Origin of the sequence: Rhodoplanes tepidamans (assembly GCF_030813915.1) — a bacterium.
Classification (GTDB): domain Bacteria; phylum Pseudomonadota; class Alphaproteobacteria; order Rhizobiales; family Xanthobacteraceae; genus Rhodoplanes; species Rhodoplanes tepidamans.
The window spans coordinates 1-56,739 of record NZ_JAUSUJ010000019.1 but is presented as its reverse complement, the minus strand read 5'-3'; the positions used below and the strand labels follow the sequence as shown (position 1 = coordinate 56,739).

Sequence of the window (56,739 nt, the reverse complement as noted above, 5' to 3'; positions counted from 1 at the left end):
ATGCAGGGCGATCCGGCGCAGCACCAGCCGCAGGGTCGCCAGCGCCCCGGCCCCGCCGCCGCGCGACAGCGCCATCAGGAACGGGGCGAGCGAGAAGACCAGCAGCGTATCGAAGCAAAAGATCAGCGCGACCGGCGCCGCCGCCTCGGTGCCGAGCGCCGACACGGCGAGCCCCGGCCCCATGTAGCCGACGTTCCCGAACGAGCCGGCGAGCCCGATGATGGTCGCCTCGCGCAGCCCCCGCCGCAGCAGGGTCGCCACCCCGAAGCTGATCAGGAAGGCCGCGAAGGTGGCGAGCGTGGTGCCGAGGATGAAGGAGACCTGGCCGAGCTGGTCGGCCGGGGTCTCCGACAGGACCCGGAAGAACAGCGACGGCAGGGCCACGTAGATGACGAAGAAGTCCATCCAGGCGAGGCCGGCGTCCGGGATGCGGGCGAAGCGCCCGCAGCCCATGCCGAGGAAGATCAGCCCGAAGAACGGCAGTGCGAGGTTGAGGACGTCGATCATGCGGCGGTCACGTGGCGGTCGGCACTCGGGGTGGCGCGTCGAGGCGGGCGCGGGACGCCGGCTCGACGAAGGTCATACGATGCCGCCGGCCCGTCCGGCTTGGCGGACGGCGCGGCTTCCTCTAGGCTGGTCGGGCGATCACGCGTCCTACTTAGAGCATTTCCCGGCGACCGGCGCAGCGGCAGGCCGCGCAGGCATCCCATGCAGAACGTTGCGGCGCGCCCGGCCCCCGGTGTCGCGCGCCGGCGTCCCCAGCGGTCCAACGGCGGAACAGGATCGATGAAGCTTCCTCGCAACTTCTACAAGCCGCTCGCGATCGGTGCCCCGGCGCCCTGCCGCGAGCTCCCGGTGCGGCTCGAGCGGATGATCCACTTCGTGCCGCCCCATATCGAGAAGCTGCGGGCCAAGGTCCGCGAGCTGACCGGCCAGGTCGACGTCGTGCTCGGCAATCTCGAGGACGCGATCCCGGCCGACTGCAAGGAGGAGGCCCGCCGCGGCTTCATCGAGATGGCGCGGGAGAGCGACTTCGGCTCGACCGGGCTGTGGGTGCGGATCAACGCGCTGAACTCGCCCTGGGTGCTGGACGACCTCCTGGAGATCGTCGAGGCGGTCGGCTACAAGCTCGACGTGGTGATGATCCCCAAGGTCGAGGGGCCGTGGGACATCCACTATCTCGACCAGCTGCTGGCCCAGCTGGAGGCCCGCTACGGGCTGCGCAAGCCGATCTTCATCCACGCCATCCTGGAGACCCCCGAGGGGGTCAACAATGTCGAGCGGATCGCCACCGCGTCGCCGCGCATGCACGGCATGAGCCTCGGCCCGGCCGATCTCGCCGCCTCGCGGGCGATGAAGACGACCCGGGTCGGCGGCGGCCATCCCGAGTACAAGGTGCTGGCCGACGCGACTCCCGACGGCGGCCCGCGCACGGCGTTCCAGCAGGACCTCTGGCACTACACCCTCGCCCGCATGGTCGATGCCTGCGCGGCGGCCGGCATCAAGGCCTTCTACGGCCCGTTCGGCGACTTCTCCGACCCGGAGGCCTGCGAGGCGCAGTTCCGCAACGCCTTCCTGCTCGGCTGCGCCGGGGCGTGGTCGCTGCATCCGAGCCAGATCGACATCGCCAAGCGGGTGTTCTCGCCCGATCCGGCCGAGGTGAAGCTCGCCCACAAGATCCTCGACGCCATGCCGGACGGCACCGGCGCCGTGATGATCGACGGCAAGATGCAGGACGACGCCACCTGGAAGCAGGCCAAGGTGGTCCACGACCTCGCCCGCCTGGTCGCCGCCAAGGATCCGGAGATGGCGTCGCGCTACGGCATGTGAGCGTGTCCCGGACGGCAAGGCCCAGGCCGGGCCGTCCGGACGGAACCCAGGGCTGCACCCGGAGAAGGCCCGGGACCCTGTTCGCCGGCTGAGGCTTGCGCTATTTTCGCAAAATGATGAAGACGCGCGTCGGAAAGTACATGATCGGACAGGTCGTTCGGCACCGGATCTATCCGTTCCGGGGCGTGATCTTCGACGTCGACCCGGTCTTCGCCAACACCGACGAGTGGTACGAGGCGATTCCGGAGGACGTGCGGCCGAGCAAGGACCAGCCGTTCTACCACCTGTTCGCCGAGAACGCCGAGACCGAGTACATCGCCTATGTGTCGGAGCAGAACCTGCTGCCCGACGACTCGGGCGAGCCGGTGCGCCACCCGCAGGTCTCCGAGGTGTTCGAGCGCGGCGAGGACGGCTCCTACCGCCGCCGCTTCGAGGTGCTGAACTGACGGCGAGGCGCTGACCCCGGCGAGAGCCCGCGGAGCGGCTCAGGCCTGCGCGCGGATGCGGCCGGCCGCGGCGGCGCTGTCGAACGGCGCCGCCAGGAGATCGTCGAGACCGATCGCGGCGGTCCGCGGCAGGGTCGCCACCGCCTCGGCCAGCGGCGTGCCCTCGTGGGTCAGTGCCAGCTGCTCGAGGGCCGAGCGCCACAGCGCGTCGAGGTCGATCCGCTGCCGCATGGACGGGGCGTAGCGACGACGCATGTCGGCGTGAAACCCGGCGATCTCGACCCGCCAACACCGCGCGGCCGCGGCTTCCGGCTCCACAGCCAATATCATGAGATGAAAGAAGATCCGGCGGATCAAGCTCTTGACTGCGGCGAGCTCGGACCGTCCCACGCTCTCGATCTCCTCGGCGACGTTCTCGGTGTCGAGCGCGTTCGGGAGGTCGCGGCGGCGGCCGAGGGCACGGATCAGCTCCGCCTGCTGCTCGGACCACAGCAGGATGTCGTCGTCGTAGAGGGTGCGCGCCGCATCGGCGTGTGCGCGGGGCGTGGAGTCGTGGCTCATGCCTGCTCCGCCGGCGGGCCGGTCCCCGTCCGGGCCGCCCCATCCTATCAGAGGCGAGGGAGCCCGGCACGCCGGTGCCCGCTCCTGCCGGCGCGAGCTCCTGCCTGCGCGGCAGGCTACTCCTCGCCGCGGGCCATCACCGGAGCGGCCCAGACCGGGACGGCCGGCGCTTCCGGCGTGCCGGTGAGGTGCGGCACGAAGGCTTCGAGGTCGTAGGGCTTGCCGGGCCGCACGAGCGTGACCGGGCCGGCGAGGTCGGGCGCCAGGACGGCGCCGAGGCGCACCACTGGCGCCGGTCCGAAGCGGGCGGTCGGCGGCCCCACCTCGGACCAGCCGGGCGCCGCGATGTCGCCGGCGGCGGCCGGCATCACGGACAGGGCGAGCAGTGCGGCGGCGGCGAACAGCGTCGGTCGCGTCGGGGACGAGGACATCGGCACGCTCCGGGTCGATCGAGGATCCGCCCGATCCTAGCCGCCGGCGGCGCCGGCGCCCGAATCACGTGTTCGTGTGGCGGCGCAGACGCGCGGCACACCGAGGCTAGTCAAGGGCTTACCGAATCTTCTTCAGAAGATGCCCAGGGCGTTGAGGAGATGGCGCACCGGGCCCGTGCCGGTCTGGGTGGCCATCAGGCACTGCTCGCGCTGCTGCCGGGCGGCGGCATCGGCGGCGTAGTCGGTGCCGGGCACGTGGCAGAGCCCCTGGGCGTTGGTGGCTCGGTAGCTCTCCAGCTCGACGATGGTGCCGGCGAAGGTCCAGGTGAGGATCGCCAGCAGCGCCACCAGGACGGCGAGAACGTGCTTCATGCGCTAATTCCTGTGCAATGCCGCGCTATCAGGGGGCGTCATTCCGGACCGGCGCACCGCGCCGGATCCGGAATCCAGCCACGAAGACACACTCTGCCGCTGGATTCCGGGTTCGCGCCTTTGGCGCGCCCCGGAATGACGGCACGCCCAAGAGGCCATCACACAAGCCGGCTCTGCTCGACCGCCGCCCCGACGAAGGAGGCGAACAGCGGGTGGGGCGCGAAGGGACGCGACTTCAGCTCGGGATGGAACTGGACGCCGATGAACCAGGGATGGTCGACATATTCGACGATCTCGGGCAGCAGGCCGTCCGGCGACATGCCGCAGAACCGCATGCCGTGCTGCTCCAGCCGGTCCTTGTAGGCGGTGTTGACCTCGTAGCGGTGGCGGTGGCGCTCGGAGATCTCGGTCGCGCCGTAGATCGTGGCGACCTTGCTGCCGCGGGCGACCTCGGCCGCGTAGGCGCCGAGCCGCATGGTGCCGCCGAGATTGCCGCCCTGGGCGCGGATCTCCAGCTCGTTGCCGCGCAGCCACTCGGTCATCAGGCCGACCACCGGCTCCGAGGTCTCGCCGAACTCGGTCGAGTTCGCCTCGGCGATGCCGCACAGGTTGCGGGCCGCCTCGACGACCGCCATCTGCATGCCGAAGCAGATGCCGAAATACGGCACCTTGCGCTCGCGGGCGAACTGGGCCGCCCGGATCTTGCCCTCGGCGCCGCGCTGGCCGAAGCCGCCCGGCACCAGGATCCCGTGGACGTGCTCCAGGAACGGCGCCGGGTCCTCGCGCTCGAACACCTCGCTCTCGATCCAATCGAGATTGACCCGCACCTTGTTGGCGACGCCGCCGTGGGTGAGCGCCTCGATCAGCGACTTGTAGGCATCCTTCATGCCCGTGTACTTGCCGACGATGGCGATCGTCACGTCGCCTTCCGGGTTGCGGATGCGCTCGTTGATGAAGCGCCAGCGCGCCAGATCCGGCTCGCCCTCGGCCGGCAGCCCGAAGGCGTGCAGCACCTCGGCGTCCAGCCCGGCCTCGTGATAGGCCTCCGGCACCGCGTAGATCGAGTTGGCGTCGCGCGCCTCGATCACGGCGCTCTCGCGGACGTTGCAGAACAGACCGAGCTTGCGCCGCTCCTCCTTGGGAATCGGCCGGTCGGTGCGGCACAGCAGGATGTCGGGCTGGATGCCGATCGAGCGCAGCTCCTTCACCGAGTGCTGGGTCGGCTTGGTCTTCAGCTCGCCGGCGGACGGGATGTAGGGCAGCAGCGTCAGGTGGATGTAGATCGCCTGGCCGCGCGGCAGCTCGATGCCGAACTGGCGGATCGCCTCGAAGAACGGCAGGCCCTCGATGTCGCCGACCGTGCCGCCGATCTCGACCAGCACGAAGTCGTAGCCGTCGTTGCCGTCGCGGATGAAGTCCTTGATGGCGTTGGTGACGTGCGGGATCACCTGGATGGTGGCGCCGAGATAGTCGCCGCGCCGCTCCTTGGCGAGGATCTCCTGGTAGATGCGGCCCGTGGTGATGTTGTCCTGGCGGGTCGCCGGGCGGCCCGTGAAGCGCTCGTAATGGCCGAGGTCGAGGTCGGTCTCGGCGCCGTCGTCGGTGACGAAGACCTCGCCGTGCTGATACGGCGACATCGTCCCGGGATCGACGTTGAGATAGGGGTCGAGCTTGCGCAGCCGGACCGAGTAGCCACGCGCCTGCAGGAGGGCGCCGAGCGCCGCCGAGGCGAGACCTTTGCCGAGGGAGGAGACCACGCCGCCGGTGATGAAGATGTACCGCGTCATGGGGCTCAACCTCTAGCCTCGCTGGAACGATTCGACGAGAACTTTGCGCGCAGGGCTGACCCGCCGAACCGCGCGCAGGGCGGCACGGCCGCGTTTTTCACGCCATCTCGCAATGGCTTGTCTCCAGATCCTCGGGCGCCGGGCGAACGCCGCCCGGCGGTGGATGACGCGATGGTGAAGAGACGGTCGCGGCAGCCCGGGCGACGGCGCGGGCGGCCCGTCCTCACTGCGAGCGCGGGACCTCGGGACCCGACGGCGCGGCGGGTGCGGCCGGAGCCGCCGGGGCGCCGGGCGCGGCCGGGGCCGCGGGCTGGTTGCGCTGGAGCTGGTCGAGCACGCCGCCGCCGGTGCCGAGCGGCGTCGGGGCGCCGGGGCTCGGGGCGGACGGACCGGTCTGGGCCGGGATCACCGTGGTCGGGCGCTGCGACAGGCCGGCCAGCACCGAGAGGAGCAGGCTGGTGACGAAGAACGCCGCCGCCAGGATGGCGGTCGCCCGGGTGAGCGCGTTGCCGGAGCCGCGGTTGCTCATGAAGCCGCCGCCCCCGCCGATGCCGAGCGCGCCGCCCTCGGAACGCTGCAGCAGCACGAGCCCGATCATGGCGAGCACGATCATCAGGTGGACGACGATGACGACGGTCTGCATGGAACGTTCCGCTGAAACGACAGGTAAGCGCGACGACTGTGAAAACCCGGGCACCCGCCCCGGCGCACCCCGCGCCACGGTGCGGCGCGCGAGCCGACCGGCGACATATGGGGGCGGCGCGCCGCGTCTACACGATCCCGGCGCGCTTTTCCACCCGGAAGGGCGAGAATCTGGGCAGGGCCACGTGCGTTCGCCCTGCCGAGGCGGGAAACAAGAGCGGCCGCGCCGCTCACGCGCGGGCGGTCATGCGCGGGCTCGACCCGCGCATCCATCGAATTGCGCAGAAGCCGTTTGTTCGCAACGAGATGGGTCGCCGGGCCGGGCCCGGCGACGCCGTCGTGACGACCCTACTTGTACGCCGCAGCGATCGCCAGGAAGTCGCTCGCCTTGAGGCTGGCGCCGCCGACCAGGGCGCCGTCCACGTTCGCGACCGCCATCAGCTCGGCGGCGTTGGACGGCTTCACCGACCCGCCGTAGAGCACCCGCACGCCCTCCCCCTCGGCGCCGAAGCGCTCGACCAGGCGGTCGCGGATGAAGCCGTGCGCCTCGGCGACGTCGGCCGGGGTCGGGGTCAGGCCGGTGCCGATCGCCCAGACCGGCTCGTAGGCGACGACGAGGCTGGCGGCGGTGCATCCGTCCGGCAGCGAGCCGGCGAGCTGGACGCCCAGCACCTCCAGCGTCTTGCCGGCCAGGCGCTCGTCCTTGGTCTCGCCGATGCAGACGATCGCCAGGAGCCCGGCCCGCCAGGCGGCCTGCGCCTTGGCCCGCACCTCGGCGTCGCTCTCCTTGTGATAGGTGCGCCGCTCCGAATGGCCGACGATCACGGCCGTCGCCCCGGCGTCGGCCAGCATCTCGGCCGAGACGTCGCCCGTGAAGGCGCCCGAGGCCTCGGCGTGGCAGTCCTGCGCCCCGATGGCGACCTTGGTGCCGATCGCCACGGCGGCCGCCGTGAACACCAGCGGGGCCGGCGGGCAGATCAGCAGATCGGTGTTGCGCCACAGCCCGCCCTGCCCCTGCGCGATCAGCCCGATCTCGCCGAGGGAGGCCCGCAGCCCGTTCATCTTCCAGTTGCCCGCCACCAGCGGGCGCCGCACAGCCGCCATCGATGTCCTCGCGATGCTCGGATGCCCCGGCTTCCGAGCGGCCGGCGCCGCGCGCCGGGCGGCCCGACCGGGGCCTCTCCGGTCCCCGGCGTTATGCCACGATCGTACCGCGGGTGCGACAAAATCCGTCGTCGGACAGTCCCTTCGGCGACGTTGCGGGGGGGAGGCGCCCCCCCTATGATGCGCGCCGCCGCCGGGCGGCCGACCACGTCGGCCGCGGCGGCCCATTCCCCCTCGCGCGCCGCCGGACGAGCCGGCGGGCGGCGCGGCCGATCGACGGGGGCTCGCTTCCTCGACCCGAATCGCGGATGTCGCGTGCGGATGTCGCGTGAAGGCGCCCCAAACCACTGCGAACAGGACACATGCTCCGCGGATTGCGTAAGGCCTCATCCAACTGGCTCGGCAAGGTCGTCATGGCGGCCGTGGTCGGGTTCCTGGTCATCAGCTTCGCGGTGTGGGGCATCGGCGACATCTTCCGCGGCTTCGGCGTGTCGACGGTCGCGACCATCGGCGGCAGCGAGATCACGATCGAGCAGTTCCGGCAGTTCTACAACGACCGGCTGCAGCAGTACGGCCGCCAGCTCGGCCGTCCGATCTCGGCCGACCAGGCGCGTGCCGCCGGCCTCGACCGCCAGATCCTCTCCACCCTGATCGCCGAGGCCGTGCTCGACGAGCGGGCCCGCCAGCTCGGGCTCGGCGTCTCCGACGAGGAGGTGGTGCGCCATGTCATGCAGGACCCGGCGTTCCGCGGCGTCAACGGCCAGTTCGACCAGCAGCGCTTCGCCTACCTGATCCGCCAGGCCGGCTACACCGAGCAGCGCTTCATCGCCGAGCAGCGCCGGGTCACGCTGCGCCGCCAGCTCGCCGGCACGGTGGGCGGCGAGGTGACGGCGCCGGTGGCGACCGCCGAGGTGGTGAACCGGTTCGAGAACGAGGAGCGCTTCATCGACTACGTGGTGCTCGACGCCGCCCATGCGGGCGAGATGCCGGCGCCGACGCCGGACCAGCTCCGGTCCTATTACGACGAGCGCAAGTTCCTGTTCCGCGCCCCGGAATACCGCAAGGTCATGCTGCTCGAGGTGTCGCCCGAGCAGCTCGCCGCCACCGTCGAGGTGAGCGACGAGGATGCCCGCAAGGCCTACGAGGCGCGCAAGACCCGGTGGGAGACCCCCGAGAAGCGCCAGGTCCAGCAGATCTCCTTCCCCACTCCGGAGGAGGCCAAGGCGGCGCAGGAGAAGCTCGCCGGCGGCACCACCTTCGAGGCGCTGGCGGCCGAGCGCAACGTCGCCCCGGCCGACCTCGACCTCGGCCTGGTGGCCAAGGCCGAGATGCTCGACCCCGCCATCGCCGAGGCGGCCTTCGGCCTGCCCGAGGGCGGCGTCAGCGCCCCGGTGACGGGCCGCTTCACCACGGCGATCCTGCGGGTCACCAAGGTCGAGCCCGGCCGCACCACGCCGTTCGCCGACGTCGAGGCGCAGATCAAGAAGGAGATCGCGCTCGACCGCGCCAAGGCGTCGCTCGCCGAGCTGCGCGACAAGGTCGAGGACGAGCTCGCCGCCGGCAGCCGCCTCGACGAGATCGGCGCCAAGCTGAAGCTGCCGGTGCGCATCATCGAGGCGGTCGACCGCTCCGGCCGCGCCCCCGACGGCGCGACCGTGGCGCTGCCCAAGGACATCGACGTGCTCGGCCCGGCCTTCTCCACCCAGGTCGGCCTGGAGAACGAGGCGCTGTCGGTCCCGGGCGGCGGCTATCTCTGGTACGAGGTCGCCGGCGTCACGCCGTCGCGCGAGCGGACCTTCGACGAGGTCAAGGACCGGGTCGAGGAGCGCTGGCGCAGCGACGAGATCGCCAAGCGGCTCGCCGCCAAGGCCGAGGAGATCGCCGGCAAGCTGAAGGCCGGCGGCTGGTTCGCCGAGATCGCCAGCCAGGACGGCCTCAAGGTCGAGACCGCGCCGGCGCTCAAGCGGCGCACCCGCGGCACCCTGCCGGCCGACGTGATCGAGCAGGTGTTCAAGACGCCGAAGGACGGCGTCGGGACGGCGTCCGGGGCGACCCCGACGGACCGCATCGTGTTCAAGGTGACGGACGTCCGCCCGCCGCCCTTCGACCCGGCCGGCGCCGAGGCCAAGCGGCTGCTCGACCAGCTCCGCAACGCCTATGCGGACGACGTGATGGCGCAATACGTCGCCCGGCTCCAGAACGAGCTGAAGGTCAGGATCAACCAGACGGCGCTGGCCCAGGCGGTCGGACGGGGCTCCGCCGAGCAGTAGCGCTTCGGCGCGAGCGTAGCGTGTCATGCAGATCGAACCGCAGGCGGAAGCCTTCGTCGACGCCTATGGGCGCGGCATCGCCCAGGTCGTCTCCACCACCCTGGTGGCCGACCTCGAGACCCCGGTCTCGGCCTTCCTCAAGGTGGCGGACGGGAAGCCGTCGAGCTTCCTGCTCGAGTCGGTCGAGGGCGGCGCCGTGCGGGGCCGCTACTCGATCATCGGGCTCGAGCCCGACCTGGTCTTCCGGGTCCGCGACGGCAAGGCCGAGATCGTCCGGCCGGTGCGCGGCCAGGCCGACACGGTGGCGCCCTGCCCCGAGCCGCCGCTTTCGGCGCTGCGCCGCCTGATCGCCGACAGCCGGATCGTGCTGCCCGACACGCTGCCGCCGATGGCGGCCGGCGTGTTCGGGTATCTGGGCTACGACATGGTGCGGCAGATGGAGGAGCTCGGGGCCGCCAATCCGGACCCGATCGGCATCCCGGACGCCGTGCTGGTTCGGCCCACCATCGTCATCGTGTTCGACGCGGTGAAGGACACCATCACGGTGGTGACGCCGGTGCGGCCGGATCCCGCCGTGCCGGCCCGGGTCGCCCATGCCCGTGCGGTCGAGCGGCTCACCGCCGTGGTCGACGCCCTCGACCGGCCGCTGCTCAAGGAGCCGGCGGCCGACCTCGCCGAGGCGCTCGATCAGCCCCCGGTGTCCAACACCACGCCGGACGCGTATGCCGAGATGGTGCGGCGGGCCAAGGAGTACATCGCCGCCGGCGACATCTTCCAGGTGGTGCTGGCGCAGCGCTTCTCGACGCCGTTCGCGCTGCCGCCCTTCGCCCTCTATCGCGCGCTGCGGCGGGTCAATCCGGCGCCGTTCCTGTTCTTCCTCGACTTCGGCGGCTACGCCGTGGTCGGCTCGAGCCCGGAGATCCTGGTGCGGGTGCGCAACGACACCGTGACGATCCGCCCGATCGCCGGGACGCGGCCGCGCGGCGCCACCCCGCACGAGGACAAGGCGCTGGAGGAGGAGCTGCTCGCCGACCCGAAGGAATGCGCCGAGCACCTGATGCTGCTCGACCTCGGACGCAACGACGTCGGCCGGGTGGCGGCGATCGGCACCGTGACGGTGACGGACCAGTTCTTCATCGAGCGCTACAGCCAGGTGATGCACATCGTCTCCAACGTCGAGGGGAGGCTCGCCTCCTCGAACGACGCCCTCGATGCCCTGGCGGCGGGCTTTCCGGCCGGCACGGTGTCGGGCGCGCCGAAGGTGCGGGCCATGCAGATCATCGACGAGCTGGAGACGGAGAAGCGCGGCCTGTATGCCGGCTGCGTCGGCTACTTCTCGGCCGACGGCGAGATGGATTCGTGCATCGTGCTGCGCACCGCGCTGGTGAAGGACGGCACCATGTACGTCCAGGCCGGCGCCGGCATCGTAGCGGATTCCAACCCGGCCGCCGAGCAGCAGGAATGCGTCAACAAGGCCAAGGCCCTGTTCCGCGCCGCCGAGGAGGCCCGCCGGTTCGCCAGCGCGGCGAAGCGGGGGCAGTAGCGCGGCGGGTCCCCGGCAGCCGGGCTCCGGATCATCCAAAAGGCGAAATCGGTTTCGACAACTCCGACCTAACCCGTTGAATTAGCCCAGCTCGCCGTCCGGGCTCATGGCTGCCATCGCGACGAGACCGTTGCCGGGGCGGAGCCGGGCCGGTAGGACACCCGCCGATTTCGTCCGCGCAACTCCGGAGCTCGTCGTGCAGGTCGCAAAGTGGGGTGACAGCCTGGCGGTCCGCCTTCCCAAGGAGGTGGTGGAGGCGCTCGGGCTGGCGGAAGGCGACTCGGTCGAGATCCGGGTCGCCGGGCCGGGCACCTTCGAGATCGCCAGCGCGCCGACCGTCGAGGACATCCTGGCCCAGATGCGCCGGTTCCACGGCGGCGTGCCGGGCGACGGCACCGCGGACGCCGGGGACGACGACGCACAGGGCCGGCTGTTCTAGCCGCCCGGCACCCCGGCGCGCCTTGACCCCCTTCGGCAGCGCGGTCTAAGACGCCCTTCGGGGGGCCGGTGGGCGTCATGATCGTGCTGATCGACAACTACGACAGCTTCACGTTCAACCTCGTCCACTATCTCGGCGGGCTGGGCGCGGACGTGGTCGTCCACCGCAACGACAAGGTGACGGCCGACGCGGTGCTGGCCGCCGAGCCGGAGGCGATCGTGCTGTCGCCGGGCCCTTGCACCCCCAACGAGGCCGGCATCTGCCTGGAGCTGATCGACAGGGCGTCGGCGACCGTGCCGATGCTCGGCGTCTGCCTCGGCCACCAGGCGATGGGCCAGGCCTTCGGCGGCACCGTCGTCCGGGCGCCCGTGCCGGTGCACGGCAAGCTCTCCGAGATGAGCCACGAGGGCCAGGGCCTGTTCCGCGGCATCAACGGCCCGTTCCGGGCGACCCGCTACCACTCGCTGGTGGTCGACCGCGCCACCCTGCCCGACGATCTCGCCGTGACGGCCGAGACCGACCGGCTGATCATGGCGATGCAGCACAAGACCCGTCCCGTGCACGGGGTGCAGTTTCATCCCGAGAGCATCAAGTCCGAGCACGGCCATCTCATCCTGAAGAATTTTCTCGATCTCGCCCGCGCCTGGAACGAGGCGACGGGCCGGGCCGAGGGACGCGCCGCGTCCCGGCCGCAGTGAGGCTTCCATGGTCGAGTTGAAGACGCTGATCGCGCAGGTCGCCACCGGGGCGCCGCTGACCCGCGAGCAGGCCGCCGCCGCCTTCACCCGGATGATGTCGGGCGAGGCGACCCCGTCCCAGATGGGGGCGCTCCTGATGGCGCTGCGGGTGCGCGGCGAGACCGTCGAGGAGATCACCGGCGCGGTCTCGGCGATGCGCGCCAAGATGCTGCGGGTCGACGCGCCGCCGACCGCCGTCGACGTGGTCGGCACCGGCGGCGACGCCTCGGGCTCGTTCAACATCTCGACCTGCGCGGCCTTCATCGTGGCCGGCGCCGGCGTGCCGGTCGCCAAGCACGGCAACCGCGCGCTGTCGTCGAAGTCCGGCGCCGCCGACGTGCTCGCCGCGCTCGGCGTGCGCATCGAGCTCGGCCCCGAGCAGATCGGCCGCTGCATCCGCGAGGCCGGCATCGGCTTCATGTTCGCGCCCGTGCACCATCCCGCGATGAAGCATGTCGGCCCGACCCGGGTGGAGCTCGGCACCCGCACGATCTTCAACCTGCTCGGGCCGCTGTCGAACCCGGCCGGGGTGAAGCGCCAGATGGTCGGCGTGTTCTCGCGCCAGTGGGTCGAGCCGCTCGCCCATGTGCTGAAGAATCTCGGCTCGGAGCGCGCCCTGGTGGTGCACGGCTCCGACGGCCTCGACGAGATCACCATCGCGGGCCCGACCGCGGTGGCGTCGCTGGAGAACGGCACGGTGACGACCTTCGAGATCACGCCCGAGGCGGTCGGCCTGCCGCGGGCGGCGCCGGAGGCGCTGCGCGGCGGCGACGCGGCCGCCAACGCGGTGGCCCTGAAGGGCGTGCTGGAGGGCCGCAAGGGCCCCTATCGCGACGTCGCGGTCTTCAACGCCGCCGCCGCACTGGTGGTCGCCGGCAAGGCCGCCGATCTCGCCAGCGGCGTCGCGCTCGCGGCGCAGTCGATCGACACCGGCGCCGCCGAGGGCAGCCTCGGCCGGCTGATCGCCGTCTCCAACGCGTGAGCCCGATGGTGACGCATCCGTCGTTCCGGGCGCGGCACTGGTCATTCCGGGGCGGCGCGGCAGCGCCGAACCCGGACTCCAGCCCGGAAACGAGCCTTCGTGATCGTGTCTGGATTCCGGGTTCGCGGGCTTTGCCCGCGCCCCGGAATGACTGAAGGGGACGGGTGAGCCCGATGGCCGACATCCTGCAGAAGATCGAAGCCTACAAGCGCACCGAGATCGCCGCCGCCAAGAAGGCGCATCCGTGGACCGCGGTCGCCGAGGTGGCGAAGGCCGCCGCGCCGCCGCGCGGCTTCCTGCGCGCCATCGAGCGCCGCCTCGCCCGCCAGCAGCCGGCGCTGATCGCCGAGATCAAGAAGGCGAGCCCGTCGCGCGGCCTGATCCGGGCCGACTTCGATCCGCCGGCGCTCGCCCGCGCCTACGAGGCCGGGGGCGCCACCTGCCTGTCGGTGCTCACCGACGGACCGAGCTTCCAGGGCCGCGGCGACCACCTCGTCGCGGCGCGGGGCGCCACGGCGCTGCCGGTGATCCGCAAGGACTTCCTCTACGATCCCTACCAGGTGATCGAGGCGCGGGCGCTCGGCGCCGACTGCATCCTGATCATCATGGCGGCCGTCGACGACCGCACCGCCCGCGACCTCGAGGAGACGGCGGCCGAGCACGGCATGGACGCGCTGATCGAGGTGCACGACGAGGCCGAGCTGGAACGCGCCCTGAGGCTGTCCTCGCGGCTCGTCGGCATCAACAACCGCGACCTCAAGACCTTCGAGACGCGGCTGGAGGTCTCCGAGCGGCTGGCGCCGCTGGTGCCCAAGGACCGCGTGCTGGTCGGCGAGAGCGGCCTCTTCACGCCCGACGACCTCGCCCGCCTCGCCCGCGTCGGCATCTCCACCTACCTGATCGGCGAGAGCCTGATGCGCCAGGCCGACGTGACAGCGGCGACCCGCGCCCTGCTCGGCCGCGGCGCCCCCGCCCCGGCCGCCGAATGACCCCCTGCCCCCGGACAGCCCCATGACCGACGAGCCGCGGCTCACCCATATCGGCGCGGCCGGCGAGGCCCGCATGGTCGACGTCTCCGACAAGGCCGTGACCAAGCGCGTCGCCGTGGCCGAGGGCCGCGTCGTGATGTCGGCCGCGACGCTCGACCTGGTGCTGCGCGGCGACGCCAAGAAGGGCGACGTGCTCGGCGTCGCCCGGGTCGCCGGCATCATGGCGGCCAAGAAGACCCACGAGCTGATCCCGCTCTGCCATCCGCTCATGATCACCAAGGCCGAGGTGGAGATCACGCCGGAGCCCGACCTGCCGGGCCTGCGCGTCGTCGCGACCGTGCAGGTCGGCGGCCAGACCGGCGTCGAGATGGAGGCGCTGACCGCGGTGTCGGTCGCGTGTCTCACCATCTACGACATGGTGAAGGCGGTCGAGCGCGGCATGCGCATCGAGGGCGTGCGGCTGCTGGAGAAGCAGGGCGGCAAGTCCGGCCACTTCCGCGCCGGCGGAGACGCCTGATGGCCGCCCCCCTGTCGGTCGCCGACGCGCTCGCCCGCGTGCTCGACCCGGCCGCGCCGCTGCCGGCCGAGACGGTGCCGCTCGCGCAGGCGCACGGCCGCGTGCTCGCCGAGGACCTCGCGGCGCGCCGCACCCAGCCGCCCGACGACGTCTCCGCCATGGACGGCTACGCGGTGCGGGCCGCCGACGTGGCCGCCCCCGGCGCGCGCCTGCGGGTGATCGGCGAGGTGCCGGCCGGCCGGCCGTTCGACGGCACGGTCGGGCCCGGCGAGACGGCCCGCATCTTCACCGGCGGCGTGATGCCGGCCGGCGCCGACACCGTGGTGGTCCAGGAGGTCGCGACCCGCGACGGCGACACGGTGACGTTCTCGGCCGCCGGCACGCCGGGCCGGCACGTCCGCCGCCGCGGCCGCGACTTCGCCACCGGCGCCGTGCTGCTTCGCCGCGGCCGCCGGCTGACCATGCGGGATCTGGCGCTCGCCGCCGCCATGAACCATCCGGCCGTGCCGGCGCACCGCCGGCCGCGGGTCGGCCTGCTCGCCACCGGCGACGAGTTGGTGCCGCCCGGCACCGAGCCCGGCCCCGGCCGCATCGTCTACTCGAACGGCTTCGCCATCGGGGCGCTCGCCCGCCACGAGGGCGCCGACACCATCGATCTCGGCATCGTGCCGGACCGGCTGGACGAGACCGTCGCGGCGATCCGGCGGGCCCGCGCCGAAGCCGTCGACGTCCTGGTGACCACCGGCGGCGCCTCGGTCGGCGACTACGACCTGGTGCAGACGGCGCTGGCGTCCGAGGGAATGCGGCTCGCCTTCTGGAAGATCGCCATGCGGCCCGGCCGGCCGCTGATGAGCGGACGCCTCGGCGAGGTCCACGTGCTCGGCCTGCCCGGCAATCCGGTGTCGTCCTTCGTCACGGCGGTGCTCTTCCTGGTGCCGCTGCTGCGCCGCCTGCAGGGCCGCGGCGATCTCTCGATCCCGGACGAGCCGGCGATCGCCGGTGCCGCCCTGAAGGAGAACGACGAGCGTGCCGACTTCCTGCGCGCCATGCTCTCGACCGACGCCGAGGGACGCCTCGTCGCGACGCCGGTCACCGACCAGGATTCGTCGCTGCTCGCCCCGCTCGGCCTCGCCGACGGGCTGCTGCTGCGCGCGCCCCACGCAGCGCCCGTGCCGGCCGGCGGGCCGTGCCGGGTGATTCGCCTGCCGGCCTGAGCCGGTCCCCGGACCGGCCCCGTCGGCGCAGAATACCGCCGGTGCGGCGCGGTCCGCGGTCCGACCCGCGCACGCCGGTTTTTCGTCGACCGCACCAGTTCTTAGGGCTAATCGTTCCTGCCCGGCACGCGTCGATTCCCCGCCGCGACATTAAAAGGTTGCGGAACACATATCGAACATATAGGGTATGTTCATGATTTGTTTAGGCGGTTGCGATGGACTGCCCGAACGAGCTCCGGGGGACGATGCATGTTGACGCGAAAGCAGTTCGAGCTGTTGCGGTTCATCCACGAGCGTCTGAAGGAGAGCGGCGTCCCGCCCTCCTTCGACGAGATGAAGGACGCGCTCGACCTGCGCTCGAAGTCCGGCATCCACCGCCTGATCACGGCACTGGAGGAGCGCGGCTTCATCCGCCGCCTGCCCAACCGGGCGCGCGCCATCGAGGTGATCAAGCTGCCCGAGTCGGTCGGCCACGGCGTGATGGCGGGCGGCCGCGCCCGCGGCTTCACCCCGAGCGTCATCGAGGGCAATCTCGGCCGGGTCCGGCCGCCTGCGCCGCAGGAGGAGGATTCGGCCCGGCCGGTCGCCGTGCCGGTGATGGGCCGGATCGCCGCCGGCACCCCCATCGAGGCGATCCAGACCAAGAGCTCGGTGGTCAACGTGCCGCCCGAGCTCTTGAGCGCCGGCGACCATTTCGCCCTCGAGGTGCGCGGCGACTCGATGATCGAGGCCGGCATTCTCGACGGCGACATCGCGCTGATCCGCCGCTCCGAGAACGCCGAGACGGGCGACATCGTCGTCGCCCTGGTGGACGAGGAGGAGGCGACGCTCAAGCGCTTCCGCCGCCGCGGCGCGTCGATCGCGCTGGAGCCCGCCAACGCCTCCTACGAGGTGCGCATCCTTCCCCCCAACCGGGTGCGCATCCAGGGCCGGCTGGTCGGGCTGATGCGGCGGTACTGAGGTCGCTGACCGGCCCGCAGCGGCTCGTGCCCGGACGGGGTCTTCGCCCCGGGACGGCGGCGCGTGGATCACGAGGACGTCCGGCACCGCTCAGTCGGGATCGATGTCCTCGATCGCCGGGGTCGCGTCGGGTGCCGGGGCGGGACGGCCGGACGGGCCGGCCGCGGGCGCGGCGGGCCGCGACGCCGCCGGCGAGGCCGGCGACCACGGGCGATCGGTGCCCGGCGCGCGGGCGCGGGTGACGGCGAAGCCGTCGCCGGTCCGCCGCAGCGCCACGGCGCCCGTCTCCTTCAGCATGGCGCGGTCGATCACCGTCGCCCGGCAGCCCGCCGGCGGATCGCGCAGCGCGACGATCAGGGCGGCGCGGGCGCAGTCGTCGGCGAAGCTCTCGGCGCTGCGCGCCACCGCGACGGCCGTGCCGTCGGCGAGGCGCGCCACGCAGCCGGCCGGGTCGCAGGCGAAGCCGGCCGCCACCTCGGACGCGTCGGCCGGCCGGGCGTCGCCGTCGCCGGCGAGCCAGTCGCGCGCCGCGAAGGCGAGGGAGCCGGTGCGCAGGACCGTGAGCCGGCCGTCCGCGCCGCGCACCGCCACGGCCTCGCCGCCGGGCGCGATCAGCACGTCGGGCTTCTCGGCCGCGCCGGCGAGCAGCGCGGCGATCACCAGGAGCCCGGCCCCGCTCCAGCGCAGCGGCGTCCGCAGGAGCGCCAGGACGATCAGGCCGGCGGTGGCGACCAGCAGCGCGTCGACCCCGAAGGCCGGGACGCGGCCGACCGCGCCGGGCAGCGCCGCGACCCACTGGGCGACCGCCGTCATCCAGTCGATGCCGGTGCCCATCAGCCGCCACAGCGGCCCGTCGAAGCCGAACGGCAGCAGCGCGAGGGCGAGCAGCCCGAGCGGCATCACGAAGCCGGAGACGACCGGCATGGCGGCGAGATTGGCCAGGACGCCGTAGGGCGCCAGCCGGTGGAAATGATACGCCGCGAAGATCGTCGTCGCGACGCCGGCGACAAGCGAGGCGATCACCAGCGCGACGATCTCGCGGGCGCCCCACAGGGCGAGGCGGGCGGCGAGCGCGCTGCGCGGCCGCGCCGCGAACCACGGCAGGCCGCGCTCGTAGACGGCGACCAGCGCGAGCGTCGCGGCGAAGCTCATCTGGAAGCTCGGATGCACCACGGCCTCGGGCGTGAGCAGCATCACGGCGAGGGCCGCCACGGCGAGCGTCCGCTGGGTCAGGGCGCGGCGGTCGAGCATCACGCCGGCGAGCACGATCGCCGTCATCACGAAGGCCCGCTGGGTCGCGACCTCGGCGCCCGAGAGCACCAGGTAGAAGGCGGCCGCGGCCAGCGCCGCGCCGGCCGCCCATTTCTTCACCGGGCGGCGCAGCGCCAGCCCGGGCACCAGCGCGAGCCCGGCGCGCAGCACGACGAACACCACGCCGGCGACCACGGCCATGTGGTAGCCCGAGATCGACAGCACATGGGCGAGGCTCGACACGTACATGGCCTCGTTCACCGGGGTCGAGATCGCGTCGCGCTTGCCGGTGATCAGGGCCGAGGCGATGGCGCCGGCATCGCCCGGCAGGGCGGCGCGGATGCGTTCGTCGATCGCCTCGCGAAAGTCGTCGATCGCCGCGGCGGCGCGCAGCCCCGGGTCCGGCGCGACCGGCGCCGGCTGCGGCCGCACGGCGCCGAGCGCGAAGCCCGAGGCGCCGATGCCGTGGAAGTACAGGTCGCGGGAAAAGTCGTAGCCGCCCGGCCGCAGCGGCGCGAGCGGCGGCGACAGCCGCGCGGTCAGCGCCACATGGGCGCCGACCGGCGGCGCCGTGCCCTTGCGCACCGCGACCCGCACGCGCTCGGGCCGCGCCCCGGCCACGACCGCCCCGCCGCGCGGCGCCTCGTAGGACAGGACCCGCAACACGATGCGGTCGCTCTTCTCGCGCTCCTCGCGCTTCTCGACGAAGCCGGCGAGCTTCGCCCCGAAGGCCGGCTGGCGCAGCACCGGGGCGTCGACGAGGCGGCCGCGCAGCGTCGCGGTGCAGAAGCCCGCCGCCACCGCGGCGAGCCCGATGGCGGCGAACACGGCGCCGCGCCGGCGGGTCGCGATCACGAGCCCCAGCGCGCCCGCGACAGCCGCGGCGGCGGCCCACGGGGCCGGCTCGGTCTCGGCGGCGAAGTAGAGGATCACGCCGGCGGCGACGCCGACCGGCAGCCAGGGAAACAGCCGCCCGGGCGCGACCTCCTCGGCCGCCCATCCGGCGATGCGGGCGCCCGCCGCGTGGACGAGATCGCCGAGCCGCCCCGGCAGCGGCACCGGAAGCGCACGGCCCCCCGCCGCCGCGACGCCCGGCCGGGGGCCGGCCGGAAGCGTGCCGACGCGTCCGCGCGCCCTGCCCGGCTCCGCCATGCGGTGCTCCGCTGTTGGCTGGAGCCGGCAGCGTATTCTAGTTTTCCGGGAAACTCAGGATGAACACAACGGAAACGCTGGAGTCATTCCGGGGCGCGAAGCCTCTGGCTGGTCGTGCTCCGCGAAGGCGGAGCACCCAGTACGCCGCAGCCCCTCGACTGGAGCAATGGAGCTCGGTGGATACTGGGTCGTCCGCCTGCGCGGACGACGACGATCGAGAGGCTGAGCCCCCGATCTCGGGTCAGCCCCTGTGCGGACGAGCCCCGCAGCGACGGGCGCGAGCGCCCGCCCCCTCACGCCCCGCTCTGCACCTTGGCCCAGGTGTCGCGCAGGCCGATGGTGCGGTTGAACACCAGGGCGCCGGGCTGCGAGTCGCGGTCGGGGCAGAAATAGCCCTGGCGCTCGAACTGCACGGCGGTCTCGACCGGCACCTCGGCGAGCGACGGCTCCAGCCGCGCGCCGGTGAGCACCTCGAGCGACTGCGGGTTGAGGTCCTCGGCGAAGGTGGCGGGGGCCGGCGCCGGGTTCCGGAACAGCTGGTTGTAGACCCGCACCTCGGCCGGGATCGAATCCACGGCCGAGACCCAGTGGATGGTCGCCTTCACCTTGCGGCCGTCCGGCGCGTTGCCGCCGCGGGTCTCGGGATCGTAGGTGCAGCGCAGCTCCACCACCTCGCCCGACGGGTCCTTCACCACCTCCCTGCAGGTGATGAAATAGGCCCAGCGCAGCCGCACCTCGCGGCCCGGCGACAGGCGGAAGAAGCCCTTCACGGGCGTCTCCTGGAAGTCGTCGCGCTCGACATAGATTTCGCGCGAGAAGGTGAGCTTTCGCGTCCCCTTGCCCGGGTCGTCCGGATGATTGACGGCCTCCAGCGTCTCGCTCTGGCCCTCCGGATAGTTCTCGATCACCACCTTGAGGGGCTTGAGCACCGCCATGCGGCGCTCGGCCGTGCGGTTCAGCACCTCGCGCACCGAAAAATCGAGCATCTGCATGTCGACGACGCTGTTGGCCTTGGCGACGCCGATGCGCCTGGCGAACTCGCGCAGCGCCTGCGCCGGCACGCCGCGGCGGCGCAGGCCCGCGATGGTCGGCATGCGCGGGTCGTCCCAGCCGGACACGTACTTGTCACGCACCAGTGTGGTGAGGACGCGCTTCGACAGCACCAGATAGGTGATGTTGAGGCGCGCGAACTCGTACTGGCGCGGCCGCGACGGCACCGGCAGGTTCTCGATGAACCAGTCGTACAGCGGCCGGTGGTCCTCGAACTCCAGCGTGCAGATCGAATGCGTGATGTGCTCGATCGCGTCCGACTGGCCGTGGGCGAAGTCGTAGCTCGGATAGATGCACCACGCGTCGCCGGTGCGCGGATGGTGCGCATGCAGGATGCGGTAGAGCACCGGGTCGCGCAGGTTGATGTTGCCCGACGCCATGTCGATCCTGGCCCGCAGCACGCGCGCCCCGTTGGGGAACTCGCCGGCCCGCATGCGGCGGAACAGGTCGAGGTTCTCCTCGACGGAGCGGCCACGGAACGGGCTCTCGGTGCCGGGCTCGGTGAGGGTGCCGCGGGTGGCGCGGATCTCCTCCTGGGTCTGGTCGTCGACATAGGCCTTGCCGGCCGTGATCAGGTGCTCGGCCCAGGCGTAGAGCTGCTCGAAATAGTCCGAGGCGTAATAGAGGTGCTCGCCCCAGTCGAAGCCGAGCCAGCGCACGTCGCGCTCGATCGAGTCGATGTACTCCTGCTCCTCCTTCACCGGGTTGGTGTCGTCGAAGCGCAGGTGGCAGCGGCCGCCGAACTCGGCGGCGACCCCGAAGTTGAGGCAGATCGACTTGGCGTGGCCGATGTGCAGGTAGCCGTTCGGCTCCGGCGGAAAGCGGGTGATCACCTGGGTGCGGCGCCCGGAGTCGAGGTCGGCCTGGATGATGTCGCGGATGAAGTCGCGGCCCGCCTCGGCTGCGACCGGTTCGACTGCGGTCATGCTCGCGTGTCCCGTGGTCAGGTACCGCTGGGCGGCCTCCCGCGCGCGGCACGTTCCGGGTCTTGTGCCAAATTCGTGCAGGTGCGCCAAGGGCGATCGCCCGTCCGGACGAGATCGCCGCGCCGGGCGCGCCGGCGGCCGCGGCGGCGGCCCACGCCGGGGTGGGCCGAGGCGCCGATTGCACGGCCCCGCGACTGTGCTAGGAGGGTCCGCCTTTTTCCCGCCGTGCGCGGCCAACCTGCGTGCCGAGACCGAGCCCATCGTGTCCGAGCCCATCGCGTCCGAGACCAGCGTGCCCGACACCGTCGTCACCCGATTCGCCCCCTCCCCGACCGGCTTCCTGCATATCGGCGGGGCCCGCACGGCGCTGTTCAACTGGCTCTACGCCCGCGCCCGCGGCGGCCGGATGCTGCTGCGCATCGAGGACACCGACCGCGAGCGCTCCACCCAGGCGGCGATCGACGCCATTCTGGACGGGCTGAAATGGATCGGCCTCGATTGGGACGGCGACACCGTCTACCAGTTCGCCCGCGCGGCGCGGCACCGTGAGGTCGTCGAGAGCCTGATCGCCTCCGGCGGCGCCTATCGCTGCTGGTCGTCCCAGGCCGAGCTCGACGCGATGCGCGAGAAGGCGCGGGCCGAGGGGCGCACCCGCCTCTACGACGGCACCTGGCGCGACCGCGACCCGGCCGAGGCGCCGGCCGGGGTCAAGCCGGTGGTCCGTCTCAAGGCGCCGCTCGCGGGCGAGACGGCGATCGACGACCAGGTGCAGGGCCGGGTCGTGTGGCAGAACGAGAACCTCGACGACCTCGTGCTGCTGCGCTCCGACGGCACCCCGACCTACATGCTGGCCGTGGTGGTAGACGACCACGACATGGGCGTCACCCACGTGATCCGGGGCGACGACCACCTCACCAACGCGGCGCGCCAGAAGCAGATCTACGACGCGCTCGGCTGGAACGCGCCGGTGTTCGCCCACATCCCGCTGATCCACGGGCCGGACGGCTCCAAGATGTCGAAGCGCCACGGCGCGCTCGGCGTCGACGCCTACCGGGCGATGGGCTACCTGCCGGCGGCGATGCGCAACTATCTGGTCCGGCTCGGCTGGAGCCACGGCGACCAGGAGATCTTCTCGACCGAGGAGATGATCGCGGCGTTCGATCTGCCCCAGATCGGCCGCTCGCCGGCGCGCTTCGACTTCGCCAAGCTGGAGAGCCTCAACGCCCACTACATCCGCCAGCTCGACGCGCCGGCCCTGCTGGCCGAGATCGAGGCGCTGCTGCCCCACATCGCCCAGGGCCCCGAGATCGCTGCGAAGCTGACGCCGGCGATGCGCGACAAGCTGCTGCTCGCCCTGCCGGGCCTGAAGGAGCGCGCCAAGACCCTGGTGGACCTGATCGAGCAGGCGCGGTTCGTCTACGCGGACCGGCCGATCGCGCTGGACGACAAGGCGAAGGCGCTGCTGACCGCCGAGGCGCGCGGCGTGCTCGGGCGGCTGGCCGCGGCGCTGGCGCCGGTCACGCCGTGGACCGCCGAGGCGACCGAGGCCGCGGTGCGGGCCTTCGCCGAGGCCCAGGGCCTCAAGCTCGGCGCCGTGGCGCAGCCGCTGCGGGCGGCGCTGACCGGGCGGACCACCTCGCCCGGCATCTTCGACGTGCTGGCGGCGCTCGGCCGCGAGGAGTGCCTGGGGCGGCTCACCGACCAGGCCGGCGCGACCGCGGAGGCGCCCGGCGCCTGACCGCCGGACGGGGCCGCCGGACCGGGCCGGCGGACGGCTGCGACGATACCGCCGGATCCCGACCCCCGGTTCTTTGATCGCGGCCAAAGAACTGAACCATCCTCCGTCGATGCGCGGGCCTTTCCGGAGCCCGCCGCCCATCCCATATCGCCTTGTATGTACGGCGTTTGGCGCCCTGCTCGCGGGCCGTCCGGCGTCACCTTGCCGCACTGCACGAGATGCGGTACGCAAGTCGCGGTCGAGCGCCAGAAGTACCCCGTCAACCGCCGGCCAGCGCGAGCCCCTTGTGCTCGCACGACCCCTGACATCCGAGGAGCCTATGGACGCTAAATCGGGCGCCAACACGAAGACCGGGACCCTCACGATCGGCGACGAGAACTATTCGTTCCCGATCCACCAAGGGACCATCGGCCCTGATGTCGTCGACATCAGCAAGCTTTACGGCAAGGCCGGCATCTTCACCTACGATCCCGGCTTCACGTCGACCGCGAGCTGCGAGTCCAAGATCACCTATATCGACGGTGACGAAGGCGTCCTGCTCTACCGCGGCTACCCGATCGAGCAGCTGGCCGAGCACGGCGACTTCCTCGAGACCTGCTATCTCCTGCTCTACGGCGAGCTGCCGACCGCGGCGGAGAAGAAGGACTTCGACCTGCGGGTCACGCGCCACACCATGGTGCACGAGCAGATGGCCCGGTTCTATCAGGGCTTCCGCCGCGACGCCCATCCGATGGCCGTCATGGTCGGCTGCGTCGGCGCGCTCTCGGCGTTCTATCACGACTCCATCGACATCTCCGATCCGCACCAGCGGATGGTCGCCTCGATCCGCATGATCGCCAAGATGCCGACGATCGCGGCGATGGCCTACAAGTACACGATCGGCCAGCCCTTCGTGTTCCCGAAGAACGAGCTCGACTACGCGGCCAACTTCCTGCGCATGTGCTTCTCGGTGCCGTGCGAGGAGTACAAGGTGAACCCGGTCCTGGCCCGCGCCATGGACCGCATCTTCATCCTGCACGCCGACCACGAGCAGAACGCCTCCACCTCGACGGTGCGGCTCGCCGGCTCGTCGGGCGCCAACCCGTTCGCCTGCATCGCGGCCGGCATCGCCTGCCTGTGGGGCCCGGCGCACGGCGGCGCCAACGAGGCGGCGCTTAAGATGCTGGCCGAGATCGGCAAGCCGGAGCGCATCCCGGAGTTCGTCCGGCGGGCGAAGGACCCGAACGACTCCTTCCGCCTGATGGGCTTCGGCCACCGGGTCTACAAGAACTACGACCCGCGCGCCAAGATCATGCAGACGACCTGCCACAAGGTGCTGGCCGAGACGGGCGTCAACGACGACCTGCTCGAGGTCGCCATGGAGCTCGAGCGCGTCGCCCTGCACGACGAGTACTTCATCGAGAAGAAGCTCTACCCGAACATCGACTTCTATTCGGGCATCACGCTCAAGGCGATGGGCTTCCCGACCTCGATGTTCACGGTGCTGTTCGCGCTCGCCCGCACGGTCGGCTGGATCGCCCAGTGGAAGGAGATGATCGAGGACCCGAGCCAGAAGATCGGCCGTCCCCGCCAGCTCTACACCGGCGCGACGCGGCGCGAGTATTGCGACATCTCCAAGCGGCACTGAGCGCTCAGCGACCGGCGGCCGACCACGACGGGGCGCTTCGGCGCCCCGTTCGCGTCGGTGCCCTGCGCGCGCCGTCCGACGCCGACGGAGGTACGATGAAGGGTCGTACGCTCTTACTATAATACAAAACGCTCATAGGTTTATTAGTTTTCCGACGCTCCCGGCGGGCCGCGGATCGAACTTATACCGACATCGCGGAATACTTCCGCTCATATTCCATTAAGCTCGTTCGCATAGCTTTTGACGAACCGGTCGCCCGGCGGCGGGCCATCGTGCCGGCTCATCCGGACGACAGCGCCGTCCGTCCGCGTGCATTCGCCATCGCCAGCGTGTCATTCGAACGTCCTGCCAACCGTGGAGGCGGCCGGTCGCCGCGACGTCGCGCCATGAAGCTCTCGACGAAGGTCGCCATCCTTTCGCTCCTGCCGGTCGCCGGCCTGACCGCCTTCGCGGCCGTCGAGGTGCGCAGCGCCTGGACGCGGCTCGACGAGGCGCGGCGCGTGACCGAGCTCGTCACGATCGCTCCGGTGATCGGCGGCCTGGTGCACGAGCTGCAGAAGGAGCGCGGCGCCTCGTCGACCTTCGCGGCGTCGAAGGGCGCCGTGTTCGCCGACATCGTGCCGCGCCAGCGGGCCGAGACCGACACGGCCGTCACGGCGTTCCGGGCGGCGGTCGCGACGGTGGCGGCCGACGGCACCCTCGCGGCGCCGCTCGGCGACGCGGCGGCCTCTCTCGACCGCGTCGCAGCACTGCGGCAGACCATCGACCGCTTCGCGGTCGGCGGCGTCGAGGTGGCGCGCAGCTACACCGCGATGGTCGATCGCCTGATCGCGGTGCTCGACCGCCTGACGTCGCTCTCCGACGAGGCGCGGATCGCCCGCGCCGCCCTCTCCTACAAGGCCGTGGTCGCCGCCAAGGAGCTCGCCGGGCTGGAACGGGCGACCGGGGCCCGCGGCTTCTCGGCCGGACGATTCACCCCCGACGACTACACGCTGTTCGCCCGGCTCGGCGGGCGCCAGGGCGACTGGTTCGGCCTGGCGCGTGCGGTCGGCGCCCCGGCCGCCGTGGAGGCGCTGGCGCAGTTCGACCGCTCGCCGGTCGCGACCGCGATCGAGCCGTTCCGGGCCGCCGCCCGGGACGGCCTCGCCGCGGGCCGGACCGAGGGGGATCCCAAGGCCTGGTGGGCCGCATCGACGGCCCGCATCGACGCGCTGAAGAGGCTGGAGGAGACCGTCGCGGCCGGTCTGCGCGACATTGCGGCCGCGGCCGCGGCCGAGGCGCGCTCGCGCCTCCTCTGGTCGGCGACGCTCGGCGGCGCCATCGCGCTCCTGGCGATCAGCCTCCTGGTCGTGCTCGGCCGTTCGCTGCATCGCGACGTCCACGAGCTCACCGAGGACATGCTGCGGCTCGCCCAGGGCGACACTTCGGTCGCCCTCGACGGGGTCCAGCGGAGCGACGAGATCGGCGCGATGTTCCGGGCCGTCGCGGTGTTCCGCGACACCGCGCTGCAGCGGCTCCGGCTCGAGGGGGAGACGATGGCGGGCGAGGAGCAGAAGCGCGCGCATCATCACCAGCTCGTGGCGATCATCGACAATTTCCGCGACCAGGTGGGCCGGACGCTCGCCGTGGTCGACGCCGGCGCCGCGCGCATGACCTCGACCGGCGCCGCGCTCGGCGAGATCGCCGCCGTCGCGGCGCGCAAGGCCGACGACGCGGTCACGGCCTCGCGCCACGCCTCCGGCGCCGTGCAGGTGATCGCCGGGGCGACCGGCGAGCTCGGCGGCTCGATCCGCGAGGTCGCCGGCCAGACCGCACGGGCGAGCGAGATCGTCAACGACGCGGCCGCCGTGGCGGCCCGGGCGAACACCGAGGTGTCCGGGCTGGCCGAGGCGGCGGCCCGCATCGGCGACGTCGTCGCGCTGATCACCACGATCGCCGGACAGACCAACCTGCTGGCCCTCAACGCCACCATCGAGGCGGCGCGCGCCGGCGAGGCCGGCAAAGGCTTCGCGGTCGTCGCCCAGGAGGTCAAGGCGCTGGCCGCCCAGACGTCGAAGGCGACCGACGACATCTCCCGCCAGATCGCCGAGATCCAGAACTCGTCGCAGCAGGCGGTCGGGGCGATCGCCGACATGGCGGTGCGGATGAACGAGATCGCCGGCCTCACGACGTCAATCGCCGCGGCGGTCGAGCAGCAGGACGCGGCGACCGGCCAGATCTCGAAGAACGTCGACTTCACCGAGGTGGACCGCAACGTCACCGGCGTCGCCGACGCGATCTCGCGCACCAACGCCGAGGCCGCGATGGTCAACAGCACCGCGTCCGATCTCGTCGGCTCGACCCGCACCCTGCGCGGCGCGGTCGAGACGCTGCTCGCCGCGCTGGCCAAGGAGCTCGACGACCGTCGGGCCGAGGTCCGCTCGAAATGCGACCGCCCCGTCACAGTGACGGTCGACGGGCGGTCGACCCCGACCCGGATGATCGATCTCGGCTCCAGCGGGCTGCGCATCCGCAACGTGCCGGGGCTCGCGCCGAACGGAGTCTGCGAGGTCGAGGTGGACGGCCGGCGGCTGCGCGCCCGGGTGATCTGGGTCAACACCGAGTTCACCGGCCTCGGCCTCGACGGCACGCCGCTGACGCCCGCCGAGGTCGCCCAGATGAGCGGCATCCCGGAGGCCGCGGCGGCCTAGCAGGACGTTTGAAAAACCCTCCTGGTCATTCCGGAAGCCGCGAAGCGGCTGTCTGGAATCGATGACCCTGGTCGGAATTGTTGCGGCAAGACCGGGATCATGGGTTCCGGGCTCCAACCGGCCCCGGAACGACCGAAATCCGAATTTCGACATCCTGCCAGAGGGTTTTCAGTGGGAGTGAATCGGTCTTGATCTCTGCTCGTCCCCGCGAAAGCGGGGACCCAGGGGCGCCGCGACGTGCGCCCTGGATTCCCGCTTGCGCGGGAATGAGCCGAGTGCGGATCAAACCCGGCGAAACAAACCCAGCCGGCGTTATCCGACGCCCGGCCGATCCGCCAGGCGACGGTCGACCCCAAAAACTCGTCACGAGGTCCCGGGCGCTTTCCCCGGCGTCGCCATCGCGGCCGCGTCCACCAGCGCGTCGTACTCGGCCTCGCCGATGACGCCGAGCGACACCGCGGCCTGCCGCGGCGTCACGCCGTCCCGCATGGCGACGCGGGTGATCTCGGCGACCCGGTCGTAGCCCAGCACGGGATTCAGAGCGGTCGCGAGCAGCAGCGCGCTGTCGACATTGGCGGCCAGGCGGGCGCGGTCGACCTCGATGCCGGCGACGAAGCGCGTCGCGAGGAGCCGCGCGGCGTCGGACGTCAGCCGGATGGCCTTCAAGAGATTGTAGATCAGGACGGGCTTGGCGACGTTGAGCTCGAAGGTCCCCGACGCACCGGCCGCCGTCACGGCGGCGTGGCAGCCGATCACCTGGAAGGCGGTCTGCACCACGGCTTCGGCGATGGTCGGGTTGCGCTTGCCCGGCATGATCGACGAGGACAGGCCGTCGTCCGGGATGATCAGCTCGCCGAGGCCGCAGCGCGGACCGGAGCCGAGCCAGCGCAGATCATTGGCGATCTTCAGCAGGGAGACGGCGAGCACGTTGAGATGCCCCGAGACCTCGACCAGCACATCGTGGGCCCCCATGCCCTCGAACTTGCTCTCCGCCGGCCGGAACGGCAGGCCGGCGAGCCGGGCCGCCTCGTCGCAGAACGCCGCGTCGAATCCCGGTGGCGTGTTGAGCCCGGTGCCGATCGCCGTGCCGCCCTGCGGCAGCGCCAGCAGGCGCGGCATAGTGCCGGTGAACCGCGCCCGGCCCGCCTCGATCTGGCGCGCGAAGGCGTCGAAGGCCTGGCCCACCGTCATCGGCACGGCGTCCATCAGATGGGTCCGGCCGATCTTCACGACCTCGGCGAAGGCGACGGCCTTGGCGGCGAGCGCGCCCTGCAGCGTCTCCAGCGCCGGCATCAGGCGGTCGCGCAGCTCGAGCGCGGTGACCATCTGCATGACGGTCGGGAAGCTGTCGTTCGAGGACTGCGACCGGTTGACGTGATCGTTCGGATGGACCGGAGCGCGCGTCCCCAGGCCGTGGCCGAGCAGCTCGTTGGCGCGGTTGGCGATCACCTCGTTGGCGTTCATGTTGGTCTGGGTGCCCGAGCCGGTCTGCCAGACCGGCAGCGGAAAGTGCGCGTCGAACCGCCCCTCCCGCATCTCGGCCGCGGCCTGCGCGATCGCGTCCGCGATGTCGGGCGCGATCTGGCCGAGCCGACGATTGGCGCGGACGGCGGCGAGCTTCTGCAGGCCGGTCGCGTGGATCAGAGAGGCCGGCAGGCGCTCGTCGCCGATGGCGAAGACCTCGAGCGCCCGCTGGGTCTGCCCGCCCCAGTACCGATCCGCGGGAATCTCGACGGCGCCGAAGGCGTCGCGTTCGAGCCGGTGTCCGGGCGTTGCGTGCGGCGACGTCATTGTGCTCCGACGACTCCGGCCGCCTTGATGACCGGGCCCCATTTGTCGATCTCGGCCTTGAGATGCGCCGCGAGGGCCTCGGGCCGGGCGCGCTCGGGCGACACCGTGTCGGCGCCGAGCTCGGCCAGGCGCGCCTTGATGGTCGGGTCCTTCAGCGCCACGTTGAGGGCGGCAACCAGCGTGTCGATCACCGGCTTCGGCGTGCCCTTCGGGGCGAACAGGCCGTACCAGACCTGATAGGTGAAGCCCGGCAGCCCCGCCGTCGCGACGGTCGGCAGGTTCGGCAGGGCCGCCGCCGTCTCGCTGCCGGTGACGGCGTAGCCCTTGATGGCCCCGGCCTCGACATGGCGGACGACGTTGACGATCTGGTCGCACATCGCGTCGACCCGGCCGCCCATCATGTCGTTGAGGGCCGGCCCGGCGCCCCGGTACGGCACGCTGGTGATCTCGACGCCGGTCGCGCTCGCGAACAGGAGCCCGCACAGATGGGCCGACGAGCCGATTCCGGCATGGGCGAAGTTGACCTTCGCCCCGTTGGCCTTCACGTAGCCCAGGAACTCGCTGAAGGTCCGGGGCGGCAGATCCTTCCGCGCCACGAAGGCCGCCGGCAGGTCGACGACCAGGCCGATCGGCTCGAAGTCCTTGATCGGGTCGTAGGGCAGCTTCGGATAGAGCGCCGGGTTGGTGGCGTGGCTCACATGGATCATCAGCAGCGTGTGCCCGTCCGGCGCGGACTGCGCGACCTTGGCGCTGCCGATCGAGCCGCCCGCCCCCGACGTGTTGTCGACCACGATCTGCTGCTTGAGCGTCTGCGTCATGCCCTGCGCGACCAGGCGCGTGATCGTGTCGCCCGGCCCGCCGGCCGAGTACGGCATGACCATCGTGATCGGACGGTTCGGAAAGGACTGCGCGGACGCGGCCGCGGCCATCGCCGGCACCGCGACGAGAGCGACCGCAAGAGCTCGAATGACGTTCATGGCTTCCTCCTGGCGTCAGCGGGACGTGTTCTGGTTCTCCGAACCCCGGGTTCGGCTCGCGAGGACCTGATCGACCATCTGCTCCGCGAGACCGAGATAGTTCGCCGGATCGGTCAGCCGCTCGATCGCCGCCCGGTCGAGGATCGCGGCGACCTCCGGATCACGGGCGAGAACGTCGGACAGCTGGCCGTGCCCTTCGGCCGCGGCGCGGCAGGCCGCGTAGACGACGTCGTGCGCCTTCTGCCGCCCGAGCGCCGGGGCGAGCCGCATCATCACGGCCTCGGCGACGATCAGCCCGTCGGTCAGCCCGAGATTCAGCGCCATCCGGTCCTCGTCGACGACGAGGCCGCCGAGCGCGAACCTCGCCTGATGCAGCGCGCCGGCGGTGAGCAGGAAGGCCTCGGGAATGGCGATCCATTCGGCGTGCCACGGGCCGGTGGCGCGCTCGAAGTCCTGGACCATCGCGTCGAGCATCAGCCCGGCGTGCTGGCGCACGCTCTTGGCGGCGGCCAGCATCAGCTCGGAGGAGATCGGGTTGCGCTTCTGCGGCATCGTGGACGAGGCGCCGCGCCCCTGGGTGAAGGGCTCGTAGACCTCGCCGAACTCCGCCGACGCCATGATCATCACGTCCAGCGCGATCTTGCCGAGCGAGCCGGTGATCAGCGCGAGGAGGTTCACGGTCTCGGCGAAGCCGTCGCGGGCGACATGCCACGTCGAGACGGGAACGCCGAGACCGAGCTCGGCGCACAGCGCCGCCTGGACCTTCAGCCCGTCCGCGCCGAGCGACGCAAGCGTGCCGGCGGCGCCGCCGAAGGACCCGACCAGAACCCGCGGCGCGAGCTGGGCGAGCCGCTCGGCGTGCCGGTCGAACATCGCGAGCCAGATCGCCGCCTTGTAGCCGAAGGTGACCGGCAGCGCGTGCTGCAGATGGGTGCGGCCCGCCATCGGCGTGCCGCGGTAGCGCGCCGCCAGGCCGGCGAGGATCTCGCGCAGCGCCGCGACGTCCTGCGCGACCAGCGCCAGCGCCTCGCGCACCTGCAGGACCACGGCCGTGTCCATGATGTCCTGGGTGGTGGCGCCCCAGTGGAGATAGCGGCCGGCCTCGCCGCATTGCGTGGCGAGCTGATGGACGAGCGGCAGGATCGGGTAGCCGACCAGATCCGTCTCCCGGCCGAGGAGCTCGAAATCGAGGCTCTCGGCGTCGGCGCGCCGGGCGATCTCGGCGGCGGCCTCCGGCGGAATCAGGCCGCACCGCGCCTCCGCCCGGGCCAGGGCGACCTCGACCTCGACATAGCGGGACACGCGGGCGAGATCGGAGAAGACGCCCCGCATGGCGGGTGTCCCGAACGCGTCCCGGAACAGGATCGAGTCGAGGACGGTCGTCGCGGCGGGACGCATCGGCATGGGGCTGGCTCGTCGGAACAATGGATCGGCCCGGCCGGCGCCGGGCTCGAGGGCGGGTCGGAGAAACGCGAAACCGGGCAATGCCGGGGTCGTTCTGCCGCCCCGGCCTGCCGAGCGACATAGTTCGTACATTCTCTTTGTCCGTACATATCTATGTACGTACAACGCCACGACGTCAAGCACCGGTCTTGACGTTTCGACACCGGCGGGTGTCTTGAGCGGAACCGCGCCGCACTGCGCACAGGAGCAAGACTTGGAAACGCGGTACGCCTATGTGGCCCGGGCGATCACGGCGGCGATCGCCGACGGCCGCCACCCCGTCGGCTCGTTCCTGCCCAACGAGATCGATCTCGCGAAGCAGTTCGCGGTGAGCCGGTCGACGGTTCGCGCGGCGATGCAGGAGCTGCAGAATTCGGGGCTGGTCAGCCGGCGCAAGAGCGCCGGAACCCGGGTCGAGGCCCTGCCGGCGGCCACCCGGGCCGGCACCTTCTCGCACACCCTCGGATCGATCGAGGCCGTGCAGCAGTTCGGTGTCGAGACCGAGCGCCGCATCCAGGCGGTCGGCGAGATCGTCGCCGACGACGACCTCGCGGCGCGGCTCGGATGCCGTCCGGGGCAGCGCTGGCTGCGGATCTCCTTCGTCCGGCTGGTCCCCGGCGATGCGACGCAGACGCCGATCTGCTGGACCGACGTCTACATCCACGCCAGCTTCAGCGCCGCCGTGCAGGCCCGGATGGAAGGCCATGTCGCCATCTTCGGGACGCTGCTCGAATCGATCTCCGGTCGCTCGATCAGCGAGATCCGGCAGACCATCACGGCGGTCGGCATCCCGGACGACCTCGCGCCGGTCCTGCGGGCCGCGCCGCAGAGCCACGCGCTGGCGATCCGGCGCCAGTACATCCTGAGCCCCGGCATGCTGGCCGAGGTGTCCCTCAGCATCCATCCGGCCGATCGCTACAGCTACCAGAGCAGCATGAAGCGGCTCGACGCGAACCCGCGTCAGCCCGTGGCGGGCGCCTGACGGCCGGCGCTCCGCCGCCGCATCTCGGCCAGGACGATGTCGGCGGCACGCTCGCTCGGCTGCGCGGTGCCGATCTGCATGATCGCGTCGAGCGTCGCGAACGCCGTGACCTGGCCGCGGCGCTCCGGCGTGTCGGCGAGCAGCGGGGCGAGCGCGGCGGCCAGCGTCTCCGGCGTCGCGGCACGCTGGACCAGCTCCGGCATGACGTTCTCGCCCAGCACCAGGTTGGCCAGCACGATCGAGGGCACCTTGATCATCGCACGGGCGATCAGCTCCTCGATCAGCGGAACCTTGTAGGCGACGACGGTCGGGACGCCGGCGACGGCGAGCTCCAGCGTCACGGTGCCGGAGGCGGCGAGCGCCGCCCGCGCGCCGCGGAACGCCGCCCACTTCTCCTCCGGCGTCGCGACGATGCGGGGCTGCACGCTCCATCCCGCGGTCGCGTCTTTCACGCGCGACGAGAGATGGGGCGGGGTCGGCAGCACGGCGTCGACCGGGCCGCGGCGCTCGACGAGGCGCGCGAGGGCGTCGCCGAACAGCTGCGCGTGGCGGGCCAGCTCGCCGCCGCGGCTGCCCGGCAAGACCAGCAGCACGGGGGGCGACGCCTCGCGCCGCGCGGCCTCCGCGGGTCCGGGCCGCAGCAGCGCCGCCTCGGCGGCGAGCGGATGGCCCACATAGGTGCAGGCCGGCCCGCCGAGCCTCCGGTGCGCCGCCGGCTCGAACGGCAGCAGCGCCAGCACGTGGTCCACATAGGCGGCCATGGCGCGCGCCCGGCCGGGCCGCCACGCCCACACCGACGGCGACACGTAGTCGACGACCGGCAGATCGGGCAGCGCCCGACGCACCCGCTTCGCGACCCGGTGGGTGAACTCCGGACTGTCGACGATGACGAGCACGTCCGGCTTCGCCGCGACGATGGCGTCGGCGGCCGACCCGATCCTGCCCAGCAGCTCCGGCAGCCGGGACAGGATCGCCGTGATGCCGATGATGGCGAGCTCGTCGATCGGGAACAGGCTGTGCAGCCCCTGCCCGATCATGTCGGGCCCGCCGAGTCCGACGAAGCGCGCGTCCGGCACCCGGGCCCGCAGCGCCTGCATCAGGCCGCCGCCGAGCCGGTCGCCCGACGCCTCGGTGGCCACCACGGCGATGGTCGGCCCGGCCGTGCTCATGCGCCCTCCGGAGTCGGGACGCCGACGGCGAACAGGCCGGCCGCGTCGGCGCGCCGCACGACCTCCTGCGGCTCGGCGACGATGACGCCGCCGGCGGCGACCGCGAGGCCGGCGAGGCCGGCACGGGCGACGCCGTCGATCGTGTTCGGCCCGACGGTCGGCATGTCGAAGCGCTGGTCCTGCCCCACCTTGGGCGCCTTCACCAGCACGCCGACGCCGCGCGGCAGCTTGATCCGCCCGATCTCGCGCAGCTCGGCGATCCGGGCCAGCATGCGGTCCGTGCCCTCCGCCGCCTCGACGGCGAGGACGTGGCGGTTCGCCACCACGGCGGCCTGGCCGACGTCGAACGGGCTGGTGGCGGCGAGCAGGCCGAGCCCCAGCGCGATGTCGGCGGCGTCGCGGGCGCCCGGCATGCGGGCCCCGATCGGCCCGGCGGCGGCGAGGATGTCGGGCGCCACCTCGTGGGCGCCGAGCAGCCGGCAGCCGTCGTCCTCGAGCATGCGGCCGAGGCTGGTGAGCAGGTGGTCGTCGCCGCCCCGGAACGCCCGCACGATGCGCGGCAGCACCCGCACGGTCCCCAGGTCGGGCCGCAGCTGCCACAGCGAGGGCCGCAGCAGGATGCCGATGACGACGAGGTCGCGGCAGCCCTCCTGCCGCATCAGCCGCAGGAAGGTCCCGTAGCGGGCGAGCGACAGCCAGTGATGGCGGAACGGCGCGACGACGGCGGGATCGGCCCAGCCCTCGATGGCGAACATGACGACGGGCCGGCCGCCCGCCTCGACCTTGGCGGCGATGTCGCCCGGCAGCCGGCCGCCACCGCAGATCATCGCGAGCGGCCCCTCGGCCGCAGCCCGGCCGGCGGCCGCCGCGGGCCCGCTCACGACGCGACGCGCAGCGCGGCGCGCTTGACCCCCATGGTGAGGGGGCGCGTGCCGCTGCGGATGAAGGCGACGATCTGGCCGATCAGCGGGTCGTCGCCGAGATCGGCGGCGACGAGGTCGAGCCGCTCGCGGAACGTGCCCTCGCCGAAGAACAGCGCCTCGAAGCCGCGATGCACCTTGTGGATGTCGGCCTTGGTGAGGCCGCGCCGCTTCATGCCGACGACGTTGAGGCCGATCAGCTCGGCCGACTGGCCGTGCACGAGCCCGAACGGGATCACGTCGGCCCGCACGCCGGACAGCCCGACGATCATGGCGCCGTCGCCGATGCGGACGAACTGGCGCACCGCCGCCTGGCCGCCGAACACCACGTGGCTGCCGACCTGGACATGGCCGCCCAGCACGGCGTTGTTGGCGAAGGTGACGTGGTCGCCGACCACGCAGTCGTGCCCGACATGCGAGCCGACCATGAAGAAGCAGTGGCTGCCCACCCGGGTGAGGCCGTGGTCGTCCTCGGTCCCGGTGTTCATGGTGACGCCCTCGCGGATGTCGTTGTCGGACCCGACCACCAGGCGGGTCGGCCCGCCGCGGTAGTGGGTCGACTGCGGCGGCGTGCCGAGCGAGGCGAACGGACGGATGACGTTGCGCTCGCCGATCACGGTGTGGCCCGTGATCGCGACATGCGAGACCAGCTTCGTGCCGGCGCCGATCTCGACGTTCGGCCCGATCGTGCAGAACGGGCCGACCTCGACGTCGTCGGCGAGACGGGCTCCGTCCGCGACGCGGGCGCTCGGGTCGATGGAGGGCATTCGGTTCAGGCTCCCGACAGGACGGCGCTGACCTCGGCTTCCGCGACCACCTGGCCGGCGACCTTCGCCTCGCCGCGGAACCACCACATGTTGCGCCGCCTTGAGAGCTTGGTCATGTGGTACTCGATCGTGTCGCCGGGCGTCACCGGCTTGCGGAACTTCGCCTTGTCGATGGTGGTGAAGTAGACCGTGTAGGGCGGCCGGCCGATCTCGCCGGAGAGCACGCAGAGCACGCCGGCGGTCTGCGCCATGCCCTCGATCATCAGGACGCCGGGAAACACCGGCATCTCGGGGAAATGCCCCATGAACTGCGGCTCGTTGAAGGTGACGTTCTTGATGCCGATCCCGAACTCGGCGCCGCGGATGTTGGTCACGCGGTCGACCAGCAGGAACGGGTAGCGGTGCGGCAGCGATCTCATGATGGCCGAGATGTCGGCCGCCTCCAATGTCTTGACAGCCTCGGTCATCGCGGCGTCCTCAATGCCTGTCGTCATCTGATGGATCGGTCTTATCACCGCCGCCACGCGACTGGGCAAGGCGGTTGATGGCGCGCAGCTCGCGCATCCACGCCCTGGCGGGCTTCGCCGGCACGCCGCCCCAGCGCTCGCCGCGCGGGATGTCGCTGTTGACGCCGCTCACCGCGGCGACCTGGGCGCCCTCGCCGATCACCACGTGGTTGTTGACGCCGGCGCGGGCGCCGAGCACCACGTAGTCCTCCAGCACGGCGCTGCCCGAGATCCCGGTCTGGGCGACGATGACGCAATGCCGGCCGATCAGCACGTTGTGGCCGATCTGCACGAGGTTGTCGATCTTGGTGCCCTCGCCGATCACGGTGTCGCGGGTGCCGCCGCGGTCGATGGTGGTGCCGGCGCCGATCTCGACGTCGTTCTGGATGATCACCCGGCGCAGCTGCGGCACCTTCTGGTGGCCGCCCGCCCCCATGACGTAGCCGAACCCGTCCTGGCCGATCCGGCAGCCGGGATGGATGATGACCCGGTCGCCGACCAGCGCGTGGGTCAGCGTGCAGCCGGCCCCGATGGCGCAGTCACGCCCGATGCGCACCCCGGGCCCGACCACCGCGGTCGGCCCGATCACGGTGCCGGTGCCGATCTCGGCCCCCGGCCCGACCACGGCGCCCGGATCGACGACGACGCCGCTCTCCAGCCGCGCCGCCGGATGCACCGAGGCGCCGGGCGAGACGCCCTGGCTGCCGAACAACGAGACCGGCCGCAGGGCCGACGGATAGAGGGCGCGGGCGACGGCCACGAAGGCGCGGTGCGGGTCGCGCACGGTCAGCACCGGCAGGCCGGCCGGCGCCGACGCGGCGAAGCGCGGGGCGATCAGGCAGGCGCCGGCGCGGCTGCGCGGCAGCGCGTCGGCGTAGCGGGGATTTTCCAGGAAGGCGAGGTCGGACGGCCCCGCCTGGTCCAGGGTGGCGACGTCGCGGATCACCCGGTCGAGCGGCGCCCCCGGTCCCGGCTCGGCGCCGGTGAGGCGGGCGATCTCGGCGACGGTGAGCGTGGTCGCGGGCTCGAAGAAGAACGGTTCGCTCATGACGGCGGCGCTGCCCCGGCGCGGCGAGGCCGGGCGCAGGGCTCGAAAGGACGGGAGGAACGGCGATCGGCCGGGCGAAGCATGGCCAGAGGGTTGCCAGTTTCGGCCGGGCCTGACAACGCCGCAGTGGCGGCGGCGCCCCGTTTTTTCCGGGAGGCCGAAATGCGACGCCCGGGGCGACGGCCCCGGGCGCGGAAACCGGGGGCCGGCGGGAGCCGGCCCCGTCAGGTCGGGCGGAGCGTCAGAACTTGGTGCCGCCACCGAACCGGAAGATCTGCTTCTTGTCGTAATCCGCGTAGGTGATCGGATAGGCGAGGTCGAAGCGCAGCGGACCGAAGGGCGAGTTCCAGATTAGGCCGACGCCGACCGACGACCGGATCATGTTGTCGTCGCCGTAGCACGGCACGTTGGCCAGCGGGTTCGTCGGATTCAGAGCCTGGCCCGGGCAGGTCATCACCAGGCCGCGCTCCGCCCACGAGGTCGGGCCCTTGTAGTCGCTCAGCTGGCCGGCGTCCGCGAACACCGCGAGCTTCATGCCGAAGTCCTTCGGGGCGAAGAACAGCGGGGTCTGAACCTCCAGGTTCACGGCCCAGTACATCGAGCCGCCCAGCGCGTCCTGGTTGGTGCCCGGCGTGATGTCGCGCGGGCCCCAGCCGGCGGTCTGGAAGCCGCGCACCAGGTTCGGACCACCCTGGAAGTGGTCGAGCATGCGCAGCTCCTCGCCGCCCCAGCCGGTGGCGAAGCCGCCCTGCACTCGGATCGAGCCGACGACGTCGGGCAGGATCTCGTTGTAGAGCCGGGTGTCGAGCGTGGTCTTCGAGTAGTTCACGTCGCCGCCGACACCGGCGAAATCCTCGTTCAGCGTGACGATCAGGCCGTTGGTCGGGTTCTTGTTGTTGTCGAGCGTGTTGTAGCTGAAGGTCGAGCCCACCGCCGAGACGAAGACCGGGCCGTTGGCGAGCTCGCGCCGCACCGCCAGCGAGGCCTCGCCGTCATTGTAGCAGTTGTAGGTGAACGCCAGGCCGGTCGAAGGATCAATTGCGCCCTGATACTGCGGGGTCGGATAGTACCCGGCAGCGCTGCTCGGCAGACCAGGCGTAACGCCGGGGTTCCAGCAGTTGTTGTAGGCCTGGTCGAGCTCGATCTCCTGCCGGTAGCCGGTGTAGCGCGGCTGGATCGAGAAGTTGTCGGTGATCGGGATGCCCAGCTTGAGGTTACCGCCGATCGTGCTCGAAGTGTAGGAGTAGTAGGACGACGAGGTCGTCTCCTTGCCGAACACGTCGACGCCGAGCGCCAGCCGCTGCCCCATCAGATAGGGCTCGACGAAGGACAGCTCGAAGCCGCGGGCGCGCTCGCCGTACTGCACCGAGGCGCGGGCGACGTGGCCGCGGCCGAGCAGGTTGCGCTCGCCGACACTCACCTCGCCGATGAAGCCGTCCGCCGTCGAGTAGCCGCCGGAGACCGAGAACTCGCCGGTCGACTGCTCTTCCACGTCGACGTTCACGACCACCCGGTCGGGCGCCGAGCCGGGCTCGTTGGTGATGCGGACGGTCTTGAAGTAGTTGAGGTTCTTGATTCGCCGCTCGGCCCGGTCGACGAGCGCGCGGTTGTAGGCGTCGCCTTCGACGATGTCGAACTCGCGCCGGATCACGTAGTCGCGGGTGCGGGTGTTGCCGCGGATGTTGATCCGCTCGATGTAGGCCCGCTGCCCCTCCTCCATCACGTAGACGACGTTGACGAGGCGGGCGTTGAAGTCACGGTCGCCGCGCGGCCGGATCGACGCGAACGGATAGCCGAGCTTGGCGACCTCGACGGTGAGGTCCTCGACCGACTTCTCGACCGCGTCGGCGTTGTAGACGCCGCCCGACTTGGTCTTGAGCCGGCCGCGCAGCCGCTCGACGTCGATGTTGCGCACCGACGACTGGATCTCGACCGAGCCGAACTTGTAGCGCTCGCCCTCGTCGATCGTGAAGGTGATGACGAAGCCCTTGCGGGACGGGTCGTACTGGGAGATCGCCGAGACGACGCGCACGTCGGCGTAGCCGCTGCGCAGGTAGAAGCGGCGGATCAGGTCGCGGTCGACCTCGACCCGGTCCGGATCGAAGATGTCGTTGCTCTTCAGCCACGACAGCCAGTTGGTCTCGCCGGTCTTGATGACGTCCTTCAGGCGCCAGTCGGAATACGCCTTGTTGCCGACGAACTCGATCTTGGCGATGCCGGTCTTGGCGCCCTCGTCCACCTCGAAGACGAGGTCGACGCGGCCGTTCGGCAGCTCGATGATCTTCGGCTCGACGCGGACGTCGTAGCGGCCGGAGCGCTGATAGATGTCGACGATGCGCTGGGTGTCGCCCTGCACCACGGCCCGCGAGAAGGTGCCGCGCGGCCGGGACTGGATCTCGGTGGAGAGCTGCTCGTCCTTGAGCTTCCGGTTGCCCTCGAAGGCGACCCGGTTGATCACCTGGTTCTCGACGACGGTGACGACGATTCGGCCACCCGACGGGGTGATGCGCACGTCCTCGAACAGGCCGGTTGCGTAGAGGGCCTTCAGGGCCTGGTCGAGCTTCGCGGCATCGAGCCGCTCGCCCGGGCCGACCCGGAAGTAGGACCTGATGGTATCGGCCTCGACGCGCCGATTACCCTCGACGACGATCTGCGACGCCGACTGCGCGAGCACAGGCGTGACCGTAGCGGTCGCGACCACCCCCGCCGTGAACGTCTGAGCGACCATCAAGGCGATCGCAGCGAACGTCCGATTTGCCTTCAACCCCAGTGCCATACGCTATGGGCCCCCAAAAGAATCCCCACCACCGCCCGTCGCGATCGATTCCGTCTTCGCTTGTATCGGCTTTGGTTCCCCCTGCAAACAGAGAGTCTCCCCAGGCTCTCCATTTGGCCGCCGTCAGTGGCCTCGACGTCACACATTGTGGCGGACTTGTGCGCACATTATGACGAGGCCAAGTGCAGGATATCGTTAAAGGTTGCGAAAATCATGAGCATGATGACCAGGGCGAAGCCGATGCGGAAGCCGACCTCCTGGGCCCGCTCCGACAACGGCCGGCCGCGCACCGCCTCGATCGCGTAGAACATGAGGTGCCCGCCGTCGAGCAGCGGCACCGGAAACAGGTTCAGGAGCCCGATCGACACCGACAGCACGGCGGCGAGGTGCAGCAGCGCCACGAATCCCACGGTCGCCACCTGCCCGGACACCTGGGCGATGCGAATCGGCCCGCCGAGCTGGTCGGCGCTCTCCCGGCCGACCACGATCCCGCCGATGTAGCCGAGCGTCCGCTCGACGATGAACCAGGTCTCCGCCGCGCCCATGCCGACCGCCGCGAGCGGCCCGACCGACTCGGTCTTGACGTCGCCGGGCGCCATCGAGCGCGAGATGCCGAGCACCCCCATGCGGTGGACGTTGCCGAAATTGTCCTTCACCTCCCGCAGCGTCGGCACGACCGGCAGGGTCAGCAGGGCGCCGCCGCGGTCGACCTCGACCCGCAGCGTCTGGCCGGCGGCGCCGCTGACGATGCGCTGCATCTCGGAGAAGCTGTCGATCCGCCGGCCGTCGATCGCCCGGACGATGTCGCCGACCGCGAAGCCGGCCGCCTCGGCGGCGCTGCCGGCCTGGATCGAATCGACCCGCGGGGTCGTGGTCTGCTTGCCGTGGAACATGAAGATCCCGGCGAAGATCACGATGGCCAGAACGAAATTCGCCAGCGGGCCGGCGACGACCACGGCCGCCCGCGCCGCCACCGACTGGCCCGGGAAGGTCTGCCGGCGCTCGGCCTCGGAGAGGCCGGACAGCGCGTCCTGGTCGGGCACGCTGGCCGCGTTCTCGTCGCCGTAGAACTTGACGTAGCCGCCGAGCGGGATCGCCGCGAGCTTCCAGCGGGTGCCGCTGCGGTCGTCGAAGCCGACGATCTCGGGCCCGAAGCCGATCGAGAAGGTCAGCACCCTGATCCCGTTCCACTTGGCGATCAGGTAGTGGCCGAGCTCGTGGAAGAACACCACGATGGTCAAAACGAAAAGGAACGGAACGAGATAGCCAACAAAGCCGAGGCCGAGATCGTTCAGCGACGCAAGCAGATTCGATCCCATCACGACCTCGCGCAGGGGTTGCCGACCGGATGCGCCGGTCACCATTCGTTAATGCTAGTAGAATGCCTTTGCGGCGATTTCCGGCAAGAGGCCGTGCGCCAAAGTTCGCGCGGTATGGTCAACGTCGAGGGCCTCCTCGGGATCGACCGGCTCGCGCAGGACGCCGCGGGACGCGCTGGCGTCGAGCGTCGCCTCGACCAGGGCCGAGATGTGCGGGAAGCCGATCTTGCGGTCGAGGAAGGCGGCGACCGCGATCTCGTTGGCGGCGTTCAGCACGGTCGGAGCGCCCTGCCCGGTCGCCAGCGCCGCCTTGGCGAGCCGCAGCGCCGGGAACCGGGTCTCGTCCGGCTCCTCGAAGGTCAGGTTGGCGAGCTTGTCGAAGGACAGGCGCGTCGCCCCGTCCATCCGGGCCGGCCAGGCGAGGCAGTGGGCGATCGGCACCCGCATGTCGGGCGGGCCGATCTGGGCCACCATCGAGCCGTCGATGAACTCGACGCCGCCGTGCACGATCGACTGCGGATGGACCAGGACGTCGATTTCGTCGGGGCCCGCCTCGAACAGGTGGTGGGCCTCGATGATCTCCAGGCCCTTGTTCATCATGCTGGCCGAGTCGATGGTGATCTTCGGTCCCATCGACCAGTTGGGATGCTTGAGCGCCTCCTCGACGGTCGCCCGGCGGATCTGCTCGATCGACCAGGACCGGAACGGGCCGCCCGAGGCGGTGAGGATGATGCGCTTCACGTCGGCGCGCCGGCCGGAGGCCATCGACTGGAACACGGCGTTGTGCTCGGAATCGACCGGCAGGACGGTGGCGCCGGCCGCCGCGGCACGGCGCATGAACAGGGTGCCGGCGCAGACCAGGCACTCCTTGTTGGCGAGCGCCACGATCGCCCCGCGGTCGGCGGCCGCCAGCGTCGGCTTCAGGCTCGCCGCCCCGGTGATGGCGGCCATCACCCAGTCGGCCGGGCGGCGCGCCGCCTCGACCAGGGACTCGGGCCCGGCGCCGGCCTCGATGCCGCTGCCCGACAGTTCGCGCTTGAGCTCGTCGTAGAGGGCCGGGTCGGCGACCGCGGCGAACCGGGCCCCGAGCGCGCGGGCGAGCGCGGCCAGCGCGACGGCGTTCTTGGCCGCCGTCACGGCCTCGACCCGGTAGCGGTCGGGCGCCCGGCGGATCAGGTCGACCGTGCTCGAGCCGATCGAGCCGGTGGCGCCGAGCAGCGTGACGCTGCGCTCCACCGGGGCCACGGCCGGCGTCACGTCAATGGGAACGGGGCTCATCGCGATACACCAGAACAATCACCAGACCAGCAATCCCTGCGCCGCACCGTCGAGGCCGCCGCGCATCGCCCCGAGCAGGGCGGCGGCGCCGGCGGCGGCCAGGAAGCCGTCGAGCCGGTCCATCAGACCGCCATGCCCCGGAATGATCCGGCTGGAATCCTTGACGCCGAAGCGCCGCTTGACGGCCGACTCGAAGAGATCGCCGGCCTGCGAGACACAGGACAGTACCAAGCCCAGGACCGCCACGGCGAGGAGATTCGGCACCCCGGCGACGGCTGCGACCAGAAGCCCGGCCACGACCCCGCCGACCGCCCCGGTGACGCCGCCCGACCACGTCTTGCCCGGGCTGATCGACGGCGCGAGCTTCGGCCCGCCGATGGCGCGGCCGCCGAAATAGGCGAGCACGTCGGTCGCCCACACCACGGCGAACAGGACGAAGATGGCGACGACCCCGAAGGACGGGTCGGCGCGCAGCACCGCCGGGCCGGCCAGCACCAGGCCGGCATAGACGAGCCCGCCGACGCACCAGGCCCGCCGCTCGCGGACCGCGACCGCCATCAGGGCGACGCCGCCGGCCAGCACCAGCACGGCGAGCCCGGGCCGCCCGGTGCCGGCGACCAGCCCGGCGAAGGCCAGCACCCCGGCCCCGATCGCCTGCGGCAGGCGCGGCGCCCGCAGGATCTCCGACGACCACTCCCAGTGCACGCCGATCGCCGCGATCGCCCAGAACAGGACGAACGGCCAGCCGCCGACCAGCACGGCCGCGATGGCGAGCGGCGCCAGCACGACGGCGGAGACGACGCGGATCAGCGTGTCGCTGCGCTTCTCGCTGCGTTTCTCGGCGGATGGTTCGCCCGGCCTCGCCGGGGCCGGGGCGTCATGGGACACGGTCAGGTTCCGGCTCCCGCCGCCGCCAGCCCGCCGAACCGGCGCTCGCGCCGCCGGTACTCGGCGATCGCGCCCTCGAGGGCGGCCTGGTCGAACTCGGGCCAGTAGAGCGGCACGAACACCAGCTCGCTGTAGGCGGCCTGCCACAACAGGAAATTGGACAGCCGCTGCTCGCCGCTGGTGCGGATGATGAGGTCGGGGTCGGGCAGATCGGGGGCGTCGAGACGGGACGCGATCAGCTCGGCCGTGATCGCCTCGGGCGCGAGGCGGCCGGCCGCCACCTCGGCGGCGAGCCGCTGGGCGGCGCGGGCGATCTCCTGGCGCGAGCCGTAGTTGAAGGCGACGACGAGGACGAGGCCGGTGTTGTCGCGGGTCAGATCCTCGGCCTCGCGCAGCAGGCCGGCGATGCTCGGATCGAGGGTCGACCGCTCGCCGATCACCCGGACCTTCACGTTGCTCTCGTGGAGGTCGACGAGGTCGTTGCGGATGAAGCGGCGCAGCAGCCCCATCAGGTCGCTGATCTCGGACGGCGGGCGCGACCAGTTCTCCGAGGAGAACGAGAAGATGGTGAGGATGCCGATGCCGAGCTCGCCGGCCGCCCGCACGGTGCGGCGCAGCGCCTCGACGCCGCGCCGGTGTCCCTCGCGCCGCGGCAGGCCGCGCTGCGCCGCCCAGCGCCCGTTGCCGTCCATGATGACGGCGACGTGGCGGGGGGCGCCGCGACCGCTCGCGGTCGCGTCGAGCACCGCCTCCGGGGCGGATGTGGACATGGCGAGGCTCCGGGCGTCCAAGGTCACACCGTCATCCGTACCGCCGCATCACACCGTCATGATCTCTTTTTCCTTGGCGGCGAGCGTGTGGTCGATGTCGGTGATGGTCTGGTCGGTGGCCTTCTGGACCTCCTCCGACATGCGGTCGTGCTCGTCGCGGCCGATCTTGCCGTCCTTGTCGAGCTTCTTGAGGAGCTCCATGCCGTCGCGGCGGACGTGGCGGACCGCGACCCGCGCCGTCTCGGCGTATTTGTGCGCGACCTTGACCAGCTCCTTGCGGCGCTCCTCGTTGAGCTCCGGCACGCGCAGGCGGATCACCTGGCCTTCGGTGTTCGGGGTGAGCCCGATATTGGCGGCGACGATCGCCTTCTCGACCGCGTGGACGGCCGACTTGTCCCACACCTGGACGCTGATCAGCCGCGGCTCCGGCACGCTGATCGAGGCGAGCTGGTTGAGCGGCATGTGGCTGCCGTAGACCTCCGCCTGGACGTGATCGAGCAGCGCCGTCGAGGCGCGGCCGGTCCGCAGCCCGCCGAGCTCCTGCTTGAGCATCTGCACGGCGCCCTGCATGCGGCGCTTCAGTTCGTTGATGTCGTAGGTTTCGGCTGTCATCGACACTTCTCCAGAAGCGACGGCACTGCACCCGAGCGGGACTCGGATCCTTCGGGCGCGCCGCTCGCAATCAACCCAATGGTCGTCACGCGTCCGGTCTTCGCAATTCCGGCCTTCACGACTCCGGTCGCCGAACCCGTGCCGGACGGCACGTCAGCCACCGACGATCGTGGCGCGACCGGTTCCTCGCAAGACCGATTCGACGGCCCCGGGCTCGCGGATCGAGAACACGATGATAGGGATGCGATGGTCCCGGGCAAGGGAAAACGCGGTCAGATCCATGACGCCGAGCCGCTTGCCGAGCGCCTCGTCGAAGCCGAGACGCTCGTATCGCGTCGCGGTCGGATCCGTCTTCGGGTCGGCGCTGTAGACGCCGTCCACGTTGGTCGCCTTGAGCACCGCCTCGGCGCCCATCTCGGCGGCGCGCAGCACCGCCGTCGTGTCGGTGGTGAAGAACGGATTGCCGGTGCCGCCGGCGAACAGCACGATGCGGCCGTCGTCGAGATGGCGGCGCGCGGCGCGGCGCTCGTAGGTCTCGCAGACCTGCGGCATGGCGATCGCCGAGACGGTACGGGCGGGCGCGCCGAGCCGCTCGATCGCCGACTCCAGCGCCAGCGCATTCATCACGGTCGCCAGCATTCCCATCACGTCGGCGATGGTGCGGTCGGCCCCGTGGCTGGCCGCCGTGGCGCCGCGCAGCAGATTGCCGCCGCCGACCACCACCCCCAGCGTCACGCCCGTCGCCCGGGCGGCGACCAGGTCGGCCGCGTAGCAGTCGACCGTGGCCTGGTCGATCCCGTGCGGCTCGGCGCCGCTCAGCGCCTCGCCCGACAGCTTGACGATGACCCGCCGGTAGCCTGCCGCCGTCATGTGATGCTCTCCCACGGCCGATCGCTGGTCTGGCGACGCCGTGCGGCGGCGCGGCCCGCGGGCCCGCCGCCGCACGCGACGGTGGAGAGGGTCAGCCCTGCCCGGCCGCGGCCGCGACCTCGGCCGCGAAGTCGCTCTCCTTGCGCTCGATGCCCTCGCCGAGGGCGTAGCGCACGAAGCCGGTCACCTTGATCGCGCTGCCGACCTTGCCCTCGGCCTCCTTGAGGGCCTGGGCGACGCTCTTGCCGGTGTCGTGGATGTAGGGCTGATCGAGCAGGCAGACCTCCTTGTAGAAGGTCTTGATGCCGGACTCGACGATCTTCTCGATCACCTTGTCGGGCTTGCCCTGCTGACGCGCCTTGTCGGCGATCACTTCCTTCTCGCGCGCGACGACGACCGGGTCGACGCCGGCCTCGTCCACGGCCTGCGGGTTGGAGGCGGCGATGTGCATGGCGACCAGACGGCCGAGCGCGGTCAGCTCGTCGGCGCTGCCGGCCGACTCGAGCGCGACGATCACGCCGATCTTGCCGAGGCCCTCGCCGACCGAGGCGTGCACGTACTGGCCGATGACGCCCTGCGACACCTCGACGCCGGCGGCGCGGCGCAGCGTCATGTTCTCGCCGATGGTGGCGATCGCCGACGACAGCGCCTCGGCGATGGTGGTCTCGCCGACCTTGGCGGCCGCGATCGTCTCGACGTCGGTGCCGACGTCGAGCGCCACCTGGGCGACCATGCGCACCAGGCCCTGGAACAGGTCGTTGCGGGCGACGAAGTCGGTCTCCGAGTTGACCTCGACGACGACGCCCTTCTTGCCCTTCACGGCGACGCCGATCAGGCCCTCGGCGGCGACGCGCCCGGCCTTCTTGGCGGCCTTGGCGAGGCCCTTCTTGCGCAGCCAGTCGACCGCCGCCTCGAGGTCCCCGTTGGTCTCGCCGAGCGCGGCCTTGCAGTCCATCATGCCCGCGCCGGTCTTGTCGCGGAGCTCTTTCACCAATGAAGCGCTGATGTTCGCCATGTCGAATTGTCCTCTGGACGGGACGCTCGCGGGCCCGGTCGGCGACCGGACCCGTCCGGCCGCGCCGGACCCGGGCATCCACGACTAACTTGACGCCACCGTGACGGATAGGGGGCGCGGCGGCGCGAACGGTCGAAGGCGGCGCGGGCCCCTGCCCGGCGCCGCCGTCGCTGTCACTCGGCCTCGGCGCTCAGTTCCTTGGCCTTGGCGATCCACTTCTCGACCCGGCCCGGCAGGCCGACCGCGTCGCCGACATGGCTGGCCGCGTCGGGGCCGAAGGCGGCGATCTGCCAGTAGTGGAAGATGCCGAGGTCGTTGAGCTTGCGCTCGATCGCCGGCGACACGCCGGTGAGCTTCTTGAGGTCGTCGGCGACGCCGCGCGGCCCGGAGAGCTGCTCGTAGCCGACGCCGCCGGGCGCCGCCGTCTCGGACGGCAGGTCCTCGACGATCGGGGTCTCGGCCTCGCCGATGTCGATGCCGGCCTCGCCGTGGGCGCGCGAGATGCCGTCGATGGCGGCGCGCGAGACGAGATCGCAGTAGAGGCTGATGGCGCGGCCGGCGTCGTCGTTGCCGGGCACGATGTAGGTGATGCCGTCCGGATCGCAGTTGGTGTCGACGATCGCGGCCACCGGGATGCCGAGGCGCTTGGCCTCCTTGATCGCGATGTCCTCCTTGTTGGTGTCGATCACGAACAGGAGGTCGGGCAGGCCGCCCATGTCCTTGATGCCGCCGAGCGCCCGGTCGAGCTTGTCGCGCTCGCGGGTGAGCGTCAGCCGCTCCTTCTTGGTGTAGGCCTGGGCCTCGCCGGAGGCGAGCATCTCGTCGAGCTTGCGCAGCCGCTTGATCGACTCCGAGATGGTCTTCCAGTTGGTCAGCGTGCCGCCGAGCCAGCGCGAGTTGACGTAGTACTGGGCGCAGCGCTTGGCGCTCTCGGCGACGATCTCCTGGGCCTGGCGCTTGGTGCCGACGAACAGGATGCGGCCGCCGCGGGCGACCGTGTCGCTGATGGTCTGCAGCGCCCGGTGCATCAGCGGCACCGTCTGGGCGAGGTCGATGATGTGGATGTTGTTGCGGGCGCCGAAGATGTACTCCTTCATCTTCGGGTTCCAGCGATGCGACTGATGGCCGAAATGGACGCCAGCTTCGAGCAGCTGGCGCATGCTGTAATCGGGCAGCGCCATTGATAGTTCTCCGGTTTTTCCTCCGCGGATCGTGTGGACCCGGCCGACCCTGCCCTCAGCGGGAAGGGTCGCCCGACAGCCACCGGACGGCACGAAGCCTGAGAATCCGCGTGTGAGATGGCGCGCTTATAGGGGCGCGGGGGCCGGAATGCAACGGCCGACGGGCGATGCGCCGCCGCCCGGGCGCCGGTCAGGCGGCGAGCCGGCCGGCCTCGGGGGCGAGGAGGATGTCTTCCAGCGGGTCCTCGAAGGCCGCCGCCCCGGCCGCGGTGGCGAGGGCCGCCGCGCGGGCCGCCCGGCGGACGGCGCGGGCCTCGGCGAGCGCCATGCGCATGGCGAGCCGGGCGCGTTCGAGGAGGTCGTCGCGCCGCACGGCGCGCTCGCGCAGCGCGACGAGGTCGTCGATCGGGATGCCGGCGGCGACCAGGGCGCGGTCGAAGGACGGCTGGTCGTCGTGGACCAGCACGAGCACCAGGGCGAGGTCGCGCTGCAGCCGGCGCGGCAGCGACCGGTAGTTGCGGGTGCGATGGCGCTCCAGCACGGCCTGGGCGATGCCGGCGAAGGCGGCCTGCGCCACCGCGTGCTCCGGCGACCGCAGCTTCGGCGCGGCCGCATGGAAGGCATCGATCACGGCGACGGACTTCGCGGTCGTTCGCTTGAAGAACATGCGGCCCTCGTCGGTGGCGCGACGGGACCATGATTTCGCCGAAGCGGTTAACGAGCGGTTACCCGACACCGATATTGTCGGCGACGTCCATGACATGCTTAGCATTCCACTAGCGCGACACGGCCGCAGGACCGGCCGGCCCGCGAGAGGACAGCGTGCGCATCCATTCGGCCGCCATCGTGTATTTCGACGCCGTGCGGCGGGCCGGCTCGATCCGCGAGGCGGCCCGCCGGCTCAACGTCGCCTCCTCGGCCGTCAACCGGCAGATCGTCAAGCTCGAGGCCGAGATCGGCGCGCCGCTGTTCGAGCGGCTGCCGGCCGGGCTGAAGCTCACCGCGGCCGGCGAGGCGATCGCCCGCCACGCTCTCGTGGTGCTGCAGGACCTCGAACGCGCCCGCTCCGACATCGAGGGGCTGCGCGGCGCCCGCGCCGGCCACATCGCCGTCAGCACCGTGGAGGGCGTGTGCGGCGCCCTGCTGCCCGAGGTGATCGGCACGCTGCGGGCGCGCGCACCGCGCGTCACCATCGCGGTGTCGACCATGGGGTCGTTCGCGATTCCCGACGCCATCGCGGCCGGCGACGCCGACGTCGGGGTCGCCTTCGCGCTGCGCCGGGCGCCGGAGCTGCGCCAGGTGGCGGTGAGCCGGTTCAAGCTCGGCGCCATCGTGCCGCCGGACCACCCGCTGGCGAGCCGCAGGACCGTCAGCCTCGCCGCCTGCCTCGACCACCCGATCATCCTGGCGACGCCCGAGCTCTCCATCAACCAGCTGCTCGGGCCGGCGCTCGCCCGCCTGCCCCGCTCGTTCGAGCCCTGCGTCACCGCCTCGTCGATCGAGCTGATGCGCGAGCTCGCCGAGCGCGGCGCCGGCATCGCGTTCCAGACCCGGATCGGCCTCGAGCGCCAGCTCGCCGACGGCCGGCTCGTCCACGTGCCGCTCGACAATGGCGGGCCGGTGTGGAGCGACCTCGGCGTCTATGTCCGGGCCGGCCGCTCGCTGCCCGCCGTGCTGGATCTCTTCCTGCAGATCCTCGCCGGGGCGCTCGCCGCCCGCGAGCAGCTGGAGAACGCCCGAGGCTGATGCCGTTTCGGCATCGGCCCGAGGCCATTTCTCTTCTTTCGCGAACGCTGCGCCGCCGCTTAGGGTTTTCCCGTACCCACGGAGGAGACCTCGACATGGCGGCCACCCTCGACGCCGTACGCGTCGCCGACGCGCAACTGCCCATCATCGACGCCACCGGCCTCAGCTCGTCGCGCCCGGAGGACCGCGCCGCGGTCGGCGCCGCGCTGCGCGCCGCCTGCCTCGACAAGGGATTCTTCTACGTCATCGGGCACGGCGTGCCGCAGGGCCTGATCGCTGCCGTGCTGGCCGAATCCAAGGCGTTCTTCGACCAGCCGATGGCGCGCAAGCAGGCGGTCGACATGGCGCTGTCCTTCTGCAACCGCGGCTACGAGCCGCTGAAGGCGCAGACGCTCGAGCCCGGCGCCCCGCCCGACCTCAAGGAGGGCTTCTACATCGGCCCCGACCTGCCGCTCGACGACCCGCGGGTCGCCGCGAGGCGGTTCAACCGCGGCCCCAACCAGTGGCCCGCCGACCTGCCCGGCTTCCGCCCGACCATGCAGGCCTATTTCGCAGCGATGCTCGATCTCGGCGCCCGGCTGATGCGCGGCATCGCCCTGTCGCTCGATCTGCCGGAGAACCACTTCGCGGTGTTCGACCGCGACCCGCTGGCGACGCTGCGGCTCCTGCACTATCCGCCGCAGCCGGCCAACGCCGCCCCGGGCGAGAAGGGCTGCGGCGCCCACACCGACTTCGGCAGCCTGACGCTGCTGCTGCAGGGCGACGTCGGCGGCCTGCAGGTGTGGGACGAGGCGGCCGGCACCTGGATCCACGCCCCGCCGATCCCCGGCGCCTACGTGGTCAATCTCGGCGACCTGATCGCCCGCTGGACCAACGGCCGCTATCGCTCGACGCTCCATCGAGTCGTCAACGTGTCGGGCCGCGAGCGCTACTCGGTGCCGTTCTTCTACACCGGCAATCCGGACCAGCCGATCGAATGCATCCCGACCTGCCTGGCGGCCGGCGAGACGCCCACATACGCGCCGACCACGGTCGAGGCGCATCTGAAGGACATGTACGCCCGGACCTACGCGTGAGGGCCGTCGCCGGCGCGGCCGCCCCCGCGCGCCAGCATCCGACGGACGCCGATCCGGTGCTGCTGATCCACGGCGCCTGGCAGGGCGCCTGGGCGTGGGACGCCTTCGTGCCGGAGCTCGCCGCCGCCGGTCTCGCCTTCGAGGCGATCGACCTGCCCGGCAACGGCACGACGCCGGCGCCCCGGCCGGTGTCGCTCGATCTCTATGTCGAGCACGTGCGGGCGGCGATCGCCCGCCGCGGCCGGCCGGTGTCGCTGGTCGCCCATTCGGGCGGCGGCCTCGTCGCCTCGCAGGTGGCGGAGGCCGATCCCGACGGCGTCGCGCGCATCGTCTACGTCGCCGGCATGATGCTGCCCGACGGCATGGCCTATGCCGATCTGGTGCGCGACGTGATCGCCGAGCATCCCGAGGCCGCAGGCATCGGGCCGCATCTCGTGTGGTCGGCGGACCGCGCGAGCAGCACGGTGCCGGAGGCGGCGGCGCTCGCCTTCTTCTATCACGACTGCGACGCCGCGGCGGCCCGCAGCGCGGCGCGACAGCTCACCGCCCAGCCGGAGGGCGGCCGCGCCGTGCGGCCGCGCCTCACCGCCGCGCGCTTCGGCCGCGTGCCGCGCCTCTATGTCGAGGCGACCGCCGACCGCTCCGTGGTCCCGATCTTGCAGCGCCGGATGCAGGCGCTGGTGCCGGGCGCCGCCGTGGTGTCGCTGCCCACCGGGCACGCGCCACAGCTCGTGGCGCCGCGGCTGCTGGCGGAGGCGATCGTGCCGTTTCTCACGACGACGACCGCGGCGGCGGACCGCCGCGCCGACGACTTCACCGCCCAAGACTTCACCGCCCAAGACTTCACGACCCGAGACTTCACGACCCGAGACTTCGCCCCCGACGACTTCGCCGCCAAGGCTCCACAGCGAGAGAGGACTCCATGACAGGCAGACTGACCCGGATCACCGTGCTGGCGCTGTCGCTGGCCGTGCTGCTCGGCACCCCCGGCCGGGCCGCCGAAAAGGTCACCTTCATGATCGACTGGCTGCCGGCCGGCGACAAGGCGGTGCCCTATCTCGGGGTGAAGAAGGGCCTGTTCGCCGCCGAGGGCCTCGAGGTGACGATCCAGAGCGGCCGCGGCTCGAGCGACGTCGTCACCAAGCTCGGCACCGGCGCGGCCGACATCGGCACCGGCGGGCTCGCCGCGCTGCTGCAGGCCAAGGCCGAGACGAACGTGCCCGTGAAGGCCGTGTACGCGATCTACACCAAGCAGGCCGACGCGATCTTCACCACCGAGGGCTCCGGCATCACCAGCCTGAAGGACGTCGCCGGCAAGAAGATCGCGACCGCGACCTTCTCGTCCTCCAACGTGGCGTGGCCGCTGGTGCTGCGCGCGAACGGCATCGATCCGGCGAGCGTCCAGATGCTGAAGGTCGATCCCGGCGCGCTCGCCCCCATGCTGGCGGCCGGCCAGGTCGTCGCCACCATCAACTGGGTGACGGTCGCCGCCGCCTTCGAAGGGCCGGTCGGCGAGGCGAAGAAGAAGCTCGTGGTGCTGCCGTGGTCGAACTACGGCTATGACGGCTACGGCCTGTCGCTGTTCGTCTCCGAGAAGATGCTCAGGGACCGCCCCGCCGTCGTGAAGAAGTTCGTCAAGGCCTATGCCGAGGCGACCCGGATGGCGATCGCCGACCCGAAGGCCGCGGCCGAGGCCCTCAAGGCGATGGTGCCGGAGATCGACGTCGCCACCGCCGAGAAGCAGTTCGTCTCGTCGATCCCGCTGATGGTCAACGACGTCTCCAGGCGCGACGGCGACGGCGCCTTCGACGCCAAGCTCCTGAAGACGTCCTGGGAGTGGGTGGCGAAGGCCCAGAACCTGCCGCTCGACAAGCTCGACCCCGAGACCGCGGTGGACCGCGCCGCGGCGAAGTGAGCGGCCGTGCTCACGGCGGCCGGTCGCGGCCGCCGTGACCCGCGACCGTATCGTGCCGTTGCCGAGGGATCGGTCGCCGTCATTCCGGGGCGAGTGCCGCAGGCACTCGAACCCGGACTCCAGCGGCAAGCTCCGTGGTCGCGGCTGGAGTCCGGGTTCGGCGCTGCGCGCCGCCCCGGAATGACCACCGAACCGATCAGCCGGATCCCGTCTCTCGTCGATCACGAAAGGACCGACCATGCAGCCCCCGGTGATCTCCTTCAAGCGACTGGGCCAGGTCTTCGAGACCGCGGCCGGGCGCGCCGTCACGGCGCTCGACGGCGTCTCGTTCGACATCGGCCGGCACGAGTTCGTCGCCGTGCTCGGGCCGTCGGGCTGCGGCAAGTCCACGCTGCTGCGGCTGATCGCCGGCCTGATCGCGCCGACCCGCGGATCGGTCGAGATCTGGGGCATGCCGGTGACCGAGCCGCGCGACGAGATCGGCATCGTGTTCCAGCGCCCCACCCTGCTGCCGTGGTTCGACGTGCTCGGCAACGTCACGTTCCCGATGCGCCACAAGTACGGGCGGGTGGGCGAGGCGGAACGGGCGCGGGCCCGCGAGCTCCTCGCGCTCGTCGACCTCGCCGACTTCGCCGACAAGCGCATCGACGAGCTCTCCGGCGGCATGCAGCAGCGCGTCGCGATCGCCCGCGCCCTGCTGCTCGATCCCGACATCCTGCTGATGGACGAGCCGTTCTCGGCGCTCGACGCGCTCACCCGCGACGAGATGAGCTTCGAGCTCCTGCGCATCTGGTCGGAGCGGCCGAAGACCGTGCTGTTCATCACCCATTCGATCCCCGAGGCGGTGCTGCTCGCCGACCGCATCGTGGTGATGACGCCGCGTCCCGGCCGCGTGCGGGAGATCCTCGACGTGCCGCTGCCGCGCCCGCGCTCCCTCGCCACCCTGACGGATCCGACCTTCCATGCGCTCGCCGATCACATCCGCGGCACCCTCTTCTCCCGCCCCGCCGCCGCCTGAGGCCGCCATGAGCGACACCACCGCAGCCGCTCCCGAGACGACCCTTCCCGAGACCGACGCCGCGCCGACGGCGCCGGCCGCGGGCGTGGGGACGACACTCCTCGCCTGGCTCGACCGCTTCGCGCCGGCGCTCGCCTTCGCGGCCGCGCTCGCCGTGTGGGAGGCCGCGACGTGGGTGTTCGCCATCCCGTCCTTCCTGCTCCCCGCCCCCAGCGCCATCGTGGCGGCCGGCCTCGCGACGCCGGCCGAGGTCTGGCTCGGCCACATCTGGGCGACGCTGCGGGTGGCGCTGATGGGATACCTGCTCGCCATCGCCGTGTCGGTGCCGCTCGCCGTGGCGCTCGCCTCGTCGCGGCTGCTGTCGCGCACCCTCTATCCGATGCTGGTCGTGGTGCAGTCGACCCCGATCGTCGCGGTGGCGCCGATCATCGTGGTGACGCTCGGCGCCTCCGACCTGCCGCGCGTCGTCATCACGTTCCTGATCACGTTCTTCCCGATCGTCGTCTCGACCGTGACGGGCCTGCTGTCGACACCGGAGGAGCTGATCGAGCTGTCGCGCTCGCTGCGCGCCGGGCGCAGCCGCGAGATCCTCCACATCCGCCTGCCCTACGCGGTGCCGCACCTGGTCTCGGCCCTGAAGATCTCGACCACGCTCGCGGTGATCGGCGCCGTGGTGGCCGAGTTCGTCGCCGCCGAGCGCGGGCTCGGCTTCTTCATCCTGTTCTCGACCTCGTTCTTCAAGATCCCGGCCGCCTTCGCCGGGCTCGTCGTGCTGGTGGCGATCAGCCTGGCGCTGTTCCGCCTGGTCGGGCTGGCGCAGAAGATGCTGGTGCCGTGGTCGCTCCCGAAGTCGGAGCGATGAACCGGAGCGACGACATGAGCGACGATGCCACGGGCGCCGCCCTGCCCGAACTCGACCACGAGGGGTTCCTGCGCCGGGCCTTCGACGTCGCCCGCCGCTCGCGCGACGGCGGCGACCATCCGTTCGGCGCCATCCTGGTCGGCCCCGACGGCCGCGTGCTGATGGAGCAGGGCAACGGCTACACGGCCGAGGGCCGGGACATGACGGCGCATGCCGAGCGTCTGCTGGCGAGCCGCGCCTCGCGGGCGCACCCGCCGCGGTTCCTCGCGACCTGCACGCTCTACACCTCGGCCGAGCCCTGCGCGATGTGCGCCGGCGCCATCTACTGGGCCGGCATCGGCCGCGTCGTCTACGGCCAGAGCGAGCGCCACCTCAAGGCGCAGACCGGCGACCACCCGGAGAACCCGACGCTCGACCTGCCCTGCCGCACCGTCTTCGCGGCCGGCCAGCGGCCCGTCACGGTCATCGGCCCGCTGCTGGAAGACGAAGCCGCCGCCCTGCAGGACGGGTTCTGGGCGACCGAGGGCTGAGCCGGCACGGCGGTGAGGTCAGGACCGGGCGGCTTCGGTGTCCTCCACCACCACCTCGCCGTCGGCGAGACGGACCCGCATGCCGTCGAAGGCCGGCTCGACGCCGGCCGGCAGGTAGGCCTTCAGCTCCTCGTAGTCGAGGTCGCTGTGCAGGTTGGTGAGGATGGCGCGCTTCGGCTTCAGGCGGTCGATCCAGGCGAGCGCCTGGTCGACCGAGAAGTGGCTGACATGCGGCTTCCAGCGCAGCGCGTCGACGATCCACAGGTCGAGCCCCTCCAGCATGGCGGCGCTCTCCTCCGGCATGTTCACGAGGTCGCTCGAATAGGCGAGCCCGCCGAACCGGAAGCCGAGCGAGGGGATGTCGCCGTGGTCCTGGAGGAAGGGCAGCGCCGTCACCGGGCCGCCCTTCCCGGCGATGGTCACCGGCTCGCCGGGCGCGATGCGGTGCTCGTTGGCGATCGGCGGATAGGCGCTGCCGGGCGGCGTGACGAAGCAGTAGCCGAAGCGCGCGAACATCACCCGCCAGGTCGGCTCGTCGAGATAGAGGTCGAGCCGGCGGCGCATGTGCATGAACAGGCCGCGCAGGTCGTCGATGCCGTGGGTGTGGTCGGCGTGCTCGTGGGTGTAGAGGACGCCGTCGAGCCAGTCGACGTCGGCGTCGAGCAGCTGGTCGCGCAAATCCGGGCCGGTGTCGACCAGCACGCGGGTCTTCCCCTCGGCCGCCCGGCGCTCGACCAGGATCGAGCAGCGCCGCCGCCGGTTGCGCGGATTCGCCGGGTCGCACACGCCCCACCCGAGCGCCGGCCGCGGCACCCCGCCCGACGAGCCGCAGCCGAGGATCGTGACCGTGAGCGTCATGCCACCTCCGAAAACCGCAATGTCGTCATTCCGGGGCGCGCCGAAGGCGCGAACCCGGAATCCAGCCACTCGCACCGCGCTCTCCGCCGGATTCCGGGTTCGCCGCTGCGCGGCGCCCCGGAATGACCGGAGAAAACCGTCGACGTCATATCACGCCGCCGCCTCCGCGGGCCGCGGTGTCTTCGAGAACAGCCGGAAGAAGTTCTCGGTGGTCTGCGCCGCGAACGCCTCCGGCGTCACGCCGCGCGTCTCGGCCAGCACGCGCGCCGTCTCCCCCACATAGGCCGGCTCGTTGCGCTTGCCGCGGAACTTTCCGGGCGCCAGATACGGCGCGTCGGTCTCCACCAGGATGCGGTCGGCCGGGATGTCGGCGGCCAGCGCCCGCAGCTCCTCGGACTTCTTGAACGTCACGATGCCGGTGAACGAGACGTAGTGACCGAGCTCGATCGCCCGGAACGCGAGCGCGCGGCCGCCCGTGTAGCAGTGCAGCACCGCGACGAACGGCCCCTTGGCGGCCTCCTCCTCCAGCATGCGCTGCATGTCGGCGTCGGCCTCGCGGGTGTGGATCACCAGCGGCAGGCCGGTTCTCCGCGCCGCCTCGACATGGATCAGGAAGCTCTTCGCCTGCAGGTCGCGCGGCCCGTAGTCGTAGAAGTAGTCGAGCCCGGCCTCGCCGATCGCCACCACCTTCGGATGCGCCGCGCGTGCGAGCAGATCGTCCAGCGTGACGTCGGTCTCCTCGGCGACATGGTGCGGATGGGTGCCGACCGAGCAGACCACGTCGTCGTAGCGCCCGGCGATGGCGAGCAGCGCGTCGTGCCGGCGCACGCGCGTGGAGATCGACACCATCCGCCCCACCCCGGCGGCGCGGGCCCGGGCGACGATCCCGTCGAGATCGTCGGCGAAGTCGGGGAAGTCGAGATGGCAGTGGCTGTCGACGAGCATTCCGGGACTCTTCATCTGATCCGCGGCACGGGCCGAAACCCTCTCCCCTCGTGGGAGAGGGTGGGTCCTCGGGCAGCGAGGAACCGGGTGAGGGGGCGCTCCACGACCTCCGAGCTTGCGGGACGGGCGGCCCCCCCCCCCCCCCCCCCCCCGGGCCCCCCCCCCCCCCCGCGGGGGGGGGGGGGGGGGGGCGGGGCCGGGGCGCGCGCGCGGGGGGAC

General features: G+C 71.7%; 51 protein-coding genes (1 of these 51 only partly in view). 22 read left to right on the top strand and 29 right to left on the bottom strand.

What is annotated here, in order from left to right; translation table 11 throughout:
* Positions 1–507: the 5' portion of an AEC family transporter gene (locus J2S22_RS21165; RefSeq protein ID WP_272777289.1), read on the bottom strand. It extends 453 nt beyond the left edge of the window; the window shows 507 of its 960 coding nt (coding positions 1–507); its start codon is at positions 505–507; its stop codon lies off the left edge, out of view.
* 279 nt (positions 508–786) lie between these two features.
* On the opposite strand from J2S22_RS21165, the gene J2S22_RS21160 reads away from it, so the two are divergent.
* Positions 787–1,830 (top strand): HpcH/HpaI aldolase/citrate lyase family protein, encoded by a 1,044-nt coding sequence (locus J2S22_RS21160; protein WP_272777288.1) that lies wholly within the window; start codon positions 787–789, stop codon positions 1,828–1,830.
* Positions 1,831–1,946: 116 nt separating this feature from the next.
* Positions 1,947–2,276, top strand: coding sequence for a heat shock protein HspQ (hspQ, locus tag J2S22_RS21155; RefSeq protein WP_370878231.1), 330 nt, complete (start codon positions 1,947–1,949; stop codon positions 2,274–2,276).
* A 39-nt stretch (positions 2,277–2,315) separates the two neighbouring features.
* On the opposite strand, the gene J2S22_RS21150 is transcribed toward hspQ, so the two are convergent.
* The 6 genes from J2S22_RS21150 to tpiA all read right to left on the bottom strand — a co-directional run bounded on the left by J2S22_RS21150 (position 2,316) and on the right by tpiA (position 7,173).
* Positions 2,316–2,837: a DUF29 domain-containing protein gene (locus J2S22_RS21150; protein WP_272777286.1), complete on the bottom strand. Its 522-nt coding sequence runs from the start codon at positions 2,835–2,837 to the stop codon at positions 2,316–2,318.
* Between the two features lie 116 nt (positions 2,838–2,953).
* A complete protein-coding gene (locus tag J2S22_RS21145; RefSeq protein WP_272777285.1) occupies positions 2,954–3,268 on the bottom strand; it encodes a hypothetical protein in 315 nt (104 codons plus the stop codon).
* Between the two features lie 132 nt (positions 3,269–3,400).
* The gene (locus tag J2S22_RS21140) at positions 3,401–3,640 is read right to left on the bottom strand and encodes a hypothetical protein (RefSeq protein WP_272777284.1); all 240 of its coding nucleotides are present in this window, start codon (positions 3,638–3,640) and stop codon (positions 3,401–3,403) included.
* A gap of 158 nt (positions 3,641–3,798) precedes the next feature.
* The gene (gene pyrG, locus J2S22_RS21135; protein WP_272777283.1) at positions 3,799–5,427 is read right to left on the bottom strand and encodes a CTP synthase; all 1,629 of its coding nucleotides are present in this window, start codon (positions 5,425–5,427) and stop codon (positions 3,799–3,801) included.
* Positions 5,428–5,650: 223 nt separating this feature from the next.
* Positions 5,651–6,070: a preprotein translocase subunit SecG gene (gene secG, locus J2S22_RS21130; RefSeq protein WP_272777282.1), complete on the bottom strand. Its 420-nt coding sequence runs from the start codon at positions 6,068–6,070 to the stop codon at positions 5,651–5,653.
* Positions 6,071–6,417: 347 nt separating this feature from the next.
* Positions 6,418–7,173, bottom strand: coding sequence for a triose-phosphate isomerase (gene tpiA / locus J2S22_RS21125; RefSeq protein WP_272777281.1), 756 nt, complete (start codon positions 7,171–7,173; stop codon positions 6,418–6,420).
* Positions 7,174–7,547: 374 nt separating this feature from the next.
* Between tpiA and J2S22_RS21120 the strand changes: the two genes are divergently transcribed.
* The 9 genes from J2S22_RS21120 to lexA all read left to right on the top strand — a co-directional run bounded on the left by J2S22_RS21120 (position 7,548) and on the right by lexA (position 16,824).
* Positions 7,548–9,443, top strand: coding sequence for a peptidylprolyl isomerase (locus J2S22_RS21120; RefSeq protein WP_307155868.1), 1,896 nt, complete (start codon positions 7,548–7,550; stop codon positions 9,441–9,443).
* Positions 9,444–9,468: 25 nt separating this feature from the next.
* Positions 9,469–10,986, top strand: a complete 1,518-nt coding sequence (gene trpE, locus J2S22_RS21115; protein WP_272777279.1) for an anthranilate synthase component I — start codon at positions 9,469–9,471, stop codon at positions 10,984–10,986.
* A 196-nt stretch (positions 10,987–11,182) separates the two neighbouring features.
* Complete coding sequence (locus tag J2S22_RS21110; protein WP_272777278.1) at positions 11,183–11,425, top strand: AbrB/MazE/SpoVT family DNA-binding domain-containing protein; 243 nt, start codon at positions 11,183–11,185, stop codon at positions 11,423–11,425.
* Between the two features lie 77 nt (positions 11,426–11,502).
* Positions 11,503–12,123 (top strand): anthranilate synthase component II, encoded by a 621-nt coding sequence (locus J2S22_RS21105; protein ID WP_272777277.1) that lies wholly within the window; start codon positions 11,503–11,505, stop codon positions 12,121–12,123.
* A 7-nt stretch (positions 12,124–12,130) separates the two neighbouring features.
* Positions 12,131–13,144: an anthranilate phosphoribosyltransferase gene (trpD, locus tag J2S22_RS21100; protein WP_272777276.1), complete on the top strand. Its 1,014-nt coding sequence runs from the start codon at positions 12,131–12,133 to the stop codon at positions 13,142–13,144.
* A gap of 173 nt (positions 13,145–13,317) precedes the next feature.
* A complete protein-coding gene (trpC, locus tag J2S22_RS21095) occupies positions 13,318–14,133 on the top strand; it encodes an indole-3-glycerol phosphate synthase TrpC (protein WP_272777275.1) in 816 nt (271 codons plus the stop codon).
* A gap of 22 nt (positions 14,134–14,155) precedes the next feature.
* Complete coding sequence (moaC, locus tag J2S22_RS21090) at positions 14,156–14,650, top strand: cyclic pyranopterin monophosphate synthase MoaC (protein WP_272777274.1); 495 nt, start codon at positions 14,156–14,158, stop codon at positions 14,648–14,650.
* On the top strand, positions 14,650–15,864 hold the full coding sequence (locus J2S22_RS21085; protein WP_272777273.1) for a molybdopterin molybdotransferase MoeA: 1,215 nt from the start codon (positions 14,650–14,652) through the stop codon (positions 15,862–15,864). Before moaC ends, J2S22_RS21085 begins: the two co-directional genes overlap by 1 nt.
* A 249-nt stretch (positions 15,865–16,113) precedes the next feature.
* On the top strand, positions 16,114–16,824 hold the full coding sequence (gene lexA / locus J2S22_RS21080) for a transcriptional repressor LexA (RefSeq protein ID WP_272777272.1): 711 nt from the start codon (positions 16,114–16,116) through the stop codon (positions 16,822–16,824).
* Between the two features lie 90 nt (positions 16,825–16,914).
* Here the strand turns inward: lexA and J2S22_RS21075 are convergent, their stop codons facing one another.
* Together J2S22_RS21075 and J2S22_RS21070 are read right to left on the bottom strand one after the other, a co-directional pair.
* A complete protein-coding gene (locus J2S22_RS21075; protein WP_272777271.1) occupies positions 16,915–19,227 on the bottom strand; it encodes a ComEC/Rec2 family competence protein in 2,313 nt (770 codons plus the stop codon).
* Between the two features lie 293 nt (positions 19,228–19,520).
* Entirely contained in the window at positions 19,521–21,203 is a 1,683-nt protein-coding gene (locus tag J2S22_RS21070; RefSeq protein WP_272777270.1) for a glutamine--tRNA ligase/YqeY domain fusion protein, read from the bottom strand.
* 292 nt (positions 21,204–21,495) lie between these two features.
* Between J2S22_RS21070 and gltX the strand changes: the two genes are divergently transcribed.
* From gltX to J2S22_RS21055, 3 genes are all read left to right on the top strand, one after another.
* A complete protein-coding gene (gene gltX, locus J2S22_RS21065) occupies positions 21,496–22,941 on the top strand; it encodes a glutamate--tRNA ligase (protein WP_272777346.1) in 1,446 nt (481 codons plus the stop codon).
* A 319-nt stretch (positions 22,942–23,260) separates the two neighbouring features.
* Entirely contained in the window at positions 23,261–24,568 is a 1,308-nt protein-coding gene (gene gltA, locus J2S22_RS21060) for a citrate synthase (RefSeq protein ID WP_272777269.1), read from the top strand.
* A gap of 386 nt (positions 24,569–24,954) precedes the next feature.
* Positions 24,955–27,258 carry a methyl-accepting chemotaxis protein gene (locus tag J2S22_RS21055; protein WP_272777268.1) on the top strand — a complete coding sequence of 768 codons (2,304 nt, stop codon included), beginning with the start codon at positions 24,955–24,957 and terminating at the stop codon, positions 27,256–27,258.
* A gap of 363 nt (positions 27,259–27,621) precedes the next feature.
* On the opposite strand, the gene J2S22_RS21050 is transcribed toward J2S22_RS21055, so the two are convergent.
* From J2S22_RS21050 to J2S22_RS21040, 3 genes are read right to left on the bottom strand one after another with little or no spacing between them, the layout of a single operon-like run.
* Positions 27,622–29,049: a class II fumarate hydratase gene (locus tag J2S22_RS21050; protein WP_272777267.1), complete on the bottom strand. Its 1,428-nt coding sequence runs from the start codon at positions 29,047–29,049 to the stop codon at positions 27,622–27,624.
* Positions 29,046–30,026 carry a tripartite tricarboxylate transporter substrate-binding protein gene (locus J2S22_RS21045; RefSeq protein WP_272777266.1) on the bottom strand — a complete coding sequence of 327 codons (981 nt, stop codon included), beginning with the start codon at positions 30,024–30,026 and terminating at the stop codon, positions 29,046–29,048. Before J2S22_RS21045 ends, J2S22_RS21050 begins: the two co-directional genes overlap by 4 nt.
* Positions 30,027–30,041: 15 nt before the next feature.
* Positions 30,042–31,430 (bottom strand): class-II fumarase/aspartase family protein, encoded by a 1,389-nt coding sequence (locus J2S22_RS21040; RefSeq protein ID WP_272777265.1) that lies wholly within the window; start codon positions 31,428–31,430, stop codon positions 30,042–30,044.
* Positions 31,431–31,683: 253 nt separating this feature from the next.
* Between J2S22_RS21040 and J2S22_RS21035 the strand changes: the two genes are divergently transcribed.
* A complete protein-coding gene (locus J2S22_RS21035) occupies positions 31,684–32,451 on the top strand; it encodes a GntR family transcriptional regulator (protein ID WP_272777263.1) in 768 nt (255 codons plus the stop codon).
* Here the strand turns inward: J2S22_RS21035 and lpxB are convergent.
* From lpxB to J2S22_RS20960, 15 genes are all read right to left on the bottom strand, one after another.
* On the bottom strand, positions 32,430–33,620 hold the full coding sequence (gene lpxB, locus J2S22_RS21030; RefSeq protein WP_272777262.1) for a lipid-A-disaccharide synthase: 1,191 nt from the start codon (positions 33,618–33,620) through the stop codon (positions 32,430–32,432). The two genes, J2S22_RS21035 and lpxB, sit on opposite strands and share 22 nt — an antisense overlap.
* Positions 33,617–34,447, bottom strand: coding sequence for an LpxI family protein (locus J2S22_RS21025; protein ID WP_272777261.1), 831 nt, complete (start codon positions 34,445–34,447; stop codon positions 33,617–33,619). Before J2S22_RS21025 ends, lpxB begins: the two co-directional genes overlap by 4 nt.
* Positions 34,448–34,497: 50 nt before the next feature.
* A complete protein-coding gene (gene lpxA / locus J2S22_RS21020) occupies positions 34,498–35,307 on the bottom strand; it encodes an acyl-ACP--UDP-N-acetylglucosamine O-acyltransferase (protein WP_272777260.1) in 810 nt (269 codons plus the stop codon).
* Positions 35,308–35,312: 5 nt separating this feature from the next.
* Complete coding sequence (gene fabZ, locus J2S22_RS21015; protein ID WP_272777259.1) at positions 35,313–35,774, bottom strand: 3-hydroxyacyl-ACP dehydratase FabZ; 462 nt, start codon at positions 35,772–35,774, stop codon at positions 35,313–35,315.
* Between the two features lie 10 nt (positions 35,775–35,784).
* Positions 35,785–36,861, bottom strand: coding sequence for a UDP-3-O-(3-hydroxymyristoyl)glucosamine N-acyltransferase (gene lpxD / locus J2S22_RS21010; RefSeq protein WP_272777258.1), 1,077 nt, complete (start codon positions 36,859–36,861; stop codon positions 35,785–35,787).
* A gap of 241 nt (positions 36,862–37,102) precedes the next feature.
* Entirely contained in the window at positions 37,103–39,637 is a 2,535-nt protein-coding gene (bamA, locus tag J2S22_RS21005; protein WP_370878230.1) for an outer membrane protein assembly factor BamA, read from the bottom strand.
* A 167-nt stretch (positions 39,638–39,804) separates the two neighbouring features.
* Entirely contained in the window at positions 39,805–40,956 is a 1,152-nt protein-coding gene (locus tag J2S22_RS21000) for a M50 family metallopeptidase (RefSeq protein WP_272777256.1), read from the bottom strand.
* A gap of 54 nt (positions 40,957–41,010) precedes the next feature.
* The gene (dxr, locus tag J2S22_RS20995; RefSeq protein ID WP_272777255.1) at positions 41,011–42,234 is read right to left on the bottom strand and encodes a 1-deoxy-D-xylulose-5-phosphate reductoisomerase; all 1,224 of its coding nucleotides are present in this window, start codon (positions 42,232–42,234) and stop codon (positions 41,011–41,013) included.
* 18 nt (positions 42,235–42,252) lie between these two features.
* Positions 42,253–43,122 (bottom strand): phosphatidate cytidylyltransferase, encoded by an 870-nt coding sequence (locus J2S22_RS20990; protein WP_272777254.1) that lies wholly within the window; start codon positions 43,120–43,122, stop codon positions 42,253–42,255.
* A 2-nt stretch (positions 43,123–43,124) separates the two neighbouring features.
* Complete coding sequence (locus tag J2S22_RS20985) at positions 43,125–43,892, bottom strand: isoprenyl transferase (RefSeq protein WP_272777253.1); 768 nt, start codon at positions 43,890–43,892, stop codon at positions 43,125–43,127.
* A 48-nt stretch (positions 43,893–43,940) separates the two neighbouring features.
* Positions 43,941–44,504 (bottom strand): ribosome recycling factor, encoded by a 564-nt coding sequence (gene frr, locus J2S22_RS20980; protein ID WP_272777252.1) that lies wholly within the window; start codon positions 44,502–44,504, stop codon positions 43,941–43,943.
* Positions 44,505–44,657: 153 nt separating this feature from the next.
* Positions 44,658–45,374 (bottom strand): UMP kinase, encoded by a 717-nt coding sequence (gene pyrH / locus J2S22_RS20975; protein ID WP_272777251.1) that lies wholly within the window; start codon positions 45,372–45,374, stop codon positions 44,658–44,660.
* 91 nt (positions 45,375–45,465) lie between these two features.
* Positions 45,466–46,389 carry a translation elongation factor Ts gene (gene tsf / locus J2S22_RS20970; protein WP_272780773.1) on the bottom strand — a complete coding sequence of 308 codons (924 nt, stop codon included), beginning with the start codon at positions 46,387–46,389 and terminating at the stop codon, positions 45,466–45,468.
* Between the two features lie 173 nt (positions 46,390–46,562).
* A complete protein-coding gene (locus J2S22_RS20965; protein WP_272780774.1) occupies positions 46,563–47,570 on the bottom strand; it encodes a 30S ribosomal protein S2 in 1,008 nt (335 codons plus the stop codon).
* A gap of 190 nt (positions 47,571–47,760) precedes the next feature.
* A complete protein-coding gene (locus tag J2S22_RS20960; protein WP_272780775.1) occupies positions 47,761–48,237 on the bottom strand; it encodes a hypothetical protein in 477 nt (158 codons plus the stop codon).
* 155 nt (positions 48,238–48,392) lie between these two features.
* Here J2S22_RS20960 and J2S22_RS20955 point away from each other — a divergent pair, with 155 nt between their 5' ends.
* From J2S22_RS20955 to J2S22_RS20925, 7 genes are all read left to right on the top strand, one after another.
* Positions 48,393–49,316 carry a LysR family transcriptional regulator gene (locus J2S22_RS20955; protein ID WP_272780776.1) on the top strand — a complete coding sequence of 308 codons (924 nt, stop codon included), beginning with the start codon at positions 48,393–48,395 and terminating at the stop codon, positions 49,314–49,316.
* A 95-nt stretch (positions 49,317–49,411) separates the two neighbouring features.
* Positions 49,412–50,392 (top strand): isopenicillin N synthase family dioxygenase, encoded by a 981-nt coding sequence (locus tag J2S22_RS20950; RefSeq protein WP_272780777.1) that lies wholly within the window; start codon positions 49,412–49,414, stop codon positions 50,390–50,392.
* Positions 50,389–51,318 (top strand): alpha/beta fold hydrolase, encoded by a 930-nt coding sequence (locus tag J2S22_RS20945; RefSeq protein ID WP_272780778.1) that lies wholly within the window; start codon positions 50,389–50,391, stop codon positions 51,316–51,318. Before J2S22_RS20950 ends, J2S22_RS20945 begins: the two co-directional genes overlap by 4 nt.
* Complete coding sequence (locus tag J2S22_RS20940; RefSeq protein ID WP_272780779.1) at positions 51,315–52,307, top strand: ABC transporter substrate-binding protein; 993 nt, start codon at positions 51,315–51,317, stop codon at positions 52,305–52,307. The genes J2S22_RS20945 and J2S22_RS20940 overlap by 4 nt, the downstream gene beginning before the upstream one ends.
* Before the next feature lie 238 nt (positions 52,308–52,545).
* Complete coding sequence (locus J2S22_RS20935; RefSeq protein WP_272780780.1) at positions 52,546–53,325, top strand: ABC transporter ATP-binding protein; 780 nt, start codon at positions 52,546–52,548, stop codon at positions 53,323–53,325.
* A 7-nt stretch (positions 53,326–53,332) separates the two neighbouring features.
* Positions 53,333–54,187, top strand: a complete 855-nt coding sequence (locus J2S22_RS20930) for an ABC transporter permease (RefSeq protein WP_272780781.1) — start codon at positions 53,333–53,335, stop codon at positions 54,185–54,187.
* Between the two features lie 14 nt (positions 54,188–54,201).
* Complete coding sequence (locus J2S22_RS20925; RefSeq protein ID WP_272780782.1) at positions 54,202–54,717, top strand: nucleoside deaminase; 516 nt, start codon at positions 54,202–54,204, stop codon at positions 54,715–54,717.
* 18 nt (positions 54,718–54,735) lie between these two features.
* On the opposite strand, the gene J2S22_RS20920 is transcribed toward J2S22_RS20925, so the two are convergent.
* Entirely contained in the window at positions 54,736–55,575 is an 840-nt protein-coding gene (locus J2S22_RS20920) for an MBL fold metallo-hydrolase (protein WP_272780783.1), read from the bottom strand.
* 150 nt (positions 55,576–55,725) lie between these two features.
* Positions 55,726–56,520 (bottom strand): TatD family hydrolase, encoded by a 795-nt coding sequence (locus J2S22_RS20915; RefSeq protein WP_272780784.1) that lies wholly within the window; start codon positions 56,518–56,520, stop codon positions 55,726–55,728.
* Positions 56,521–56,739 lie beyond the last annotated feature (219 nt).

Excerpts from the sequence above, each read along its gene's own strand:
- J2S22_RS21160 (WP_272777288.1), top strand. The coding sequence starts at position 787 with ATGAAGCTTCCTCGCAACTTCTACAAGCCGCTCGCGATCGGTGCCCCG.
- hspQ (WP_370878231.1), top strand. The coding sequence starts at position 1,947 with ATGAAGACGCGCGTCGGAAAGTACATGATCGGACAGGTCGTTCGGCAC.
- J2S22_RS21150 (WP_272777286.1), bottom strand. The coding sequence starts at position 2,837 with ATGAGCCACGACTCCACGCCCCGCGCACACGCCGATGCGGCGCGCACC.
- J2S22_RS21145 (WP_272777285.1), bottom strand. The coding sequence starts at position 3,268 with ATGTCCTCGTCCCCGACGCGACCGACGCTGTTCGCCGCCGCCGCACTG.
- J2S22_RS21140 (WP_272777284.1), bottom strand. The coding sequence starts at position 3,640 with ATGAAGCACGTTCTCGCCGTCCTGGTGGCGCTGCTGGCGATCCTCACC.
- pyrG (WP_272777283.1), bottom strand. The coding sequence starts at position 5,427 with ATGACGCGGTACATCTTCATCACCGGCGGCGTGGTCTCCTCCCTCGGC.
- secG (WP_272777282.1), bottom strand. The coding sequence starts at position 6,070 with ATGCAGACCGTCGTCATCGTCGTCCACCTGATGATCGTGCTCGCCATG.
- tpiA (WP_272777281.1), bottom strand. The coding sequence starts at position 7,173 with ATGGCGGCTGTGCGGCGCCCGCTGGTGGCGGGCAACTGGAAGATGAAC.
- trpE (WP_272777279.1), top strand. The coding sequence starts at position 9,469 with ATGCAGATCGAACCGCAGGCGGAAGCCTTCGTCGACGCCTATGGGCGC.
- J2S22_RS21105 (WP_272777277.1), top strand. The coding sequence starts at position 11,503 with ATGATCGTGCTGATCGACAACTACGACAGCTTCACGTTCAACCTCGTC.
- trpD (WP_272777276.1), top strand. The coding sequence starts at position 12,131 with ATGGTCGAGTTGAAGACGCTGATCGCGCAGGTCGCCACCGGGGCGCCG.
- trpC (WP_272777275.1), top strand. The coding sequence starts at position 13,318 with ATGGCCGACATCCTGCAGAAGATCGAAGCCTACAAGCGCACCGAGATC.
- moaC (WP_272777274.1), top strand. The coding sequence starts at position 14,156 with ATGACCGACGAGCCGCGGCTCACCCATATCGGCGCGGCCGGCGAGGCC.
- J2S22_RS21085 (WP_272777273.1), top strand. The coding sequence starts at position 14,650 with ATGGCCGCCCCCCTGTCGGTCGCCGACGCGCTCGCCCGCGTGCTCGAC.
- lexA (WP_272777272.1), top strand. The coding sequence starts at position 16,114 with ATGTTGACGCGAAAGCAGTTCGAGCTGTTGCGGTTCATCCACGAGCGT.
- J2S22_RS21075 (WP_272777271.1), bottom strand. The coding sequence starts at position 19,227 with ATGGCGGAGCCGGGCAGGGCGCGCGGACGCGTCGGCACGCTTCCGGCC.
- J2S22_RS21070 (WP_272777270.1), bottom strand. The coding sequence starts at position 21,203 with ATGACCGCAGTCGAACCGGTCGCAGCCGAGGCGGGCCGCGACTTCATC.
- gltA (WP_272777269.1), top strand. The coding sequence starts at position 23,261 with ATGGACGCTAAATCGGGCGCCAACACGAAGACCGGGACCCTCACGATC.
- J2S22_RS21055 (WP_272777268.1), top strand. The coding sequence starts at position 24,955 with ATGAAGCTCTCGACGAAGGTCGCCATCCTTTCGCTCCTGCCGGTCGCC.
- J2S22_RS21050 (WP_272777267.1), bottom strand. The coding sequence starts at position 29,049 with ATGACGTCGCCGCACGCAACGCCCGGACACCGGCTCGAACGCGACGCC.
- J2S22_RS21045 (WP_272777266.1), bottom strand. The coding sequence starts at position 30,026 with ATGAACGTCATTCGAGCTCTTGCGGTCGCTCTCGTCGCGGTGCCGGCG.
- J2S22_RS21040 (WP_272777265.1), bottom strand. The coding sequence starts at position 31,430 with ATGCCGATGCGTCCCGCCGCGACGACCGTCCTCGACTCGATCCTGTTC.
- lpxB (WP_272777262.1), bottom strand. The coding sequence starts at position 33,620 with ATGAGCACGGCCGGGCCGACCATCGCCGTGGTGGCCACCGAGGCGTCG.
- J2S22_RS21025 (WP_272777261.1), bottom strand. The coding sequence starts at position 34,447 with ATGATCTGCGGTGGCGGCCGGCTGCCGGGCGACATCGCCGCCAAGGTC.
- lpxA (WP_272777260.1), bottom strand. The coding sequence starts at position 35,307 with ATGCCCTCCATCGACCCGAGCGCCCGCGTCGCGGACGGAGCCCGTCTC.
- fabZ (WP_272777259.1), bottom strand. The coding sequence starts at position 35,774 with ATGACCGAGGCTGTCAAGACATTGGAGGCGGCCGACATCTCGGCCATC.
- lpxD (WP_272777258.1), bottom strand. The coding sequence starts at position 36,861 with ATGAGCGAACCGTTCTTCTTCGAGCCCGCGACCACGCTCACCGTCGCC.
- bamA (WP_370878230.1), bottom strand. The coding sequence starts at position 39,637 with ATGGCACTGGGGTTGAAGGCAAATCGGACGTTCGCTGCGATCGCCTTG.
- J2S22_RS21000 (WP_272777256.1), bottom strand. The coding sequence starts at position 40,956 with ATGGGATCGAATCTGCTTGCGTCGCTGAACGATCTCGGCCTCGGCTTT.
- dxr (WP_272777255.1), bottom strand. The coding sequence starts at position 42,234 with ATGAGCCCCGTTCCCATTGACGTGACGCCGGCCGTGGCCCCGGTGGAG.
- J2S22_RS20985 (WP_272777253.1), bottom strand. The coding sequence starts at position 43,892 with ATGTCCACATCCGCCCCGGAGGCGGTGCTCGACGCGACCGCGAGCGGT.
- frr (WP_272777252.1), bottom strand. The coding sequence starts at position 44,504 with ATGACAGCCGAAACCTACGACATCAACGAACTGAAGCGCCGCATGCAG.
- pyrH (WP_272777251.1), bottom strand. The coding sequence starts at position 45,374 with ATGACGGCGGCAGGCTACCGGCGGGTCATCGTCAAGCTGTCGGGCGAG.
- tsf (WP_272780773.1), bottom strand. The coding sequence starts at position 46,389 with ATGGCGAACATCAGCGCTTCATTGGTGAAAGAGCTCCGCGACAAGACC.
- J2S22_RS20965 (WP_272780774.1), bottom strand. The coding sequence starts at position 47,570 with ATGGCGCTGCCCGATTACAGCATGCGCCAGCTGCTCGAAGCTGGCGTC.
- J2S22_RS20960 (WP_272780775.1), bottom strand. The coding sequence starts at position 48,237 with ATGTTCTTCAAGCGAACGACCGCGAAGTCCGTCGCCGTGATCGATGCC.
- J2S22_RS20950 (WP_272780777.1), top strand. The coding sequence starts at position 49,412 with ATGGCGGCCACCCTCGACGCCGTACGCGTCGCCGACGCGCAACTGCCC.
- J2S22_RS20940 (WP_272780779.1), top strand. The coding sequence starts at position 51,315 with ATGACAGGCAGACTGACCCGGATCACCGTGCTGGCGCTGTCGCTGGCC.
- J2S22_RS20935 (WP_272780780.1), top strand. The coding sequence starts at position 52,546 with ATGCAGCCCCCGGTGATCTCCTTCAAGCGACTGGGCCAGGTCTTCGAG.
- J2S22_RS20930 (WP_272780781.1), top strand. The coding sequence starts at position 53,333 with ATGAGCGACACCACCGCAGCCGCTCCCGAGACGACCCTTCCCGAGACC.
- J2S22_RS20925 (WP_272780782.1), top strand. The coding sequence starts at position 54,202 with ATGAGCGACGATGCCACGGGCGCCGCCCTGCCCGAACTCGACCACGAG.
- J2S22_RS20920 (WP_272780783.1), bottom strand. The coding sequence starts at position 55,575 with ATGACGCTCACGGTCACGATCCTCGGCTGCGGCTCGTCGGGCGGGGTG.
- J2S22_RS20915 (WP_272780784.1), bottom strand. The coding sequence starts at position 56,520 with ATGCTCGTCGACAGCCACTGCCATCTCGACTTCCCCGACTTCGCCGAC.